This is a genomic window from Pseudomonas syringae group sp. J248-6, assembly GCF_032586995.1.
Classification (GTDB): domain Bacteria; phylum Pseudomonadota; class Gammaproteobacteria; order Pseudomonadales; family Pseudomonadaceae; genus Aquipseudomonas; species Aquipseudomonas amygdali.
In genome coordinates this window covers 1-55,757 of record NZ_JAWHOP010000024.1, presented here as the reverse complement: position 1 = coordinate 55,757, position 55,757 = coordinate 1, and the positions used below count along the sequence as shown (strand labels likewise).

General features: G+C 59.4%; 55 protein-coding genes (1 of these 55 running past the window's edge). 28 read left to right on the top strand and 27 right to left on the bottom strand.

Annotated elements, in window-relative coordinates; genetic code table 11:
• Together RYC17_RS22960 and RYC17_RS22955 are read right to left on the bottom strand one after the other, a co-directional pair.
• A protein-coding gene (locus RYC17_RS22960; RefSeq protein ID WP_230017039.1) for a TldD/PmbA family protein crosses the window boundary here: on the bottom strand, positions 1-1,259 show its 5' portion. The gene continues 184 nt to the left of window position 1, outside the view; 1,259 of the gene's 1,443 nt are visible here — the first part of the coding sequence; its start codon is at positions 1,257-1,259; its stop codon lies beyond the left edge, outside the window.
• 125 nt (positions 1,260-1,384) lie between these two features.
• Positions 1,385-2,425, bottom strand: a complete 1,041-nt coding sequence (locus RYC17_RS22955; protein ID WP_058408322.1) for a low specificity L-threonine aldolase — start codon at positions 2,423-2,425, stop codon at positions 1,385-1,387.
• A 99-nt stretch (positions 2,426-2,524) separates the two neighbouring features.
• On the opposite strand from RYC17_RS22955, the gene RYC17_RS22950 reads away from it, so the two are divergent.
• Entirely contained in the window at positions 2,525-3,271 is a 747-nt protein-coding gene (locus RYC17_RS22950; protein WP_058408321.1) for a TraX family protein, read from the top strand.
• A 112-nt stretch (positions 3,272-3,383) separates the two neighbouring features.
• Here the strand turns inward: RYC17_RS22950 and RYC17_RS22945 are convergent, their stop codons facing one another.
• Together RYC17_RS22945 and RYC17_RS22940 are read right to left on the bottom strand one after the other, a co-directional pair.
• Entirely contained in the window at positions 3,384-4,580 is a 1,197-nt protein-coding gene (locus tag RYC17_RS22945; RefSeq protein WP_005744093.1) for a class I SAM-dependent rRNA methyltransferase, read from the bottom strand.
• An 81-nt stretch (positions 4,581-4,661) separates the two neighbouring features.
• Positions 4,662-5,201 (bottom strand): type 1 glutamine amidotransferase domain-containing protein, encoded by a 540-nt coding sequence (locus tag RYC17_RS22940; protein WP_005735018.1) that lies wholly within the window; start codon positions 5,199-5,201, stop codon positions 4,662-4,664.
• 238 nt (positions 5,202-5,439) lie between these two features.
• Between RYC17_RS22940 and RYC17_RS22935 the strand changes: the two genes are divergently transcribed.
• The 3 genes from RYC17_RS22935 to RYC17_RS22925 all read left to right on the top strand — a co-directional run bounded on the left by RYC17_RS22935 (position 5,440) and on the right by RYC17_RS22925 (position 7,544).
• Positions 5,440-6,252: an HDOD domain-containing protein gene (locus tag RYC17_RS22935; protein ID WP_172680529.1), complete on the top strand. Its 813-nt coding sequence runs from the start codon at positions 5,440-5,442 to the stop codon at positions 6,250-6,252.
• 42 nt (positions 6,253-6,294) lie between these two features.
• Entirely contained in the window at positions 6,295-7,107 is an 813-nt protein-coding gene (gene mutM, locus RYC17_RS22930; protein ID WP_004654856.1) for a bifunctional DNA-formamidopyrimidine glycosylase/DNA-(apurinic or apyrimidinic site) lyase, read from the top strand.
• Positions 7,108-7,205: 98 nt separating this feature from the next.
• Entirely contained in the window at positions 7,206-7,544 is a 339-nt protein-coding gene (locus tag RYC17_RS22925; RefSeq protein WP_058401184.1) for a hypothetical protein, read from the top strand.
• Positions 7,545-7,552: 8 nt separating this feature from the next.
• On the opposite strand, the gene RYC17_RS22920 is transcribed toward RYC17_RS22925, so the two are convergent.
• Positions 7,553-7,804: a YfhL family 4Fe-4S dicluster ferredoxin gene (locus RYC17_RS22920; protein WP_003316325.1), complete on the bottom strand. Its 252-nt coding sequence runs from the start codon at positions 7,802-7,804 to the stop codon at positions 7,553-7,555.
• A gap of 98 nt (positions 7,805-7,902) precedes the next feature.
• Complete coding sequence (gene coaD / locus RYC17_RS22915) at positions 7,903-8,382, bottom strand: pantetheine-phosphate adenylyltransferase (RefSeq protein ID WP_002555639.1); 480 nt, start codon at positions 8,380-8,382, stop codon at positions 7,903-7,905.
• Between the two features lie 314 nt (positions 8,383-8,696).
• Between coaD and RYC17_RS22910 the strand changes: the two genes are divergently transcribed.
• Both RYC17_RS22910 and RYC17_RS22905 read left to right on the top strand, forming a co-directional pair.
• Positions 8,697-9,359, top strand: a complete 663-nt coding sequence (locus RYC17_RS22910) for a TetR/AcrR family transcriptional regulator (protein WP_005744091.1) — start codon at positions 8,697-8,699, stop codon at positions 9,357-9,359.
• Between the two features lie 53 nt (positions 9,360-9,412).
• Positions 9,413-10,270 carry a sulfurtransferase gene (locus RYC17_RS22905; RefSeq protein ID WP_219170455.1) on the top strand — a complete coding sequence of 286 codons (858 nt, stop codon included), beginning with the start codon at positions 9,413-9,415 and terminating at the stop codon, positions 10,268-10,270.
• A 16-nt stretch (positions 10,271-10,286) separates the two neighbouring features.
• Here the strand turns inward: RYC17_RS22905 and RYC17_RS22900 are convergent, their stop codons facing one another.
• The 6 genes from RYC17_RS22900 to RYC17_RS22875 all read right to left on the bottom strand — a co-directional run bounded on the left by RYC17_RS22900 (position 10,287) and on the right by RYC17_RS22875 (position 15,698).
• Positions 10,287-11,312: a hydrolase gene (locus RYC17_RS22900; protein ID WP_219170453.1), complete on the bottom strand. Its 1,026-nt coding sequence runs from the start codon at positions 11,310-11,312 to the stop codon at positions 10,287-10,289.
• Positions 11,313-11,422: 110 nt separating this feature from the next.
• Positions 11,423-11,716 carry a HigA family addiction module antitoxin gene (locus RYC17_RS22895; RefSeq protein ID WP_058401186.1) on the bottom strand — a complete coding sequence of 98 codons (294 nt, stop codon included), beginning with the start codon at positions 11,714-11,716 and terminating at the stop codon, positions 11,423-11,425.
• 12 nt (positions 11,717-11,728) lie between these two features.
• Positions 11,729-12,007 carry a type II toxin-antitoxin system RelE/ParE family toxin gene (locus RYC17_RS22890; RefSeq protein WP_058401209.1) on the bottom strand — a complete coding sequence of 93 codons (279 nt, stop codon included), beginning with the start codon at positions 12,005-12,007 and terminating at the stop codon, positions 11,729-11,731.
• 264 nt (positions 12,008-12,271) lie between these two features.
• Positions 12,272-12,856 carry a 16S rRNA (guanine(966)-N(2))-methyltransferase RsmD gene (gene rsmD / locus RYC17_RS22885; RefSeq protein WP_003411937.1) on the bottom strand — a complete coding sequence of 195 codons (585 nt, stop codon included), beginning with the start codon at positions 12,854-12,856 and terminating at the stop codon, positions 12,272-12,274.
• Entirely contained in the window at positions 12,856-14,349 is a 1,494-nt protein-coding gene (locus tag RYC17_RS22880) for a pitrilysin family protein (RefSeq protein ID WP_316904553.1), read from the bottom strand. Before RYC17_RS22880 ends, rsmD begins: the two co-directional genes overlap by 1 nt.
• Complete coding sequence (locus tag RYC17_RS22875) at positions 14,346-15,698, bottom strand: M16 family metallopeptidase (RefSeq protein ID WP_002555633.1); 1,353 nt, start codon at positions 15,696-15,698, stop codon at positions 14,346-14,348. The genes RYC17_RS22880 and RYC17_RS22875 overlap by 4 nt, the downstream gene beginning before the upstream one ends.
• Before the next feature lie 256 nt (positions 15,699-15,954).
• Here RYC17_RS22875 and ftsY point away from each other — a divergent pair, with 256 nt between their 5' ends.
• The 4 genes from ftsY (at position 15,955) to rpoH (ending at position 20,141) form a co-directional block, all read left to right on the top strand.
• The gene (ftsY, locus tag RYC17_RS22870) at positions 15,955-17,469 is read left to right on the top strand and encodes a signal recognition particle-docking protein FtsY (RefSeq protein ID WP_316904552.1); all 1,515 of its coding nucleotides are present in this window, start codon (positions 15,955-15,957) and stop codon (positions 17,467-17,469) included.
• Positions 17,466-18,137, top strand: coding sequence for a cell division ATP-binding protein FtsE (gene ftsE / locus RYC17_RS22865; RefSeq protein WP_002555631.1), 672 nt, complete (start codon positions 17,466-17,468; stop codon positions 18,135-18,137). Before ftsY ends, ftsE begins: the two co-directional genes overlap by 4 nt.
• Entirely contained in the window at positions 18,134-19,168 is a 1,035-nt protein-coding gene (ftsX, locus tag RYC17_RS22860) for a permease-like cell division protein FtsX (RefSeq protein ID WP_316904551.1), read from the top strand. Before ftsE ends, ftsX begins: the two co-directional genes overlap by 4 nt.
• A 118-nt stretch (positions 19,169-19,286) precedes the next feature.
• Entirely contained in the window at positions 19,287-20,141 is an 855-nt protein-coding gene (gene rpoH / locus RYC17_RS22855) for an RNA polymerase sigma factor RpoH (RefSeq protein WP_002555629.1), read from the top strand.
• Positions 20,142-20,325: 184 nt separating this feature from the next.
• Here the strand turns inward: rpoH and mtgA are convergent, their stop codons facing one another.
• Positions 20,326-21,036, bottom strand: a complete 711-nt coding sequence (mtgA, locus tag RYC17_RS22850) for a monofunctional biosynthetic peptidoglycan transglycosylase (protein ID WP_058401210.1) — start codon at positions 21,034-21,036, stop codon at positions 20,326-20,328.
• An 80-nt stretch (positions 21,037-21,116) separates the two neighbouring features.
• Between mtgA and RYC17_RS22845 the strand changes: the two genes are divergently transcribed.
• From RYC17_RS22845 to trmB, 4 genes are all read left to right on the top strand, one after another.
• Positions 21,117-21,497, top strand: a complete 381-nt coding sequence (locus RYC17_RS22845; RefSeq protein WP_003372515.1) for a DUF423 domain-containing protein — start codon at positions 21,117-21,119, stop codon at positions 21,495-21,497.
• A 115-nt stretch (positions 21,498-21,612) separates the two neighbouring features.
• A complete protein-coding gene (gene thiS / locus RYC17_RS22840) occupies positions 21,613-21,813 on the top strand; it encodes a sulfur carrier protein ThiS (protein ID WP_003372514.1) in 201 nt (66 codons plus the stop codon).
• A 51-nt stretch (positions 21,814-21,864) separates the two neighbouring features.
• Positions 21,865-22,659 carry a thiazole synthase gene (locus RYC17_RS22835; protein WP_316904550.1) on the top strand — a complete coding sequence of 265 codons (795 nt, stop codon included), beginning with the start codon at positions 21,865-21,867 and terminating at the stop codon, positions 22,657-22,659.
• A 97-nt stretch (positions 22,660-22,756) separates the two neighbouring features.
• Positions 22,757-23,404 (top strand): tRNA (guanosine(46)-N7)-methyltransferase TrmB, encoded by a 648-nt coding sequence (trmB, locus tag RYC17_RS22830; protein ID WP_219171852.1) that lies wholly within the window; start codon positions 22,757-22,759, stop codon positions 23,402-23,404.
• A gap of 61 nt (positions 23,405-23,465) precedes the next feature.
• Here trmB and RYC17_RS22825 read toward each other — a convergent pair whose 3' ends face one another.
• Together RYC17_RS22825 and RYC17_RS22820 are read right to left on the bottom strand one after the other, a co-directional pair.
• Positions 23,466-24,524, bottom strand: coding sequence for a haloacid dehalogenase-like hydrolase (locus tag RYC17_RS22825; RefSeq protein ID WP_316904549.1), 1,059 nt, complete (start codon positions 24,522-24,524; stop codon positions 23,466-23,468).
• A 190-nt stretch (positions 24,525-24,714) separates the two neighbouring features.
• On the bottom strand, positions 24,715-25,227 hold the full coding sequence (locus RYC17_RS22820) for a dihydrofolate reductase (protein ID WP_054079085.1): 513 nt from the start codon (positions 25,225-25,227) through the stop codon (positions 24,715-24,717).
• 109 nt (positions 25,228-25,336) lie between these two features.
• Between RYC17_RS22820 and RYC17_RS22815 the strand changes: the two genes are divergently transcribed.
• The 10 genes from RYC17_RS22815 to RYC17_RS22770 all read left to right on the top strand — a co-directional run bounded on the left by RYC17_RS22815 (position 25,337) and on the right by RYC17_RS22770 (position 36,381).
• Positions 25,337-26,716, top strand: a complete 1,380-nt coding sequence (locus tag RYC17_RS22815) for a DUF2868 domain-containing protein (RefSeq protein ID WP_316904547.1) — start codon at positions 25,337-25,339, stop codon at positions 26,714-26,716.
• Positions 26,709-28,097 (top strand): DUF3482 domain-containing protein, encoded by a 1,389-nt coding sequence (locus RYC17_RS22810; protein ID WP_316904546.1) that lies wholly within the window; start codon positions 26,709-26,711, stop codon positions 28,095-28,097. Before RYC17_RS22815 ends, RYC17_RS22810 begins: the two co-directional genes overlap by 8 nt.
• 298 nt (positions 28,098-28,395) lie before the next feature.
• Positions 28,396-28,989, top strand: a complete 594-nt coding sequence (betI, locus tag RYC17_RS22805) for a transcriptional regulator BetI (protein WP_057403222.1) — start codon at positions 28,396-28,398, stop codon at positions 28,987-28,989.
• 105 nt (positions 28,990-29,094) lie between these two features.
• Positions 29,095-30,567 (top strand): betaine-aldehyde dehydrogenase, encoded by a 1,473-nt coding sequence (gene betB / locus RYC17_RS22800; protein ID WP_122281038.1) that lies wholly within the window; start codon positions 29,095-29,097, stop codon positions 30,565-30,567.
• A 140-nt stretch (positions 30,568-30,707) separates the two neighbouring features.
• Positions 30,708-32,414: a choline dehydrogenase gene (gene betA, locus RYC17_RS22795; RefSeq protein WP_005758134.1), complete on the top strand. Its 1,707-nt coding sequence runs from the start codon at positions 30,708-30,710 to the stop codon at positions 32,412-32,414.
• Between the two features lie 335 nt (positions 32,415-32,749).
• A complete protein-coding gene (locus RYC17_RS22790; protein WP_219170439.1) occupies positions 32,750-33,268 on the top strand; it encodes an RNA polymerase sigma factor in 519 nt (172 codons plus the stop codon).
• Positions 33,265-34,248 carry a FecR domain-containing protein gene (locus RYC17_RS22785; protein WP_122259551.1) on the top strand — a complete coding sequence of 328 codons (984 nt, stop codon included), beginning with the start codon at positions 33,265-33,267 and terminating at the stop codon, positions 34,246-34,248. Before RYC17_RS22790 ends, RYC17_RS22785 begins: the two co-directional genes overlap by 4 nt.
• A 121-nt stretch (positions 34,249-34,369) precedes the next feature.
• Entirely contained in the window at positions 34,370-35,503 is a 1,134-nt protein-coding gene (locus RYC17_RS22780; protein WP_316904545.1) for a PepSY-associated TM helix domain-containing protein, read from the top strand.
• A complete protein-coding gene (locus tag RYC17_RS22775; RefSeq protein WP_004654803.1) occupies positions 35,500-35,682 on the top strand; it encodes a hypothetical protein in 183 nt (60 codons plus the stop codon). The genes RYC17_RS22780 and RYC17_RS22775 overlap by 4 nt, the downstream gene beginning before the upstream one ends.
• A 69-nt stretch (positions 35,683-35,751) precedes the next feature.
• On the top strand, positions 35,752-36,381 hold the full coding sequence (locus tag RYC17_RS22770; protein WP_005781167.1) for a glutathione S-transferase family protein: 630 nt from the start codon (positions 35,752-35,754) through the stop codon (positions 36,379-36,381).
• 249 nt (positions 36,382-36,630) lie between these two features.
• On the opposite strand, the gene RYC17_RS22765 is transcribed toward RYC17_RS22770, so the two are convergent.
• A complete protein-coding gene (locus RYC17_RS22765) occupies positions 36,631-37,134 on the bottom strand; it encodes an ATP-dependent zinc protease (protein WP_002555611.1) in 504 nt (167 codons plus the stop codon).
• 193 nt (positions 37,135-37,327) lie between these two features.
• Here RYC17_RS22765 and RYC17_RS22760 point away from each other — a divergent pair, with 193 nt between their 5' ends.
• Positions 37,328-38,227: an acyltransferase gene (locus RYC17_RS22760; RefSeq protein ID WP_316904544.1), complete on the top strand. Its 900-nt coding sequence runs from the start codon at positions 37,328-37,330 to the stop codon at positions 38,225-38,227.
• Here RYC17_RS22760 and RYC17_RS22755 read toward each other — a convergent pair.
• Positions 38,207-38,770, bottom strand: a complete 564-nt coding sequence (locus RYC17_RS22755) for a DUF2780 domain-containing protein (RefSeq protein WP_316904543.1) — start codon at positions 38,768-38,770, stop codon at positions 38,207-38,209. The genes RYC17_RS22760 and RYC17_RS22755 overlap by 21 nt on opposite strands.
• 230 nt (positions 38,771-39,000) lie before the next feature.
• Here RYC17_RS22755 and RYC17_RS22750 point away from each other — a divergent pair, with 230 nt between their 5' ends.
• Together RYC17_RS22750 and RYC17_RS22745 are read left to right on the top strand one after the other, a co-directional pair.
• Complete coding sequence (locus RYC17_RS22750; RefSeq protein ID WP_316904542.1) at positions 39,001-39,972, top strand: RHS repeat-associated core domain-containing protein; 972 nt, start codon at positions 39,001-39,003, stop codon at positions 39,970-39,972.
• A gap of 422 nt (positions 39,973-40,394) precedes the next feature.
• Positions 40,395-41,402 (top strand): RHS repeat-associated core domain-containing protein, encoded by a 1,008-nt coding sequence (locus RYC17_RS22745; RefSeq protein ID WP_316904541.1) that lies wholly within the window; start codon positions 40,395-40,397, stop codon positions 41,400-41,402.
• 66 nt (positions 41,403-41,468) lie between these two features.
• On the opposite strand, the gene fdhA is transcribed toward RYC17_RS22745, so the two are convergent.
• The 10 genes from fdhA to RYC17_RS22695 form a co-directional block, all read right to left on the bottom strand.
• Positions 41,469-42,668 (bottom strand): formaldehyde dehydrogenase, glutathione-independent, encoded by a 1,200-nt coding sequence (fdhA, locus tag RYC17_RS22740; protein ID WP_057403215.1) that lies wholly within the window; start codon positions 42,666-42,668, stop codon positions 41,469-41,471.
• Between the two features lie 49 nt (positions 42,669-42,717).
• Positions 42,718-43,575, bottom strand: coding sequence for a formyltetrahydrofolate deformylase (purU, locus tag RYC17_RS22735; protein ID WP_003432560.1), 858 nt, complete (start codon positions 43,573-43,575; stop codon positions 42,718-42,720).
• A gap of 175 nt (positions 43,576-43,750) precedes the next feature.
• Entirely contained in the window at positions 43,751-44,383 is a 633-nt protein-coding gene (locus RYC17_RS22730) for a sarcosine oxidase subunit gamma (RefSeq protein WP_058401205.1), read from the bottom strand.
• 51 nt (positions 44,384-44,434) lie between these two features.
• Positions 44,435-47,455, bottom strand: a complete 3,021-nt coding sequence (locus tag RYC17_RS22725) for a sarcosine oxidase subunit alpha (RefSeq protein ID WP_002555604.1) — start codon at positions 47,453-47,455, stop codon at positions 44,435-44,437.
• Positions 47,452-47,748 carry a sarcosine oxidase subunit delta gene (locus RYC17_RS22720; RefSeq protein WP_002555603.1) on the bottom strand — a complete coding sequence of 99 codons (297 nt, stop codon included), beginning with the start codon at positions 47,746-47,748 and terminating at the stop codon, positions 47,452-47,454. The genes RYC17_RS22725 and RYC17_RS22720 overlap by 4 nt, the downstream gene beginning before the upstream one ends.
• Positions 47,749-47,763: 15 nt before the next feature.
• On the bottom strand, positions 47,764-49,014 hold the full coding sequence (locus RYC17_RS22715; protein WP_002555602.1) for a sarcosine oxidase subunit beta family protein: 1,251 nt from the start codon (positions 49,012-49,014) through the stop codon (positions 47,764-47,766).
• 17 nt (positions 49,015-49,031) lie between these two features.
• Positions 49,032-50,285 carry a serine hydroxymethyltransferase gene (gene glyA / locus RYC17_RS22710; protein ID WP_219170430.1) on the bottom strand — a complete coding sequence of 418 codons (1,254 nt, stop codon included), beginning with the start codon at positions 50,283-50,285 and terminating at the stop codon, positions 49,032-49,034.
• Positions 50,286-50,554: 269 nt separating this feature from the next.
• Positions 50,555-51,733, bottom strand: a complete 1,179-nt coding sequence (gene choV, locus RYC17_RS22705) for a choline ABC transporter ATP-binding protein (RefSeq protein ID WP_057459396.1) — start codon at positions 51,731-51,733, stop codon at positions 50,555-50,557.
• The gene (gene choW / locus RYC17_RS22700; RefSeq protein ID WP_170846044.1) at positions 51,730-52,578 is read right to left on the bottom strand and encodes a choline ABC transporter permease subunit; all 849 of its coding nucleotides are present in this window, start codon (positions 52,576-52,578) and stop codon (positions 51,730-51,732) included. Before choW ends, choV begins: the two co-directional genes overlap by 4 nt.
• A 64-nt stretch (positions 52,579-52,642) precedes the next feature.
• Positions 52,643-53,590 carry a choline ABC transporter substrate-binding protein gene (locus tag RYC17_RS22695; protein WP_122281032.1) on the bottom strand — a complete coding sequence of 316 codons (948 nt, stop codon included), beginning with the start codon at positions 53,588-53,590 and terminating at the stop codon, positions 52,643-52,645.
• A 782-nt stretch (positions 53,591-54,372) separates the two neighbouring features.
• On the opposite strand from RYC17_RS22695, the gene RYC17_RS22690 reads away from it, so the two are divergent.
• Positions 54,373-55,476 (top strand): GlxA family transcriptional regulator, encoded by a 1,104-nt coding sequence (locus RYC17_RS22690; protein WP_002555597.1) that lies wholly within the window; start codon positions 54,373-54,375, stop codon positions 55,474-55,476.
• The last annotated feature ends 281 nt before the right edge of the window (positions 55,477-55,757 follow it).

Here is a 55,757-nt window from a genome sequence, read left to right as displayed (position 1 = left end):
GGGTTCTTCACCACGCCCTTGAGTTCACCGTTTTCAATTAATTGGCCCCATTCGCAGCCGAACTGGAACTTGTTGCGCGCGTCGTCGATGGACCAGGAGCGATTGCTCGACATCAGGATGCCGTGCTCGATGTTACCGATCAGGCCGTCCAGTGACTGGTCGCCCGGTTCGATGTTCAGGTTGGCCATGCGATCGATGGGCGCACGGTTCCAGCCGCAGGCGCGGCTGTTGGCGACCCCGTCCAGGCCGCTGCGGTATTGCGACAGTGCGCCGCCGAGCGGGCGTTGCAACAGGCCGTCACGAATCAGGAACTGTTTACTGGCGGCCGTGCCATCGTCGTCGTGCGCGTAGCTGGCCAGTTGTTCAGGAATGTCCGGGTCGAACGTCACGTTCAGCAGGCTGGAGCCGTATTGCAGGGTGCCGAAATCGGTCGTCTTGACGAAGCTGGTACCTGCGTAATTACGCTCGTCGCCGAGAATCCGGTCCAGTTCCAGCGGATGGCCGATGGACTCGTGAATCTGCAGCACCATCTGATCCGGCATCAGCAGCAGGTCGCGTGGGCCTGACGGTGTGTTGGGTGCGAGGATAAGCTGCAAGGCCTCATCGGCGACGTTGGCCGCAGAGCCGATCAGACCGCAACTGCTCAGTACTTCAAGACCGCCCTGTTGGCCGAAGTTGTCGCCGCCCAGGTTACGCGTCTGGCTGTCACGGCCATCGTAGGCGGTGACGCTCAGGCCCGGAAAAACGAAGCGCTGCGCCTGACGAAGCTCTGCGCCCGCGGTGTTCAGGTAAATCTGCTCAACCGTTTCCAGCCCCAGTACGGCCTGCCAGTTGACCAGCCGTTCGTCTTTCGGGACGGCGCTGGACTCGGCCATCAGCAGGCCGATGCAGTCGCTCAGTGGCGGGAAGGCTTGATCCATGTGCGGCGACAGATAGTCAGCCTTGGCGGTCGAGACAGCTTGATCGCTCAGGTTCAGCAACGCGTGTGGTGCCAGGCGACGTGCCAGCGCTTCGGCCTGCTGCAAGGCGGCTTGCAAACCCCGAAGGGAAATGTCGTTGGTGGCGGCGTAGGCTTCAACACCGTTCAGGCGCACGGTCAGCATTGCGCCCTCGTCGCTGCTCAGCGACGGTGGCTCGGCCACATTCTTGCGCACGCACAGGCGCTGGCCGGTGCGGTGCACGTAACGTACGGAAAAAAATTGCGCTTCACTCTGCAGAGCAGCGAAATGCTGCTTGAGCCGGGCGGAGAAATCGAACATGCAGACAAGCTCCTTCTTGAGGGTGGTCAGTGAAGTGCGGGCGGCCTTTTGAGCCGATTACCGTTGAGAGGGAGATTACCCTCCACGATTGCCAGGCTGCACCTGCAAGCTTTGAGCCAGACGCTTCAGCCCTGCATCACCAGCTTGATATCGGCGGCCAGTTCACGCACGCGCTCTTCTTCGGTGTCCCAAGAGCACATAAAGCGTGCGCCGCCGTTGCCGATGAAGGTATAGAAACGCCAGCCCCTGGCGGTCAATGCTGCAATGGCCGGTTCCGACAATTGCAGAAACACGCCATTGGCCTGTACCGGAAACATCAGCTCCACGCCTGGAATATCCTTGACCAGTTCGGCCAGCAGTTGTGCGCAATGGTTGGCGTGGCGGGCATGTTTGAGCCAGGCGTCGTTTTCCAGCAGCCCGACCCACGGGGCAGACAGAAAGCGCATTTTCGACGCCAGTTGCCCGGCCTGTTTGCAGCGGTAATCGAAGTCTTCAGCCAGGTCATGGTTGAAAAACAGGATGGCTTCACCCACCGCCATGCCGTTTTTCGTACCGCCGAAGCACAGCACATCGACGCCGGATTTCCAGGTCAGTTCTGCCGGTGAGGCCTCCAGAAAGGCGCAGGCATTGGAGAAGCGGGCACCGTCCATGTGCAGATGCAGGCCCAGCTCCTTGCAGGTCGCACTGATTGCCTTGAGTTCTTCGGGCTGATAAACGCCGCCTACCTCGGTGGCCTGGGTCAGCGTCACGACGCGCGGTTTGGGGTAGTGAATGTCCTGACGCTTGAGCGCCACTTCGCGAATCGACTCCGGGGTCAGCTTGCCGCCTGCGCTGCGTGCTGTCAGCAGTTTGGAGCCGTTGGAGAAAAACTCCGGCGCGCCGCATTCATCGGTTTCAACGTGAGCCGTTTCCGAACAGATGACACTGTGGTAACTCTGGCACAGCGATGACAGCGCCAGCGAGTTGGCCGCTGTGCCGTTGAAGGCAAAAAACACTTCGCAGTCGGTTTCGAACAGACGGCGGAAATCATCTGATGCGCGTGCAGTCCATTGATCGTCACCATAGGCACGTTGATGCCCCTTGTTCGCCTGCTCCATGGCTGCCCAGGCTTCAGGGCAGATACCGGAATAGTTGTCGCTGGCGAACTGTTGGCTTTGGTCTGTCATGGCCGATTCCTTATGGGCGATTATGGTGCGCACTGTAGCGACAATATAAGGTTCGGTCATGTGTTGACTGCATGACGCAATTCCCTATTCAGGAGCGATATGGATCTGTCCAACCCGCCTTTTCTGCCCGGACGCAACAAGGCGCTGGACCTGCTCAAGTGGCTGGCGATGCTGAGCATGGTGCTCGATCATCTTCGCTATGTGGGCTGGTCAGTTGATTTTCTTTACGTACCGGGGCGTTTCGCCTTTCCCTGGTTCTGTCTGGCAATTGCCGTAAACCTTTCCCGGCGCAGCGCAGCCATTCTGGCTCCGCGGGTGCAATGGCGCTATCTGGGCTGGCTGCTGGTATTCGCAGCGCTAGCAGAAATACCGTATCGGCTGTTCATGGCGGACGTGACCGTGCTGAACGTGATGCCGACCCTGTTGCTGGGGCTACTGATTGCTCAAGGCTGGCAGCATCGCAACGTGACGACGCGGATCATGGCCATCGTGGCCCTGCTGTTTGGAGCGGTTTTTCAGCAACAATTGATGTTTGGTTTTGCTGGCGTGCTGCTACCGCTGGTTTTTCTGTTGGTGCTGCAAAAGCGCCTTTGGTATTCGGTGTTTCCGGCAGTTTTCTGTCTCGCAGCCAATGCCTGGCCGCAGATGATTGCCGGCGCGAGCTGGGGCGACCCGATTTCCATTGGCTCGATAGCCGCCTGCCTGGTGGCACCTGCGCTGGGCATAGCGCTACTGCGCACCAAACCGAAGTTCGCAGTGATCCCGATGCGGCGCTGGGCCTATGCGATCTACCCGCTGCACTTCATGGTATTGCTGGGTTTGCGGACGGCGTTGGAGCGTGGCTGAACGATAACCTCAACTATCGTGCGTGCGACGCTCCGCGTCGCATGCCGTTCCGGACGCTCTGTGTCCTCTTGCAAGGCAGAGCGTCGTGAACTGCATTCCGATGCTGGAGGCATCAGCTATTAGGCAGCAACCGGCAAGTAATGCTCTTGATGTAGCGCGTTTCGGCAATTGCCGGGTGTACCGGGTGATCCGGGCCCTGGCCGCCGCGTTCCAGTAGCTGGATGTTGCGGTCCAGATGGCGGGCGCTGGTCAGAAGGATGTTTTGCAGGTCGTCTTCCGGCAGGTGCATGGAGCAGGAGGCGCTGACCAGAATGCCGTCCTTGCTGAGCAGGCGCATAGCTTGCTCGTTCAGGCGGCGGTAAGCGCCTTCACCGTTTTTCATGTCTTTCTTGCGTTTGATGAACGCAGGTGGATCGGCAACGATCACATCGAAACGCTCTTCACCGGCTTTCAGCTCTTTCAGCGCTTCGAAAACATCGCCTTCGATGCAGGTCATTTTTTCTGCGAAGCCATTCAGGGCTGCGTTGCGCTCAACGCCATCAAGGGCGAAGGACGATGCGTCGACGCAGGTCACGTCACTGGCACCAAAAGCCGCTGCCTGAATTCCCCAGCCACCAATGTAGCTGTACAGGTCCAGTACACGCTTGCCTTTGACGTAGGGGGCAATGCGCGCGCGGTTCATGCGATGGTCGTAGAACCAGCCGGTCTTCTGCCCGGCCATCACCGGTGCTTCGAACTTCACGCCGTTTTCTTCCAGCGCAACCCATTCGGGAACCAGGCCGAACACGGTTTCGACGTAACGATTCAGGCCTTCCGCATCGCGCGCGGCTGAGTCGTTCTTGAACAGGATGCCGCTTGGCTTGATGACCTGAACCAGCGCGGCAATGATGTCTTCCTTGTGGTTTTCCATGGTGGCCGAGGCCAGCTGGACAACCAGAATGTCACCGAACCGATCCACCACCAGACCCGGCATCAGGTCTGAATCGCCGTAGACCAGGCGGTAGAAAGGCTTGTCGAACAGGCGCTCGCGCAGCGACAGCGCCACGTTCAGGCGATGGACCAGCAGAGACTTATCGAGCGGCAGCTTGATATCGCGCGACAGCAAGCGTGCGCAGATCAGGTTGTTGGGGCTCATGGCGACAATGCCCAGCGGCTTGCCGCCAGCAGCTTCGAGGATTGCCTGATCACCGGCTGCAAAACCATGCAGCGGGGTGGCGGCTACGTCGATTTCGTTGCTGTAGACCCACAAGTGACCGGCGCGCAGGCGGCGGTCGGCGTTGGCTTTGAGGCGCAAGCTAGGCAGGGACATGACGTCGCTCCTGAAAAAAGAGCGGGATTATAGCGCGTCATCCCGGTAGTGCGCCGGGATGACTACAATAATCGCAACCTGTTACGCCGACAGCGCTTCAATCAATTTGCTGTTGAAGGCCGGGATGTCATCAGGCTGACGACTGCTGATCAGCGTGCCGTCGGTGACAACTTCCTGATCAACCCACTTGGCGCCAGCGTTGACCAGGTCATCTTTCAGCGTCTTGAAGCTGGTCAGGGTCTTACCCTTCACCAGGCCTGCCGATATCAACAGCCAGCCGCCATGGCAGATAACCGCCACTGGTTTGCCGGAACCCTCAATGTCCTTGACGAGCTTCTGGGCGTCAGTGTCTATGCGGATGGTGTCGGAGTTCTGTACGCCGCCTGGCAGAACCACGCCATGGTAGTCGCTGGCGTTGGCCGCCTTGAACGTGCGGTCGATCTTGAAATCATCGGCAGGCTTGTCGTGATTCCAGCCTTTGACCTGGCCTTCTTCGGTGGAAAGGATTTCCACGGTGGCACCTGCTTGCTCCAGCGCTTCTTTCGGACCGGTCAGTTCGACCTGTTCGAAACCGTCGGTTACAAGAATTGCGATGCGTTTGCCAGTCAGTGCTTTAGACATGGGATCCTCCAGTGTCGGGCTTTCAGGGTGGCGTCTGGCGGCCGTTTTGAGGCCGCTATATACGCCGTCAACACAAGGTCCGAAGCCTGGCATGTGGCAAAGTTCCGAGAATATCTTCGTCTCGGGTGATGGACCGTTTCCCCGCAAGGGGTCAGAATCCAGTCATTACGGTGAGTAAATTCCTATGTCCGAAGAGCTAAGCCCAGAACAGATCCAGCAAGCGTTGCAGGGCATCAGTGTGCCTCCGCAGCCGCAGATCATGGTGGATCTGCAGATGGAGCAGTACATGCCCGATCCGGACCTGGGTGTAATTGCGCGGTTGATTGCGCAAGATCCGGGGTTGTCCGGGGCGCTGCTGAAGATCGTCAACTCTGCGCACTATGGCCTGTCCAACAAGATCGCCTCGATTGACAAGGCTGTGAATCTGCTGGGCAGCCGTACCGTGATCAATCTGATCAACGCGCAGTCGATCAGGGGCGAGATGACCGATGAGACCATCGTCGCGCTCAACCGCTTCTGGGATACCGCGCAGGATGTCGCAATGACCAGTCTGACCCTGGCCAAGCGCATCGGCTCGCAGACTGTGGATGAATCCTACGCATTGGGCCTGTTCCATGACTGCGGTATTCCGCTGATGCTCAAGCGTTTCCCGAATTACATGCCGGTCCTTGAAGAAGCCTACGCCAACGCAGGGCCTGATTGTCGCATCGTCGATACTGAAAACGCCGCGTTCGATACCAACCACTCGGTGGTCGGCTATTACACGGCCAAGTCATGGCGCTTGCCTGCGCACGTGACTGACGCGATCGCCAATCATCACAACGCGTTGGCGATTTTTCAGGACGATACCAGTCGCAATGCCCCGCTCAAGAACCTCCTGGCGCCCCTGAAAATGGCTGAGCACATCTGCCAGTCCTACCAGGTACTGGGCAATCAGGACGAAGATCACGAATGGGAATGCATTGGTGCGCTGGTGCTGGACTACGTGGGCTTGTCCGAATATGACTTTGAATACCTGAGGGAAAGCATCCGCGAGCTGGGCGCACGTTGAGTCTGTGCGCTGGCTTGTCATCCCTGTAAAACCGAGTTATCCATGCCTGAATTACCCGAAGTAGAAACCACCCGTCGCGGCATTGCGCCCCATCTTGAAGGTCAGCGTGTCAGCCGCGTTATCGTGCGCGACAGCCGTTTGCGCTGGCCCATTCCCGAAGACCTGGACATCCGACTTTCCGGACAGCGCATCGTGCAGGTGGACCGGCGCGCCAAGTACCTGCTGATTCAGGCCGAAGTGGGTACGCTGATCAGCCATTTGGGCATGTCGGGCAATCTGCGCCTTGTCGAGGCCGGGCTTCCGGCGCTCAAGCACGAGCATGTCGATATCGAACTGGAGTCCGGGCTGGCCTTGCGCTATACCGACCCGCGTCGATTCGGGGCGATGCTCTGGAGCCTTGATCCGCATAACCACGAATTGTTGATTCGTCTTGGGCCGGAGCCGCTGACCGATCTGTTCGACGGTGAGCGCCTTTACGAGCGCTCGCGCGGCAAGTCGATTGCGGTCAAACCGTTTGTCATGGACAACGCCGTGGTGGTCGGGGTGGGCAATATCTACGCGACCGAAGCGCTGTTCGCGGCGGGTATCGACCCGCGACGCGAAGCTGGAGGAATCTCACGGGCGCGTTATCTCAAGCTCGCCATCGAGATCAAGCGCATTCTGGCCTACGCTATAGAGCGCGGCGGCACCACGCTGCGTGACTTCATCGGCGGCGACGGCAAGCCGGGGTATTTCCAGCAGGAATTGTTTGTCTACGGGCGTGGCGGCCAGCCATGCAAGGTCTGCGGTACAACGTTGCGTGAAATCAAGCTGGGGCAGCGCGCCAGTGTTTATTGTCCAAAATGCCAGCGCTGAAATACGAGAGGCGCAGAGCGCAAGGCCACTTGCTTAAGCTGCACCCCTGTTTATAGTGATAGCACCTTAATTATTTGCTACGCCTGAAGGACCAAGCCATGAGCCCGTTTCGTATTCTTGCTGCCACGCTGGCGCTGTTTATCGGCCTGCAGGCACTGCCTGCGATTGCCGCCGATGTCTCCACCGGCAGCGGCGATCCGGTCTACACCATTCAGAACCCGCCAGCGTTCGCGATGATCGGCGATCTGCTGATCGCCCGACCGCTGTTGATCGCGGCCACGGTCATCGGTACAGGGCTGTTCGTGATTGCTGCGCCTTTTGCAGCGGCAGGCGGCAACCTCGGCGCAACGGGCAAGGCGCTGGTGGTCGATCCGGGCAAGGCAGCCTTTGTGCGTTGCCTGGGTTGCACCGGTGACGGGTATGGCAAGCAGCAGTAAAGGCTGTATCAGGCTTTGCTGGTGATGATCCGGTACTTGTCCATCAGCTGTTCTTTGCTCTCGACGTGATTTTCATCCAGGGGGATGCAGTCGACCGGGCAAACCTGCTGGCATTGAGGCTCGTCGTAGTGACCCACACATTCGGTGCACAGGTTCGGGTTGATCACGTAGATCTCCTCGCCTTGTGAAATCGCCTCGTTTGGGCACTCGGGTTCGCAGACGTCGCAGTTGATGCAATCGTCAGTGATGATAAGGGACATGAATTGCTCCTGCCGCAGCCGACGCCGGGGCACATTAAAACCAATGCGGCGAATTGTGCCGCATTAGGCTTCGGGATGCACCTTCACATGCAGTGCGTCTAGCGCTTGAAACGTTCGGTCAGCGCCTGAGCGACAGCAGGATGAACGAATTTGGTGATATCACCGCCCAACGCCGCGATTTCACGCACCAACGTCGAGGAAATGAACGAGTAGCGCTCTGAAGGTGTGAGGAACAGGCTTTCGACGTCCGGTGCCAGCTGACGATTCATGTTGGCCAACTGAAACTCGTACTCGAAGTCTGATACCGCGCGAAGGCCGCGCAGAAAGACGTTGGCATTCTGTTCCTTGGCAAAATGCGCGAGCAGCGTCGAGAAGCCGACGACTTCCACGTTGGGCAGGTGTTTGGTGACTTCGCGGGCCAGTTCGACGCGTTGTTCCAGAGGAAACAGCGGGTTTTTCTTCGGGCTGGCGGCAACCGCAATGACCACGTGGTCGAACAGGCGCGAGGCGCGCTCGACCAAATCTCCATGGCCCTTGGTAATCGGGTCGAAGGTGCCTGGGTACAACACTCGGTTCATCGCGTCGTCCTGGTCGGAGTCCGTTGTGGGACTCGGATGGTATCGCAGCCTTCCCGATGGGCCAAGCTGCGTAACAGGCGCCAAGCGTCGTATTGCGCCGATTATCGGCCATGTTTCAGCCCAAACCCCCGATTTTGGGGCTATTTACTGTGGTGCGGATGATGCTCGACGCGCAGCAATTGGCTAAGACACCTTGTGTTCAGCTTGCCTGCGTCGACTCGTCACTGGTGCTGCTTCGATTCTGCCACCATTGCGGCATCTGCCTGCGTTAAGATTGCCATCATCTGATTAGCACTTAGAGTGGCCTTGTCCGCATGGCAACCCGTACCAAAACCCGTGAACGCATCGTGCAAACCAGTCTGGAGCTGTTCAATCAGCAGGGCGAACGAAGCGTGACCACCAATCATATTGCTGCGCACATGGAAATCTCGCCCGGCAATCTCTATTACCACTTCGCCAACAAGCAGGTGATCATCGCCGAGCTGTTCACCGAGTATGAAACGCTGGTGGGCAGTTTTCTGACCCTGCCTGCCGACCGCCCGCCGACCATCGAAGACAAGCGCGATTATTTTCTGGCGATAATGGACGCCATGTGGCGCTACCGTTTTCTGCACCGCGACCTTGAGCATCTACTGACGTCGGATGCAGAGCTGGCGAGGCGTTACCGGCGCTTTTCGTATCGCTGCCTGATGCAGGCGATGACTATCTATCGGGGGTTTATCAAGGCTGGCATCCTGAAAATGGATGAATCGCAGATCGAGTGGACCAGTCTCAACACCTGGATCGTTCTGACGTCGTGGGTGCGTTTTCTGTGCACCAACCGGGAAAACGCTACAGAGTTGAACGAATCGGCGATTCGACGTGGCGTCTATCAGGTACTTATGCTCGAATCTGTGTTTGTCGCGCCTCAGGCTCGCGAAGCGTTCGACGCGCTATGCGAAACGTTTCACTCAACGTTGCCTGAGGTTCTGATGTGAATTTCAGAGCCGATGAGCGGCTGCTTGTCGGTTCTCTGCCACAGGAGTGTGTCATGTCCATTGCGCAACTGATCAGCCCCGAGCAACTGGCTGCACGACAGAAAACCCCAGGTCTGGTGATTCTCGATTGCCGTTATGCGCTCGAAGATTCCGATTACGGTCAGCGCAGTTACGCCCAGGGGCGTATTGAGGGCGCGTCCTTTGCCGATCTGAAGCGCGACCTCAGCGGGCCAGCGATCAAAGGCAAAACAGGCCGCCACCCGCTGCCGGACCCGGAAGTCTTGTTACAGTGTTTTCAGGCATGGGGCATCAACGCTGACAGCGATGTCGTGCTGTACGACGACGGACCTGGAATGTATGCCGCGCGCGCCTGGTGGTTGCTGGCCTGGATGGGCAAGCGCGAAGGCGTGTACCTGCTCGATGGAGGGCTGAAAGCCTGGCACGCTGCAGGCCTGCCGTTGAGCCTCGACGCGCCGAATCGTGAACCGGGCAGTTTCAGCGGTGAGCCGGACATGTCGATGGTGCTCAGCGGCAGTCGCCTGCACGGCCGCCTCGGTCGCCCGGAAATGACCTTGATCGACGCCCGCGCCGAAGCGCGCTTCCGAGGTGACGTAGAGCCTCTGGACCCGGTCGCCGGGCATATTCCCGGTGCTCAGTGTGCGGCCTGCACCGATAACCTCGGGCCGGATGGACGCTTTTTGCCACCTGAGCAGCTCAGGCAGCGTTTTGCCGAAAAACTGCAGGGTCGTCCGCCGGAAAGTCTGGTGTCTTACTGCGGATCAGGCGTCACGGCCTGCCATAACCTGTTCGCCCTGTGTCTGGCCGGGTATCCGCTGGCAACGCTTTATGCGGGCTCGTGGAGCGAGTGGATCAACGATCCTGAGCATGAAATCGCCACGGGCGCCGCTTGATCCGTCGTCAGCCTGATCAGGCGTTTTCGCGCTGATGTGCGGCGCTTAGCCATAACGGGATGCGGCGCTCAAGGTAATAGCCCGGATTGCGCAGCGAGCCGTCGACGAAACCGACATGCCCGCCTTTGGCGTGTAGCTCGAACTCGGTGCAGGGCGACAGCTCGCTCGGTTCGGGCAGGCTGTGGGGGAACACGAACGGGTCGTCGCTGGACTGGATGATCAGCGTCGGCGTCTGAATCTGACCCAGATAGTAGCGGCTGGATGCCCTGCGATAGTAATCCGTGGCGTCGGTAAAACCATGCAGCGGTGCAGTCACCCGTCCATCGAAGTCCCAGAACGTTCGCATGTTCTCCAGCGAGCCCAGCGCGGCGAGTTCGGCCAGCCCCTCGCTGATGCCTTCATGCTGGAAGCGGTGCTGCTTGTCACGGATATACGCCAGCATTTCGCGCATGAAGTGTCGTTGATAAACCCTGGAGAACCCTTGGCCGATGCGGTTGGCGCATTCGTCCAGCCGAAACGGCACTGACACCGCCACCGCGCCCCGAAGATCACTGCTGGCGCCGGACTCCCCCAGGTACTTGAGCAACACATTGCCGCCCAGCGAATACCCCGCCGCATAAATCGGAGCCAATGGCCGCAGCGAACGCAAATGAGCGATCACCTCGGCCAGATCCTCGCTGGCGCCTGAGTGATAGCTGCGCGACAGCAGGTTCGGCTCTCCCGAGCACCCGCGCCAGTTCAGCGCCACACTGGGCCAGCCCTGCGCCGCCATGGCCTTTTGCAGACCGGCTACATACGGCGAATTGGACGACCCGGTCAGGCCGTGCAATACAAGAACCAGGGGTTTATCGGGCTCATCCGGACCATGCCAGTCCATGTCCAGAAAATCCCCATCCTTCAACCACAACCGCTCGCGAGTGCGCGCCAGCAACGTCGGCCTGCGCAGCAGCGGCCCCCACAGCGTCTGCAAATGCGGATTGCCCATGCCGACGGCCGGGATGAATGGATTGGCATGGGACAGAAAGGTAGGGCGTGTGGACACGTGCTTGCTCAACGATCGGTGCAGTGACTGAAGCTGTACGTTGCCATTAAGTGGACCGGGATGTAAGGGGAGATTCAAGTAGCGTGGTGGCGTGTCCCCGTGATGCGTTGCTAACCTTGACCCGCTCTGACGTAAGGCTCGATTGGCGGCTGCTCGCGACGCTCGGCCTGCCACAGGTCGTGATCAGCCTGAATGCTCAGCCAAAGACGCGCGCTGCTGATGCCCGCCCGCTCAAGCCTTACTGCCAGGTCAGGACTCACAGGTGCAAGCCCATTCAGTATTTCTGAAAGGGTCTCTTTGGCAAAGCCCAGATGACTGGCGAACTCCGAAACGGTGGTCTGCAGACCAGGAATCACCTCTTCAAGCAGGATTTCACCCGGATGTGGGGGGTTATGCATTTCCACAGGGACCTCCGCTCAGTGGTAATCCAGATAATCGACCAGCTCGACATCTGTCTCTAGGAAACGAAAAATAATACGCCAGTTGGCGTTTACAGTTATTGACCAGAACCCTTCCAGTTCTCCCCTGAGGGGGTGAAGCCGCCAGCCGGGTATATTGATGTTAGCTGGCACTTTCGCTCGATTCAGAACCATCAGGACATGTGCGATACGTCTTGAATGATCTGCCCTGATTCCGCTTGTAGAGCCGGTTTCAAAAAAAATCCTGAGACCCTTGTGTCTCCAGCTGACAATCAAGCTGTGATTGTGATGCGGCACATCACACTCCGCAATCGCCATTTTGCTGTCCTGTTTTCTTTGTTCATAACTTTCCTTCATGCACGCAGAGGCCATGCAGAACGTGTAAATGTCGTGAGCAAATGGGACTATTTTTGCGATTACGGGTCAACGAGTGCGACGTAGGATGGGTCTTTAATTCAAGTAGGTCGCATGATCTGAGAGGGATATTGAGGCAAGAATGGAGCGCGCCATGCGCTCCACCCAGTAGCGTATGAAAGCGGCCTAGCCCCGCTGCCACAACGCGTAATACACCTGACCAGCCTTTTTCTCGCGGTGCAATCGCCAGCTTCCCGGCAAGCCGGTGGTCGATGGCGGGGTTTCGCTTTCGGTGTAGATCCAGGCGGTGTCGGCCAGCCAGCCGTGGCTTTCCAGCAGGTTGCAGGCTGAAGCCAGCAGGCCTTGATGGAAGGGCGGGTCGAGGAACACCACGTCAAAGGGCGATGCCGTGGCGGTTTCCAGATGGCGCAGGGCGTCGGTCTGGGAGACCTGGCCGCTGGTGCAGTTCAGTGCGTTGAGGTTCTGGCGCAGGCTGGCGATGGCCGCCGCGTTGCTGTCCAGCGCCAGACCCATGCTGGCGCCACGGGACAGGGCTTCGAAATACAGTGCGCCGCTGCCAGTGAAAACGTCCAGCACCCTGGCACCAGCGATGTAGGGTGCCAGCCAATTGAACAGGGTTTCGCGCACCCGATCAGGCGTCGGGCGCAGGCCGGGGGCGTCGGGGAAGGTCAGGCGACGGCTGCCCCATTCTCCGCCGATGATACGAAGCTGACCCAGGCCGTTGTGGCCCTTCGGACGTGGATTGGCCATCAGTGTTCCGGGACCCCTACAGGTTGGCGGGTGGGTTTGTCTGTCGGCGCTGGCAGTGGCTTTTGCTCCACGGTCGGGCCAACGGTAACAATGACCATCTTGTCGGCGCTCAGGTGCTTGCTCATCGCAGCTTTCACCTGTTCGACGGTCACGCTCTGGGCGGCGGCCATGTAGTCCTCAAGGTAGGTCAGCGGCAGGTTGTAGAAGCCGATTGCACCTAGCTGACCCACGATGGCCGAATTGCTGGCTGCGGTAAGCGGGAAGCTGCCGGTCAGTTCGCGTTTCACATCGTCGACTTCTTTCTGGGTCGGGCCGTTGGCGAGGAAGTCGCGAACGATGTCCTGCACCAGCTTGAGGGTGTTTTCGCTCATTTCCGCACGCGTTTGCAGGCCGATCATGAACGGTCCGGCAACCTGCATGGCGGTGAAGCCAGATGACACGCCGTAGGTCAGGCCGCGTTTTTCCCGCACTTCGGTCATCAGTCGGCTGCCGAAGCCGCCACCACCCAATACCGAGTTACCCACGGTCAGCGCCGCGTAGTCCGGGTCGTTACGGTCGATGCCCAGTTGCGCGAGCATCAGGTGGGTCTGGTTGGACGCGAATTCGATATGCGTGGTGCCTGCCTTCGGCTCAACCGGATCAGCGACCTTCGCCAGTGCCGGGCCTTTGGGCAGCGAGGCGGAAACCTGCGCCGCGACGGCTTGCGCTTCGTCCCGCGACAGATCGCCTACCAGAGCAATCACCGCATTGCCTGCCGCATAACCTTTGGCGTGGAAAGCCTTGAGCTGAGCCAGGGTAATGGCATTGATGCTTTTTGCGTCGCCTTCGCTCGGGTGAGCGTAGGGATGGTCGCCGTAGAGACGGTTGAACAGTTCCTTGCTGGCGATAGCGCCGGGGTTCTGTTTCTGATTCTCGAAGCTGGCGATCAACTGGTTTTTGATACGGGCCAGAGAGTCGGCAGGGAAGGTGGGCTTGCCCACGACTTCGCTGAACAGCTTCAGGGCCGGGTCGCGCTTGTCGGCAGCACTGAGGCTGCGCAAGGACGTGACCGCCATGTCGCGGTAGGAACCGTTGCTGAAATCCGCTCCCAGGCCTTCGAAGCCCTGAGCGATGGCGTTGACGTCCTTGCCTTTGACGCCCTCATTGAGCATGGCGTTGGTCAACAGGGCAATGCCGGGCGATTTCTGGTCCTGGCTGCTGCCTGCGGCGAATGTCAGGCGCATGTCGAACATCGGCAATTCGCGCGATTCCACGAACAGCACCCTGGCACCCTCGGCGGTATTCCAGGTCTGGATGTTCAGGGCACGACGGGCTGGTGCCTTGCCGTCCAGCTCCTTGAGGGTTTGCAGGTTACTGCCCAGTGCCGGAGCAGCCTGGCCCTGCTCGGCAGGGGCGGCGTTGTCGGCCACGGCTGGCAGTGCGACAAAGGTGCCGAGCGAACCGGCCAGGATCAGGCCAAGCAGCGCATGACGTGGAGCGTTGCGCGTGATCATTTGGCTTTCTCCTCAGGCAGAACGTGCGCAACGCTGAGGCGCTCACGGGTGAAATAGGTGTTGGCTGCTTTCTGGATGTCCTGCGGGGTCACGCTCTGCAGGGCTTCCAGCTCATTGTCCATCAGCTTCCAGGACAGGCCGACGGTTTCAAGCTCGCCGATCATGGTCGCCTGGCTGGTAATCGAGTCGCGCTCGTAGACCACACCGGCAATGACCTGAGCCCGAACGCGCTCCAGTTCTTCGGCGGACGGTGCCTTGGTTTTCAGCTCGTCGAGCAGACGCCAGATGCCGGCTTCCACATCGGCCAGGGTCTTTTTCTTTTGCAGGTTGGGTGTGGCGCTGATCATGAACAGGCTGTCGCCGCGAGCAAATGCGTCGTAGCGCGACGATGCGCCGGAGACCAGTTCTTCGCCACGTTCCAGGCGTGAGGAAATGCGTGCGCTGTAACCACCGTCGAGCAGTGCCGCAATCAGGCGCAGGGCATTCGCCGAACGTGGGTCTTCAGCGGTCGCAACGCTTGGCACGTTGAAGCCGTAAATCAGGCTCGGCAACTGGGTTTTGACGTGCAGAGTGATCTTGCGCTCGCCTGGCTCGGCCAGTTCCAGCGGTTTTTTCGAGGGCGGCACGTCGCGGCGCGGGATCGGGCCGAAGAAACGCTCTGCCAGGGCTTTGACCTCGTCCGGCTGCACATCGCCAACCACCACCAGCGTGGCGTTGTTCGGCGCATACCAGGATTCGTACCAGTGGCGCAGCTCTTCAACCTTCATGCGCTCCAGGTCCGCCATCCAGCCAATGGTCGGCGTGTGATAGCCGCTGGCAGGGTAGGCCATCGCCTTGAAGCGTTCGAATGCCTTGCCCATCGGCTTGTCATCGGTGCGCAGGCGACGCTCTTCCTTGATGACTTCGATCTCGCGGCTGAACTCGTCGGCGGGCAATTTCAGGGTTGCCATGCGATCGGCTTCCAGTTCCAGCGCGACGCTCAGACGATCGCGGGCCAGGACCTGATAGTAGGCGGTATAGTCATCGCTGGTGAACGCATTCTCTTCAGCGCCCAGGTCGCGCAGAATCAGTGAGGATTCACCCGGCCCGGTCTTGCTGCTGCCCTTGAACATCATGTGTTCCAAGGCATGGGACAGGCCGGTCTGGCCGGGTGTTTCGTAGCTGGAGCCGACCTTGTACCAGATCTGGGAAACCACCACTGGAGCGCGGTGGTCTTCGCGGACGACAACTTTCAGGCCATTGTCCAGGGTAAATTCATGGGTCGGTTGCGAATCAGCAGCCAATGCTGTCAAGGGCAGACAAATAGTGCTGAGCAGCAGGCCTGCGGCGCGGCGGGCTAGAGCATTCATTCGTAGTTTGAACCTGTAGGACGGCCCGCGTGAACTTAGCGTCGGCGGGCGCGGGGGTGTTAGGATACTGATCCGTTTGCTTCAGAGACAGCCTTCACTGGCCGATTGCGAGTGAAACCTGTCTGAAACGCAGGTAAAGGTAGCGCTTCAAGCGGCCGTTGAGTGAACAAGAAGTCCTAAACGCAGTCTGTTTTGCATGTCAGAATTTTTCCGGGTCGCCCTCTGGCGCCCCGCAACCTTGAGATAGCCGTCCTCCATGTTTGGTTCCAACGACGACAAGAAGACCCCAGCCGAGGCTGGAGAGAAGAAAGGCCTGTTCGGATGGCTGCGCAAGAAACCGCAGCAAGCCGAGCCAGCGCCACAAGAATCATCCCCGACGCAACCCGATCCGGTCCACGACCCGGTTGTGACCACGCCGCAGGTTGAGCCTCCTGCGGCCTCGCAATCTGTACCCGAGAGCATCGTCGAGCCGGTTGCGAATTCGCAGCAAGGCCATGTCGAGCCAGGTGCGCCGTCGCCTCAGCCGTGGCTGACCTTGCCGGTAACCGAGGAGCCAGTGGCACTGAGTGACGAGCGCGAGCCGCACATCACCCCGCCAATCCCTGAGCAAAGTCAGGCTCATGCCATGCCCGAGCCGGTCGCAGCGCAACCTGTGGCTGATATCGTGCCGCTGAGTGTTCCCGAGCCGCTACTGGTCCAGCCTGTTCCAGAACCAGAACCAGAACCAGAACCAGAACCAGAACCCGTCGTAGCGCAGGCTGTGCCACAACCGGTAGCGCCTGTTCCGCAAGTGGTTCCTGCTCTGGCCCCTGCTCCGGTACAAGAGCCCGAAACCGGTAAGGTCGGCTTCTTTGCTCGCCTGAAGCAGGGGCTGTCGAAAACCAGCGCCAGCATCGGCGAAGGCATGGCCAGCCTGTTCCTGGGCAAGAAAGCCATCGATGATGACCTGCTGGAAGAAATCGAAACCCGTTTGCTGACCGCCGATGTCGGCGTTGAGGCCACATCGGTCATCATCAAGAGCCTGACTCAGAAGGTCGCGCGCAAGCAGTTGACCGATGCTCAGGCGTTGTACACCTCGTTGCAGGGCGAACTGGCTGCGATGCTCAAGCCTGTCGAGCAACCGCTGGTGATCAAGGCCGAGCACAAGCCGTTCGTGATTCTGGTGGTCGGCGTCAATGGTGCGGGCAAGACCACCACCATCGGCAAGCTGGCCAAGAAGCTGCAACTGGAAGGCAAGAAGGTCATGCTGGCCGCGGGCGACACGTTCCGCGCTGCAGCCGTCGAGCAATTGCAGGTCTGGGGTGAGCGTAATCACATACCGGTCATCGCTCAGCACACCGGTGCCGATTCCGCCTCGGTGATTTTCGATGCCGTGCAGGCCGCCAAGGCCCGTGGCATTGATGTGTTGATCGCCGACACCGCAGGTCGCCTGCACACCAAGGACAACCTGATGGAGGAGTTGAAGAAGGTTCGCCGCGTGATCGGCAAGCTGGACGCAGATGCTCCTCACGAAGTCCTGCTGGTCCTCGATGCAGGCACCGGGCAGAACGCTATCAATCAGGCCAAGCAATTCAACCAGACGGTTACGTTGACCGGGCTGGCGCTGACCAAGCTGGATGGCACAGCCAAAGGCGGCGTGATTTTCGCCCTGGCCAAGCAGTTCGGCTTGCCGATTCGCTATATCGGCGTCGGTGAAGGTATCGATGACTTGCGTACCTTCGAGGCCGAACCCTTTGTTCAGGCACTGTTTGCGGAGCGGGAGCGTCCATGATTCGATTCGAGCAGGTCGGTAAGCGCTACCCGAATGGACATGTCGGGTTGCATGAACTGAGCTTTCGAGTACGTCGCGGCGAGTTTTTGTTTGTCACTGGTCATTCCGGTGCCGGCAAAAGCACGCTGTTACGCCTGTTGCTGGCCATGGAGCGTCCAACTACCGGCAAACTGATGCTTGCCGGCCAGGACCTTGGGCAGATCAGCAACGCACAGATCCCGTTTCTGCGTCGTCAGATCGGCGTGGTGTTCCAGAATCACCAGTTGCTGTTCGATCGCACGGTGTTCAACAACATCGCTTTGCCCTTGCAGATCCTCGGTCTGTCCAAGCCCGAGATTGCCAAACGGGTCGATTCGGCCCTTGAGCGTGTGGCGCTATCCGATAAGGCCGAGCTGTACCCCGGCGACCTGTCCACCGGTCAGCAACAGCGTGTCGGGATTGCCCGCGCCATTGTCCATCGCCCGGCCTTGCTGCTGGCCGATGAACCTACCGGTAACCTCGACCCACGTCTGGCGGCGGAAATCATGGGCGTGTTTGAAGATATCAACCGACTGGGGACCAGCGTGCTGATTGCCAGTCACGACCTTGCATTGATTGCCCGCATGCGCCATCGCATGCTGACCCTGCAACGCGGGCGTCTGATCGGTGACGGGGAGGCCGGAGTATGAGTGCTACACGCAGCTCCAAGGTTTCCGAACGCGTTGCGCCCAAGGCCGCCGATCCAGTGCCGCCGAAAAAGAAAAAGCAGCGTCACGACCATGATGATGACGGCCCGGATTTCAGTGCGTTGTTGTCGGCGTGGCTGGAAAGCCATCGCTCCAGTCTGCTGGACAGCCTGCGACGTCTGGGAAAACAACCGATTGGCAGTTTCTTTACCTGTCTGGTGATGGCGATTGCCTTGAGCTTGCCGATGGGCCTGTCATTGCTACTGAGCAATGTCGAGCGTCTGGGTGGTTCGTGGCAGCGCGCTGCACAGATTTCCATCTACCTGAAGCTGGATGCCAGCACCGCTGATGGCACTCGCCTGCGTGATGAAATCAAGTCGATGCCCGGTGTGGCAGATGCCGAGTACATCAGCAGCGAGCAGGCATTGGGTGAGTTCAAGCAACAGTCCGGTCTGGGCGAGGCGCTCAAGGAATTGCCAGAGAACCCGCTTCCAGGCGTGGTGTTGGTAACGCCGGATGAAGTGGACAAACCTGCGCTGGAAGCCTTGCGCACGCGGTTGGCAGAACTGCCTAAAGTCGAGCAGGCGCAACTGGATCTGGTCTGGGTCGAAAGGCTGGCCGCGATCCTCAAGCTGGGTGACCGATTCGTTTTCGGCTTGACGGTTTTGCTGGTCTCAGCTTTGCTGTTAGTAATTGGTAACACAATTCGTCTACATATTGAAAACCGCCGTATCGAAATCGAAGTCATCAAGCTGGTGGGCGGTACTGACAGCTACGTGCGCAGACCCTTCCTTTATATGGGCGCGCTGTACGGTTTCGGGGCAGGTATCCTGTCCTGGGGCGTTCTGGCTTATGGCCTGAACTGGCTGAACGGTGCGGTCGTCGGGCTGGCAGGTCTCTATGGAAGCGACTTTGCGCTGGCAGGTGTTCCGATGGGTGATGGTCTTTCGCTCTTGCTTGGAGCGGTTCTGTTAGGGTATATCGGTGCCTGGATTGCGGTCGCTCGTCACTTGCGTGAACTGGCGCCCCGTTAGAGGCAAATTTTTCGTTCACCAGACTGGCTTCTGAAAATCAAGGAACTTGGTTAGCGGTTCCGGGTCAATCTGGCTATTGCTGAACTGCACATAACCTGTGCGCTGGAGGTTTTTTCGTATGACCACTTCTTTGCAACCTGCTTATGCTTTAGTCCCGGGTGCGAACCTTGAGGCCTATGTGCACACGGTCAACAGCATTCCCTTGCTGACGCCCGAGCAGGAGCGTGAACTGGCTGAAAGTCTCTACTATGAGCAGGATCTGGACGCGGCCCGACAAATGGTCCTCGCCCACCTGCGCTTTGTCGTGCACATCGCTCGCAGTTATTCGGGTTACGGTCTGGCTCAGGCTGACCTGATTCAGGAAGGTAACGTCGGTCTGATGAAGGCCGTGAAGCGCTTCAACCCCGAAATGGGCGTGCGTCTGGTGTCCTTTGCCGTGCACTGGATCAAGGCCGAAATTCACGAGTTCATCCTGCGTAACTGGCGCATCGTCAAGGTCGCCACCACCAAGGCGCAGCGCAAGCTGTTCTTCAACCTGCGTAGCCAGAAGAAGCGTCTGGCCTGGCTGAACAACGACGAGGTGCATCGCGTCGCTGAAAGCCTTGGCGTCGAGCCGCGTGAAGTGCGTGAGATGGAAAGCCGTCTGACCGGTCATGACATGGCCTTTGACCCGGCAGCCGAAGCAGACGACGACAGTGCGTTTCAGTCACCAGCCAATTATCTGGAAGACCACCGTTACGACCCGGCGCGTCAACTGGAAGATTCCGACTGGACTGACAACTCCACCGCCAACCTGCATCAGGCGCTGGACGTGCTGGACGAACGCAGCCGCGACATCCTCTACCAGCGCTGGCTGGCAGAAGAAAAAGCCACGCTGCACGACCTGGCGCAGAAGTACAACGTTTCTGCAGAGCGTATTCGTCAGCTGGAAAAAAGCGCGATGAACAAGCTCAAGACGTCGATTGCCGCGTAAGGCTGCCTAGCAACGAAAAACGCCCCGAGATAATCGGGGCGTTTTTGTTAGCGGGATTGGCTATCGTGCCCATGCTCCGCGTGGGCATGCCGTTCCGGACGCTCTGCGTCCTCTTTGCGACGCAGAGCGTCGCGAACTGCATTCCCACGCTGGAGTAGGGAACGATAATCGCCGAACCAGCCCATCACCAGCGACGGCTGCTGTTCAACCCCTGCAAATACTCATCCCCACCCAACTGACGCATTTGCTGACGAATCCAGCCTGCACGGCGGGAAACGTAGCTGCTCGGGTGGCTGGCGCTCCACTCGCGCGGGTTGGGGAGGACGGCGGCGAGGTAGCTGGCCTGCTGTACAGAAAGCGCGCTGGCGTTGGTGCGGAAGTGATGTTGCGCTGCGGCCTGCGCGCCGAATACGCCTTCGTCCCATTCGACGCTGTTCAGGTACACCTCAAGGATGCGCTCCTTGGACCACAGCAGCTCGATGAGCATGGTGAACCATGCTTCAAGCCCTTTGCGCAGGTAACTGCGACCGGACCACAGGAACAGGTTTTTCGACACCTGCTGGCTAAGCGTACTGGCACCACGGATCGAGCCACCGCGCTCGTTATGCAGGATGGCCGCTTGAATGGCGTCGACGTCGAAACCCCAGTGCTCGGCGAATTTCTGATCCTCGCCGGCAATGACCGCAATTTTAAGGTTGTCGGAGATCTTGTCCCACGGTTCCCAGTCGCGTTGCAGGTCGATAGGCTCGCCGTCGACCCAGGATTCGACCTTGCGCTCGACCATCAGGGCCGTGCCCGGTGGCGGCACCCAGCGCAGAACCAGAACCACGAGAACACTGCCTGCGGCGAACCATAGCAGGGCTTTGACGATGCGACGAAGAATAGACTGCAGCATAGAGATGGCTTGGCCGAACCCGTTGAGCGGGCCATTATACAGACCGTGCGCCTTTCGACGATTTTTCACTGGAGTTCCTGATGCTTCGTAGCTTTTTGATGCTTGCTGCCTTCTTCGGCTTCACGGGTGTGGCGTTGGGCGCATTTGCCGCCCACGGTCTCAAGGAACGCCTGAGTGCCGAGTACCTGGCGGTGTTCCATACGGGTGTGCTTTACCAACTGATCCACGCGCTGGCCCTGCTCGGCGTGGCGATACTGGCAACGCACATCCCCGGGCGCCTGATCACCTGGGCCGGATTCTCCTTCGCGGTCGGTATCCTGCTGTTTTCCGGCAGCCTCTACGCGCTGACCCTGACCGGTTTCAGCAAGCTGGGCATCATCACCCCGTTCGGTGGTCTGGCATTTCTGTTCGGCTGGTCGATGCTGGGGCTGGCGGCCTGGAGGCTGGGTTCGCCTCCGTGAGCATCCGCTCCCCTGGAAGCCGGCCGCGCTTGAGACGAATGGCGTGGCTTTGCCTTGGTCATACCGGCTGATCGGGCTAGAATGCTGGCCCCCCAAAAATGATGGCTGCTCTCGCATGCACATTCAGTTGAACGGTGAACCCTTTGAATTGCCCGATGGCGAAACCGTCGCGGCATTGCTGACCCGCCTGGACCTTGCCGGACGCCGGGTTGCGGTGGAACTGAACCTGGATATCGTGCCGCGCAGTCAGCATGCGGCGACCGTCCTGAGTGAAGGCGATCAGGTCGAAGTGGTTCATGCCATTGGCGGTGGCTAGTTCGCAATCCGCACTGCGCCCAACCCAATCTGCACGTTATGAGGATTTCCGATGAGCAATGTTCGCAGCGACAAGCCCTTCGTCCTGGCCGGTCGGACTTTCGAGTCGCGTCTTTTGGTAGGCACCGGCAAGTACATCGATATGGAACAGACCCGTCTGGCCATTGAAGCCTCGGGTGCCGAGATCGTGACTGTTGCGGTGCGTCGCACCAACCTCGGCCAGAACCCCGGCGAGCCGAACCTGCTGGACGTGCTGCCACCTGATCGCTACACCATCTTGCCGAACACCGCTGGCTGCTTCGATGCAACCGAGGCCGTGCGCACCTGCCGCCTTTCGCGGGAATTGCTCGACGGTCGCAATCTGGTCAAGCTCGAAGTCCTGGCTGACCAGAAAACCCTGTTTCCGAATGTGATCGAAACCCTCAAGGCTGCCGAGATACTGGTCAAGGACGGTTTCGACGTGATGGTCTACACCAGCGATGACCCGATCATCGCTCGCCAGCTGGCCGAAATCGGCTGCATCGCGATCATGCCGCTGGCAGGGCTGATCGGCAGTGGTCTGGGGATCTGCAACCCATACAACCTGCAGATCATCCTTGAAGAAACCAAGGTCCCGGTATTGGTCGATGCCGGTGTCGGCACTGCCTCCGACGCCACCATCGCAATGGAGCTGGGCTGTGAAGCCGTATTGATGAACTCGGCCATCGCCCATGCCCAGCAGCCGGAGATGATGGCCGAAGCCATGAAGCACGCTGTAATTGCCGGTCGTCTGGCGTACCTCGCCGGACGCATGCCTCGAAAACTCTATGCCAGCGCGTCTTCGCCGCTGGATGGCCTGATCAAGTAAGAGCCCGTTGATGACTGATTCGCACGTTCCGCACCCAGAGTCGCCTGCTGTCGAAGAAGGCGAAGAGCGCCCGCACCGCCGCATCAAGAGTTTCGTGATGCGTGCCGGCCGCATGACCGAAGGTCAGCAGCGCGGCCTTGATCAAGGTCTCCCTTTGTACGGCCTGTCGCTGACCGATGCGCCGGTGGATTTCGATCAGGTGTTCGGTCGCTCTGCGCCGCGTACGCTGGAAATCGGCTTCGGCATGGGCCACTCGCTGCTGGAAATGGCCGCTGCGGCTCCCGAGCACGACTTCATCGGTGTCGAGGTGCACTCTCCAGGCGTAGGCGCATTGCTCAACGGCGTACTCACCCAGGGGCTGACTAATGTGCGCGTCTACGATTGCGACGCCATTGAAGTGCTGAACCGCTGCGTCGCCGATAACAGCCTTGATCGCCTGATGCTGTTCTTCCCGGATCCGTGGCACAAGAGCCGTCACCACAAGCGCCGTATCGTGCAGCCGGAATTCGCCGCACTGGTACGCAGCAAGCTGAAGGTTGGCGGTGTGTTTCACATGGCCACCGATTGGGGTCCGTACGCGGAATACATGCTGGAAGTGATGAGCGTGGCGCCCGGTTATCGCAACCAGGCCGAAGACAACCAGTACGTGCCGCGTCCTGCCGAACGGCCGATCACCAAGTTCGAGCGCCGTGGCGAGAAGCTTGGGCACGGCGTCTGGGATCTGAAGTTCGAAAAGCTCGACTGAGTATGCTGATCGTGCCCGGTCACCTGGGCACGATCACGCAGCATGAAGCTTGTCCGGCGGCTTACTGAATCTCGTCCGGCTTGACGATCACCCAGTTCTTGTCCGCCGTGACCGGCAATTTCTCCTTGGCCTGAGCTTCGGCATTGTCCTTGATCATGCCATTGAGCTGGGTCATGTACTTGTCCTTGCGGTTGATCCACAAGTGCACGCCGCCCTTGCTCACGTCGACGCTGTGAAACAGCATGTAGCCGTCGCTGGTCGGGGTATCGCCGCCGACCAGAACCGGTTTTTTCCACTGGTCGATGTAGGTCAGAATCGCCGCCTGCTTGCCGGCCATCCAGGTCGCCGGGGTCCACAGATAAGGTGTCAGCTCCAGTCCCATGTTGCTTTTCGCATCGTATTTGCCCGCTGTGATTTGCTTGCGTGCGGTAGTCAGCTCACCGGTCTTGCGGTCTTTGAGCAGGGTGGTGACGCCTATCACGTTCTGCGGTTTGACGTTGTAGCCGTACTTCGGATCGGCAGCGACCATACGCACCAGCTCTTCGGACGCGGCGGTCATCACATACACCTCGATGCCGTTTTCCATCAGCTTGTTGTACAGCTCGGTCTGCCCGGTGAATACCCGCGGCGGCTCGACATTGAGCTGCTTGACGGTATCGCCTTCGTAGTAGGTCGCAGGGATCGGCTTTTTCAGGGCCATCAGCTCATCGACATAGCCTTTGAGCTCCTGCAGCGTAAAGCCGGAAAACACCTGCGCGACCCACGGGTAGCAGACCATGTCGTCTATTTCGCAAAGGCGATAGTAGTAGCTGAACAGGCTTTCCTTGTGCTCGGCGGTGTCTTTGAAGGGGATCAGCTTGAGCGAGGGATCGAGTTTTTCGCGGGTGATCAGGCCTTTGTTTTCCATGTACGGCAGCAGCGACTCTTCGAGGTCGAAGCGGTAGCTGGTGTTGTCCATGTCGAAGACTGCGTAATTGCCCTTGTTGGCATTCGCCGCAATCATCGCGTCGAGCGCCTTGGCGGCAGGCTCGGGCCAATGCTTCAATTCGGTGGCAGCAAAGGACTGACTGGCGAGCCCGGCACAGAGCGCTGCAACCAGCAGTTTTGGCGCGATTTTCATAGGCGATTTTCCCTTGTCATAAAAACGAAGGGACAAACCGTAACAAATTATTGTGAAGGCAAAAGTACGTCAGCGACCCGAAAAAGGCCAAAAGACGCCGTTTGCCCCTTTATTTGCGACAGTTAAACCAAAAGCGACACTTTTATTGCAGTTTTTCGTCAGCGACCTCAAATGCGCCGAAAAACGCTTATCAGACGCGTTCCCAGACTTCAAAGTTGTAAGCAGGCTTGTCATCGACAGCCGCGTTCTCGGTATCGGACACCAGCGCCCACTGCGCCGTATCGAATTCAGGAAACCACGCGTCGCCATCAGGGCTCAGTGCCACGCGAGTCAGGTACAGGCGATCTGCCTCGGGAAGGCCCTGAGCATAAAGCTGCGCGCCGCCGATCAGCATCACCTCGTCGACACCCTGTTCCTTCGCCCATTGCTCGGCGCGCACGACTGCGGCATCCAGCGAAGGGAAGACTTCCGCGCCCTCGAGCTGCAAATCAGTCTGCCGGCTGACTACCAGGTTCAGGCGACCGGGCAGGGGGCGGCCCAGCGAATCCCAGGTCTTGCGACCCATGATGATCGGCTTGCCGAGCGTCGTGGCCTTGAAGTATTTGAAATCCCCCGGCAAATGCCAGGGCATGGAATTGTCGACGCCGATCACTCGGTTTTCACCAAGGGCGGCAATCAGGCTAAGGGGGAGATGAGTTTTCATGCGCCGAGGATATCAGAGGTCGCAGGGCAGGCGAATGAACTGACACGCACCGTGCTCAGTCCCATGACAGCGGTTATGCTCACCGCTGAATTCAATCAAGAGACACTGTGTGACTGCACTGACCCCACTCGATACCCTCTGGCTGACCGAAGCCGTGCGCCTGCGTGAACAACAGGCTGGCGCGCTGGATGATCAGGAAGCCAATCGCCGCGCCCGGGCGGCCGGAGGCGACCTGACTGCCCGTATCACCCATCGCGCCCTTGGGCTGGCACAGCGCGACGGCATGCTCGGCGCATTGCATCACTGGAAGCAGGGCGCGCGGTTGGCGTTGATTGCGCTTGCCGTATTCGCTGTCATCAGTGGCGCGGGCCTGGCCTTCGCCGCAATGGGCGACGGGCAGGCACCGGTCAATGTGTTCTGGGCGCTGGGCAGTCTGCTTGGGCTTAATCTGGTGCTGCTGGCTACCTGGGCGCTGGGCTTTATCTTCGCTGGCCGCAGCAACAGCGGGCTGGGCCGCTTATGGCTGTGGTTGAGTGAAAAGCTTGCCCGTGACGCCCAGGCTGCGCAACTTGCTCCGGCATTGGTTCTGCTGCTGCAACGCAAGCGTCTGAATCGCTGGGTGCTTGGCCTGGTGGTTCACAGCCTGTGGCTGCTCGCGCTGGTCAGTGCGCTGGTGGTGCTGTTGATGCTGATGGCGACCCGGCGCTACGGGTTTGTCTGGGAAACCACCATTTTGAGCAGCGACACGTTTGTCAGCCTGACTCAGACACTCAGTACCGTCCCGGCTTGGCTGGGCTTCAGTGTGCCGGACGAAGCCATGATTCGCGCCAGCGGCAATGCAGCGCTGAGTATCGAGAATGCACGCCAGGCCTGGGCTGCGTGGCTGGTGGGCGTGCTGCTGGTCTACGGCATTGTGCCGCGTCTGTTGCTGGCAGCGTTCTGCCTGTGGCACTGGAAGCAGGGGAGTGCGGGGCTGCGTCTCGATCTTGAGTTGCCCGAGTACCTTGAGCTGCGTGAACGATTGATGCCCAGCAGCGAGCGATTGGGCGTCAATGACGTCGAACCTGCCGCGCTGCATCAGATTCAGCCCGGCGTGGGGGCGTCCGACAGCAATGGCGCGTTGCTGGTAGCCATCGAGCTGGATGATCAACAAGTCTGGCCGCCAGAACTGCCGTCAGGCGTGGTCGATGCAGGCATTCTCGACAGCCGTGAGTCGCGCCACAAGCTGCTTGAACAACTGACTCACTATCCGCCTGCGCGCATGGTGGTCGCCTGTGATCCGCGCCGCTCACCGGATCGTGGCAGTCTGGCGCTGATGGCCGAACTGGCGCGCAGCGCGGGGGCGACACGCGTCTGGCTGCTGCCCGCGCCTGCCGGGCAGGTGCTCGATCTGGAGCGTCTGGGCGACTGGCACGCCGCTCTGGATGGGTTGCAGTTGCCGCGCACCGACAGCGCGCCCTTGAACTGGCTGGAGACAGGCCATGACTGAAGCAGACAATGCCCGTGCCATCAAGCTGGCGGTGGTCGGCCACACCAATGTCGGCAAGACGTCGCTGCTGCGCACCCTGACCGGCGATGTCAGCTTCGGTGAAGTGTCTCACCGGCCCAGCACCACCCGTCATGTGGAAGGCGCGCGCCTTTCTGTGGACGGCGAGGCCTTGGTCGAGCTGTACGACACGCCTGGCCTGGAAGACGCTATCGCACTGCTCGATTATCTGGAGCGCCTGGACCGTCCCGGCGAGCGTCTGGACGGGCCGGCGCGACTGGCGCGCTTTCTGGAGGGCAGCGAGGCACGCCAACGCTTTGAGCAAGAGGCCAAGGTCATGCGCCAGTTGCTCGGCTCGGACGCCGGGCTGTATGTGATCGATGCACGCGAACCGGTGCTCGCCAAGTACCGTGACGAGCTGGCGGTGCTGGCCAGTTGTGGCAAGCCGTTGCTGCCTGTGCTCAATTTCGTCAGTGCGCGCGAGCACCGCGAGCCGGAATGGCGAGAGGCACTTTCACGCCTGGGGCTGCATGCATTGGTGCGCTTCGACAGCGTCGCACCGCCGGAAGATGGCGGCCGTCGTCTGTATGAAAGCCTGGCGCTGCTGCTGGAAAGCGCGCGGCCTCGGCTTGAACGTTTGATTGACGATCAGGAGAAGCAACGTCGAGCCAGAAAACACAGCGCGGCTCGTCTCATCGCCGAACTGTTGATTGACTGTGCAGCGTGTCGGCGTAGCGTCGAGACCAGTGCCGAGCAGGAACAGCAGGCGGTGGAAGCGTTGCGCAAGGCTGTTCGTCAGCGTGAGCAGCAATGTGTCGAGGCGCTGCTCAAGCTGTATGCCTTTCGCAAGGACGACGTGTCTACCAGCGATTTGCCGTTGATGGACGGCCGTTGGGGCGATGATCTGTTCAATCCGGAAACCCTCAGGTTGATGGGCGTGCGGGTTGGTGGCGGCGTGGCAGCCGGTGCGGCGGCCGGGGCAGGGGTCGACCTGATGGTCGGCGGCGTAACGCTTGGCGCGGCGGCTTTGGTCGGTGCGATTGCAGGCGGTGCCCTGTTGACGGCGCGCAGCTACGGCGGACGCTTGCTGGGCAAGTTGAAGGGCCGCAGGGAGTTGACGGTGGACGATGCAGTGTTGCGCCTGCTTGCTCTGCGACAGGGGCACTTGTTGCTGGCGTTGGGAGTGAGAGGCCATGCGGCCATTCACAGCATGGAATTGACCACGCCGCAGGACAAAACCTGGCGCAAAGGCAAAATCCCCGAGCCGCTCACCCGCGCCCGTGCCCACCCGCAATGGTCCACACTCAACCCGCACGCCAAACCGAATCAGGCGGAGCGGCAGGAAGCGATTGATCAACTGGCGGATGTGGTTTTGCAGGATTGACTGTTCCAGCGCTGAAGACCGGACGCAGAGCGTCCAGAACGGCATGCGACGCGGAGCGTCGCACGATAGTTGAGATATCGCTCCAGCGTGGGAATGCCGTGGGTGACGCTCCGCGTCACAAATCTGCGCCTTGACGCATCCTCCAGAACCCCCGCTTTCAGGCGCTTTTCAGCTTGCCGTTTACTGGCGAAAACCTGCCGATTGTTTTTTATTGATTGATCGTTCAATAAAAAATCTTTAGACTGGCCTCACCGTTTTGGTACAACGATCATTGCAGACACCCGGGAGAATCGCGCCAATGCCCAAGGTCGGAATGCAACCCATCCGCCGCCAACAACTGATCCAGGCCACGCTCACAGCGGTCGATCAGGTCGGTATGGGCGACGCCAGCATTGCTCTGATTGCGCGACTGGCGGGCGTGTCCAACGGCATCATCAGTCACTATTTTCAGGACAAGAACGGCCTGATTGCCGCCACGATGCGGCATCTGATGAACGCCTTGATCCTGAACGTCCGCGAACGTCGGCAGGCGCTGACCGAAGACAGCCCAAGGGCTCATCTGCAAGTGATCATCGAAGGTAACTTCGATGCCAGTCAGGTCAGCGGCCCGGCCATGAAAACCTGGCTGGCCTTCTGGGCGACCAGCATGCATCACCCTTCGCTGCACCGATTGCAGCGTATCAACGACCACCGTTTGTATTCGAACCTGTGCTGTCAGTTCCGCCGCACCTTGCCACTGGAACAGGCACGCAGCGCCGCCCGCGGGCTTGCCGCCCTGATAGACGGGCTGTGGCTGAGAGGCGCGTTGTCAGGCGATGCATTCGACACCGAGCAAGCACAACGGATTGCCTACGAATACATGGATTTTCAACTGGCGAAATCGGCTGGCTGAGAGCTTTCGAAGCCTGCCTGCCGAACGACTGCAAGACCGTGTTGCCCAATGTTTCCGGCACACTGAAATCAGTCATCGCCCCCCCACTGAATTTGCGAGGACTTTATGGCCCGTTTTGAACTGCAGAAACTTTACATCGATGGCGGTTACGTCGATGCCAGCAACACTGAAACTTTCGATGCCATCAACCCGGCGAACGGCGAAGTACTGGCGCAGATCCAGCGTGCCGGCAAGGAAGACGTCGAGCGCGCAGTCGTTGCTGCTGAAAAAGGCCAGAAGATCTGGGCTGCCATGACCGCCGTCGAGCGTTCGCGCATCCTGCGTCGTGCTGTCGATATCCTGCGCGAGCGCAACGATGAACTGGCCGCGCTGGAAACGCTGGACACCGGCAAAGCCATCTCCGAAACCCGTTACGTGGATATCGTGACCGGCGCTGACGTGCTGGAATACTACGCAGGCCTGGTGCCCGCCATCGAAGGCGAACAGATCCCGCTGCGTGATTCCTCCTTCGTTTACACCCGCCGAGAGCCGCTGGGTGTGGTTGCAGGCATCGGTGCGTGGAACTACCCGATCCAGATCGCCCTGTGGAAATCCGCACCGGCGCTGGCGGCGGGCAACGCGATGATCTTCAAGCCAAGTGAAGTCACCTCGCTGACCACCCTGAAGCTGGCAGAAATCTACACCGAAGCGGGCGTACCGAACGGCGTATTCAACGTGTTGACCGGCAGCGGCCGTGAAGTCGGCACCTGGATCACCGAGCATCCGCGCATCGAGAAAGTGTCGTTCACCGGCGGCACCGACACCGGCAAGAAAGTCATGGCCAGTGCATCGAGCTCTTCGCTCAAGGAAGTGACCATGGAGCTGGGCGGCAAGTCGCCGCTGATCGTGTTTGACGACGCTGATCTGGACCGTGCTGCCGACATCGCAATGATGGCCAACTTCTACAGCTCCGGCCAGGTCTGCACCAACGGTACGCGCGTGTTTGTACCGAACGCGTTGAAAGCCGAATTCGAAGCGAAAATCCTTGAGCGTGTGAAGCGTATTCGCGCCGGTAACCCGGAAGACGAAAACATCAACTTCGGCCCGCTGGTCAGCTTCGAGCACATGGAAAGTGTGCTGGGCTACATCGCCAAGGGCAAAGAGCAGGGCGCACGCCTGTTGTGCGGCGGTGATCGCTTGACCGGTGGTGTGTTCGACAAGGGCGCTTTCGTTGCGCCAACCGTGTTTACCGACTGCACCGACAACATGACCATCGTGCGTGAAGAAATCTTCGGCCCGGTGATGAGCATCCTCGGCTACGACACCGAAGAAGAAGTGGTGCGCCGCGCCAACGACACCGATTTCGGTCTGGCCGCAGGCATCGTGACCCGTGACCTGAACCGCGCACACCGCGTGATTCATCTGCTGGAAGCCGGTATCTGCTGGATCAACGCCTGGGGCGAATCGGCGGCACAAATGCCGGTCGGCGGTTACAAGCAGTCGGGCGTTGGTCGTGAAAACGGTATCAGCTCGCTGGCGCAGTACACGCGGATCAAGTCGGTACAGATCGAACTGGGCGACTACGCCTCGGTTTTCTAAACACGGTTCAAGTGGCACGCGGCAAACCTCAAGCAGACGCAATCAAAAGCGGTTTGCCGCACCCCATTTTCACAAGTATCGCCTCGCTGCTTCTGCTTGCAGCCAAGGCTTGAGACTTGCAGCTCTATGAGGGAGCCTCTATGACGACTCAATCCGAATACGACTACATCATCATTGGTGCCGGCTCTGCCGGTAACACCCTGGCAGCCCGTCTCACCGAAGACGCAGGCGTCACTGTTCTGCTGCTGGAAGCCGGTGGCCCGGACTATCGTCTGGATTTCCGTACCCAGATGCCAGCCGCACTGGCATTCCCGCTGCAGGGACGCCGCTATAACTGGGCCTACGAGACCGAGCCAGAGCCACACATGAACAACCGCCGCATGGAATGCGGTCGTGGTAAAGGCCTGGGCGGTTCGTCGCTGATCAACGGCATGTGCTACATCCGCGGCAACGCGATGGACTATGACGGCTGGGCCAAGGAGCCGGGTCTCGAAGACTGGAGCTACCTCGACTGCCTGCCGTACTTCCGCAAGGCCGAAACCCGCGACATCGGCCCGAATGACTACCACGGTGGTGAAGGTCCGGTCAGCGTGACCACGCCCAAGGCGGGCAACAATCCGCTGTTCCATGCGATGGTCGAGGCGGGCGTGCAAGCCGGTTTCCCGCGCACTGACGACCTCAATGGTTATCAGCAGGAAGGCTTCGGTCCGATGGACCGCACCGTGACGCCTAACGGTCGTCGTGCCAGTACCGCCCGTGGTTATCTGGACGAGGCCAAGAAGCGCTCGACCCTGACCATCGTCACTCACGCGCTGACCGATCGCATTCTGTTCGAAGGCAAGCGTGCCGTCGGCGTGGCGTACCTGGTAGGCGACAGCGACACCCGCATCCAGGCCCGTGCCCGCAAGGAAGTGCTGTTGTGTGGAGGCGCAATCGCTTCGCCGCAGATTCTCCAGCGTTCCGGTGTCGGCCCGGCCGAAGTGCTGAACAAGCTGGATATTCCGGTGGTTCATGACCTGCCGGGCGTTGGCCAGAACCTTCAGGATCACCTGGAGATGTACCTGCAGTACGCCTGCACCCAGCCGGTGTCGCTGTACCCTTCGCTGAAGTGGTGGAACCAGCCTGCCATTGGTGCCGAGTGGATGTTCCTCGGTACGGGTATCGGTGCGAGCAACCAGTTTGAAGCCGGTGGTTTCATTCGCTCCAGCGAAGCGTTCGAATGGCCGAACATTCAGTATCACTTCCTGCCGGTCGCGATTAACTACAACGGTACCAAGGGCGTTCAGGAGCACGGCTTCCAGGCTCACGTTGGCTCCATGCGTTCGCCGAGCCGCGGTCGTGTGCAGGTCAAATCCAAAGACCCGCGCGAGTACCCGAGCATCCTGTTCAACTACATGTCCAGCGAGCAGGACTGGCAGGAGTTCCGTGATGGCATCCGCCTGACTCGCGAGATCATGCAGCAACCGGCTCTGGACCCGTACCGTGGCCGCGAAATCAGCCCTGGTATCGATGTGCAGTCTGATGAAGCGCTGGACCAGTTCGTACGTGAGCATGCCGAAACGGCTTACCACCCGTCCTGCTCGTGCAAGATGGGCACCGACGAAATGGCGGTTGTCGATGGTCAGGGCCGTGTGCATGGCCTGCAAAGCCTGCGCGTAGTCGATGCCTCGATCATGCCGATCATCACCACGGGCAACCTGAATGCACCGACAATCATGATCGCCGAGAAAATCGCCGACAAGATCCGCGGTCGTCAGCCCCTGCCTCGCAGCACCGCCGACTACTTCGTTGCAGGCGACAAACCTGCACGTGGCAAGCCGCTGCGCGAAATCAGCCACCAGGCCTGATCTGACGACGGGCGTCCTCCCTGGACGCCTTTCGTTGTGCATGCTCCAGCGTGAATGCATTTCACGGCGGTTGCCGTCGCAAGAGGACGCGGAGCGTCCAGAACGGCATGCCAACGCGGAGCATTGGCACGATAGTTACAAGATTCTCGTTCCTCACGCTCCAGCGTGGGAATGCATTTCCCGACGCTCCGCGTCGCAATGGACGCGGAGCATTGGTACGAGCGCCAACTCGATTCAGACCCTCCTCCCGACAGACGCGAATTGCCACCATCCCTCCGCTCTGCCACAATCGCGAATGATTCTCTTTAGTTAGATCTTTCTCATCGAGGCCCTTCGTGTCGTCAGTCCCAAGCACTCATAGCGAGATTGTTGGCGCGCTGTATCGCGATCATCGTGGTTGGCTGCTGGCCTGGCTCAGACGCAATGTCGCCTGTCCGCAGCGTGCTCAGGATTTGAGTCAGGACACGTTCTTGCGTTTGCTCGGGCGTCAGGAATTGCTGACGCCCAGAGAACCGCGAGCTTACCTGGCGGCCGTTGCCAAGGGACTGATGTTCGACTACTTCCGCCGCGCTGCGCTGGAGCAGGCTTATCTCGTGGAGTTGATGCAGGTTCCCGAGGCCGAGCAGCCTTCGCCGGAAGAGCAGTTGCTGATTCTGGAAGATCTCAAAGCGATCGACCGTATGCTGGGCAGTCTCTCCAGCAAAGCACGGGCAGCCTTTCTGTACAGTCGCCTCGACGGGCTGAGCCACGGCGAAATTGCCGAGCGGCTGGGCGTCTCGGTTTCGCGCGTCAGGCAATACCTGGCTCAAGCCATGCGTCAGTGCTATGTGGCGCTCTACGGTGAGCCGACATGAACACCAGGCCGGTATCCGCTCATGTTCTGGACGCCGCGATCCAGTGGCAATTGAACATGGATGGCAGCAGCGGCAATGACGCTGAACTTGCTCGCTGGCTGGCCGCCGACGAAGAGCATGCCAGGGCCTGGAGCCAGTTGGGCATGGTCAATCAGCGTTTTTCCTTGCCAGCAGGTCCGGCGCGCAAGGCATTGCAGCAATCGCCCGGTGCCCAGCGGCACAGTTTGCGCAAGCTCGGTGGCGGTCTGGCCGGGGTGTTCATGGCCTTGGGTCTGGCATTGTTCGTCGGCGACCGCTACCTGCCGATAGATTACTGGCTTGCCGACCAGCGCACCGCCACAGGCGAACAGCGTGAAGTACGTCTGGCGGACAACACCCTGATTCGCCTTAACACCCACAGCGCGATTGATGTGCGCTTCGATGCGCAGCAACGTCGGGTGATTCTGCAGGACGGCGAAATACTGGTGCAGACCGGCAATCATGACGATCCGCGGCCCTTCATCGTCGAAACTGCGGATGGCAAAATGCGCGCCCTGGGAACGCGTTTTCTGGTCCGGCGCGAGTCAGACGGAACACTGCTCAGCGTGCTGCAATCAGCGGTTGCCGCCAATGCGCGCAATGCGTCCGGTGAGCAGGTTCTGCGCGAGGGCCAGCAGGTTCTCCTCACGCGCAATGGCCTTGGCCCGTTGCTCAGCATGCCTTCCGGCGTCGACGCCTGGACGCGCGGCATGTTGGTGGTGGACAACGCCCGGCTGGCGGATATGCTTGCTGAACTGGGTCGTTACCGTACAGGCCATCTGGGTGTCGACTCGACCGTGGCTGATCTGCGTATTACCGGCACATTCCCGCTGGCCGACACTGACCTGGCGCTCAAGGCGTTGCTGCCGACCTTGCCCGTGCAGATCGAACAGCACACCGCGTGGTGGGTCACTGTGCTGGCCAGGGATGAGCAGGCCAGCAGCAATCCGGCAAAACTCTGAAACATACCTTTTCATGCCTGCACCGGATCGCCCTGACACTTTTCCGGTTTCGAGCGGCTTAGTCTTACAAGTCATTTCGGGGGCACGCTCGGTTTTGCGTCCCTTCGCCTGTGGATAAACCATGAAAAGCCAAACCGTGCGCCGCTGGTCCATCGTGCATACCTGGAGCAGCCTGATTTGCACCCTGTTTTTGTTGATGCTCGCGGTTACAGGACTGCCGTTGATCTTCCATCATGAAATCGATCACCTGCTGGGCGACGCCCCGCAGTACCAGGAGATGCCTGCCGACACGCCGCATCTGAACCTGGAGCAACTGGCCAGGGCTGCCGAAGCGCATCGCCCCGGCGAGGTGATGCAGTATTTCGGCTGGGATGACGAAGACCCCAATGGCGTGATGGCCATCACCGCGGCAACCGCAGATACCGAGCCCAACTCATCGCATACCTTCGCCCTTGATGCACGCACCGGTGAAGCGCTGGAAATGCCTTCTGCCAATGGCGGCTTCATGATGGTCATGCTGCGCCTGCACGTAGACATGTACGCCAACCTGCCCGGCAAATTGCTGCTGGCGTTCATGGGTTTGCTGTTTGTGGTGGCGATTGTTTCCGGGACCGTGTTGTATGCGCCGTTCATGCGCAAGCTGGAGTTCGGCCAGGTGCGGGTCAATAAATCCAGGCGTACGCGTTGGCTGGACCTGCACAACCTGATTGGCGTAGTCACATTGACCTGGGCGCTGGTGGTGGGCGTGACGGGGGTGATCAGTGCCTGTGCCGATCTGCTGATTGCCTCCTGGCGCAATGATGCGCTGGCCACCATGATCGCCCCTTACAAGGACGCGCCGCCATTGACCCAGCGCGCCCCGGCGACTCGATTGCTGGAAATTGCCGAATCCGCTGCGCCCGGCATGCAGGCCGATTTCATCGCTTTCCCCGGCACGCGCTTCTCCAGCGAGCATCATTACGCGGTGTTCCTCAAAGGCAACACGCACTTGACTGCGCACCTGGCCACGCCAGTGCTGATCGACGCGCAGACGCTGCAAGTCACGGCCGTGGTCGAGCGTCCCTGGTACATGGATGCATTGGGTATGTCGCAGCCTCTGCATTTCGGTGATTACGGCGGCATGCCGATGAAGATTCTCTGGGCGGTACTGGATGTGCTGACCATCATTGTGCTCGGCAGCGGGGTGTACCTGTGGTGGGTGAGACGGCGTGCCACGCGCTCGCTGAGCGTGATTCGCGCTCAGGCGGCGCAATGAGTTCCAGGCCATCGCGATTCTGGAAGACCTTTGCGATACCCGCCTTGATAGCGCTGCTTATCGGCGTCGGCTTGTTCGCCGCGCTGCTGGGTGATGGCTGGTGGGACACGCTGGCGTGGCTGGGCATGGGGACGGCTGCCCTGTTGAGCATCAAGGGCTTGCTGGTGCGGCGCGGCTGATTGAAACGCTCATTGCAGGCGCGTCACAGGCTGACTAGTCTAGGATCCTGTCTCATTCGAGGAACACCCATGTCAGCGCCCACGATGACGTTGTACTTCAACGCCGCCTCGCCTTTTGCCCGCAAGGTGATGGTGATGCTTCATGAAACCGCTCAGCTCGACCGCGTCGAGTTGCAGACCACAGTGCTGACGCCGGTCAGCCCGTCTGCCGAGCTCAATGAAGACAACCCGGCCGGCAAACTTCCCGCGCTAAGACTGGCTGACGGTAATGTCATTCATGACAGCCGGGTGATTCTTGATTTTCTCGACCACCAGCACGTGGGCCTGCCACTGATCCCCCGGGAAGGCTCGGCACGCTGGAGGCGCCTGACCCTGGCTTCGCTGGCCGATGCGGTGTTGGATGCAGCGGTAATGATCCGCTACGAAACTGCCTTGCGTCCGCAGGAAAAACACTGGGACCAGTGGCTGGACAACCAGCAGCAGAAGATTGAACGCTCGCTGCATTACTTCGAAAGCGATGCGGTCACAGAGCTCAGCACATCCTTTGATGTCGCATCGATCAGCGTCGCCGTGGCGCTCGGTTATCTGGACTTTCGCCAGCCGGATCTGAACTGGCGCAGCACTTATCCGCGACTGGCCGCTTGGTATCTGGACGTCAGTCAACGCCCGTCGATGATCGCGACCCTGCCGCCAGTTTGAGTCAATCTGCGCAGCGCCGCACAGTCAAGATAGGACGCGCAGCGTCCTGAACGGCATACCCACGCGGAGCATGGGCACGATGGTGTTCTCGCGTGCGGCTATCGTTCCTCACGCTCCAGCGTGGGAATGCCGTGGGTGACGCTCTGCGTAACAAATCTGTGCCGCGCCACGCCCTCAAGATCGGACGCAGAGCGTCCAGAACGGCATGCGACGCGGAGCGTCGCACGATAGTTGGGGATGAGAGACGCCTCAGCAGTCAGGCTGGTCAGCGGTATAGCGGCGTGCCGGATTAACCGCTGCGTCGAACTCGCGCAGCGCCTTGGCACCGATCAGTAGCGGGAAGTTGAAGTGGCTGCGGTCGACCAGATTGACTTCGACAGTGCGCTTCTTGTTTCCCAGGCACAGTTCCAGGTCTACAACAGGACGCTTGGCAGGGTTGATGCCTTCGTCGTCTTCGTCATCACCTTCTGCACGCCCTTTGATCTTGCTGATCCGCGACACCTTGTGCTCATACACCTTGTTGTCGGCGCCCTTGGTTGCCAGACGGAATCGCACCCAGTCATCGCCATCACGCTGGAACAGCTCGATGTCCTTGGCCGACAGTGAAGCAGTCAGTGCGCCGGTGTCCATCTTGGCCTTGAAAGTCTGGTCTACGTCCAGAACCTTGATGTTCTCATAGCGGCCATACAGCGTCGGTTCAGCAGCCATGACCGGCAGGGCCAGCAACGACAATAGCGCCAGGATCGGTTTCACGTGAGAGGTTCCTCGCAATGGTCAGCGCCTGATTGGCGCGCGTTTTTAGACAGCGAACCTGCAGTAGGTTCGCCAGCAAGAGTGTCAGGCCAGCATAAATGCCCGGACGTGAAACATTTGTAAGCACCTGTGTAATTGGCGTAAAACGCGTGGGTCTTTATTATTGCCGCCCCTGAACCTTCAAGAGTCCGCCATGCGCCGTCTGCTCACCGGCTGTTTTGTTGCTTTGCTGTTACTGATCAATACGCTGGTATTGATAGGTCCGTTATTGGTTTTTGCGTTGCTCAAGCTGCTGTTCAGAGGCCGAATGCGCGATCGCTGTTCAGTCGCCGTTATGTGGATTGCCGAAACCTGGGCCGAGATTGATAAGGTTATCTTCGCAACCTGTGTACCGACGCAATGGGATATTCGTGGCGATGAGGGGTTGCGCAGTGATACTTCGTATCTGGTCATCAGCAATCATCAGTCGTGGGTGGATATTCCTGCGCTGGTCCAGGCACTCAACCGGCGCACACCCTTCTTCAAGTTTTTTTTGAAAAAAGAACTGATCTGGGTGCCCCTGCTGGGTCTGGCGTGGTGGGGGCTGGATTACCCGTTCATGAAGCGCTACAGCAAGGCGTTTCTAGCGAAGCACCCGGAGCTGAAGGGCAAGGATCTGGAGATCACCAAGGCTGCCTGCGAGCTGTTCAAGCGTCAGCCAGTGACCATCGTCAACTATCTGGAAGGCACGCGCTTTACTCCGGGCAAACATGCGACTCAAGCATCGCCCTATACCCATCTGCTCAAGCCCAAGGCCGGTGGCGTCGCATTCGTGCTGGCTGCCATGGGTGAGCAACTGGACGCCATTCTGGATGTCACTGTGGTCTATCCGGGTTCAGGCATTCCCGGGTTCTGGGACATGCTGTGCGGACGCGTGCCCAAGGTGATCGTCGACATCAGGACCCGCGAAATGGACCCGGCACTGTGGCAGGGCGACTACGAGAACGATCCGGTGTTTCGCGAGAAAATCCAGAGCTGGGTCAACCAGCTCTGGGTGGAGAAAGATGTGCGTATTGCGGCGTTGCGGCTTGAATCAGCTGCCGGTACCCCATAACCCACTCAGGCTCTGCAACGCCGAACCGCTGGCACCTTGCTTCCCAAGGTATTGCAGGATCAGCGGGGCAAACTGGCTGACCATTGTGCTGTCCATGCCCAGTGCCTTGAAGGCGTTATTCACATCACCCATGCTCTGCACGTTGCCCAGTGCGCTGTTGAGCATCGAGTTATCGCCGGACTTGCCACCGAGCAGGCTGCCCAATCCGTTTGCGCCTCCCAGGCTGTCCAGTGCGGAGGTGCCGGACATCTGCTCCAGGCCAGGAACGGATTTGGCCAGTTGCGAGTAATCGGTGCTGGTCAGTTTATTTTTTGCCAGCCCGAGCAATGCGCCTGTTCCGCCAACGGCTTGTTCAGGGGTGACATTGAGCTGGGTGCCAAGGGTATTAAGCAGCCCTGCGACTTCAGGGGCCGCCGTGGCTTTCTGATTGCCACTCGTGGCATTGGAAACCGCATTTGCGGCGTCATTCAGATTGAAGGCAAACACCGGGCTTGCAGCCAGTGCCATCAACGTTACCAAAGCCATACCGCGTGCAGTTTTCATTGCGTCACCCTTATCAAACCTGAACCGCCCATGAGTGGGCGGTAAAGCAGACGGTTTGACTGTGAGCAACAGAGGCTTGTTCCCAACGCGCTGAAGACAGGCAGTTATTTCATTTGCCTGAATCGGCTCTGGCAGACGAGGTGGGCTCCCTAGCATTTCTGCTAGCTGTGCAGCACGAGATCACACGCCCAGAATTACGGTTCTATCATCGATCGCCGCAGGTGATGTTCATGTCTTCTGCCAGCCCTGTAGTGCTCTGCACTTACCATTACGACGCAACGGATCGTCTTGCCGACTGCTCGCCTGCGGGGCAGGGCAGGACGCGGCTTTTTTATCAGAAGAGCCGCTTGGCGACGCAAATTCAGGGGCAGATACAGCACACGCTTCTGCGTACGGACGAGCATTTGCTGGCTCACCTGAGTGTGGAAAACAACCAGAACGATTGCCTGTTACTGGCGACGGACCAACAGCAGTCAGTGATTGCCGCTCAGGGGTTGGAGTTTGCCTACACGCCTTACGGACATCGTCATCCTTCAGGCCCCGCAAGCTTGCCGGGCTTTACCGGCCAGCGAGTTGACCCGGTGACGGGGCACTATTTGTTAGGGAATGGGTATCGGGCGTTTAACCCGGTGTTGATGAGGTTCAACAGCCCGGACAGTCTGAGCCCGTTTGGTGAGGGCGGGGTGAATGCGTATGGGTACTGTGAGGCGGATCCGGTTAATCGGGTTGATCCGGGCGGACATTGGCCAACGTTTTTAGTGAAAATTTTGAAAAGAGCAAGCCGTGTGAAACAGCGTTTACTTGGTCGAAAAGGTAGCCAGGATTCTCTATCTTCCCCGTTGCTTGATCGTTCCGGGTCCACACAGGTAACTACTTCAACTAACTCGGTGAGCTCGCATACGTCTGCACCTGATGTTATCGATGGGTCACAATTTGTTGTCCCACCACCCCGCCCTCCCAAGACAGGACAGCTGAACGGCATTCCGCCGGTCCTTCCTCCCAGAAACGCGCGATCGAGTGTTATCCCACCCAAACCACCCCGTCCTCCCAAAAACATGCCACCACCACCCCTTCCTCCCAAGAACGGGCAGGCCGTTAATTCCCCATCACCCCTTCGTCAAACGATTGTGTCTATAGCAGGTAGAAAAATGGATATTCGTAAAGCTTTTAGAGAGTTGGAACAATGGATCCCGAAAACGTGAATAATTTGCTGGCAAGGGTAAGCAGGTATCGCGTGTTGTAGTTAATTATGTTGGCTATTATAAAACGGTCGTTAAAAAAATCGACATGGCAATGGCGCGTTGCACAAGCCGGTAGACGTGCCAAGTCGATTTCGATAAAGGCCAATCACCCAGTTGGTTAGAGGTTAGGTGGGGGGCTTTTAATCATGAAGGTAATCATAAGGTTGCAGTGCTCAAGTCGTACCCAACAACTTACGCGGATTAATTACAAATTTCTTCGTCACGTCCGCATCAAACTCCACTATGGCGGACGCTTCGGTCTGTGCGCCGGCATGACTGTGTTCAGCGCCTTTCGGCCTGGCACCTAGTAGTTCTGCTAGCTGGGCGCAAGCAGATAGTCAGCCCAGACTTGCTGCCATGGGTGACTTCAAAGGAGTGAAGCCATGGCTTCGTCTGGGCAATCCGTGCTCTGTGTTTATCGCTACGATCCATTGGATCGCCTGGCCGATTGTTCGGCCGCGGGGCAGGGCAGCACTCGCCTTTTTTATCAGAAGACACTCTTGGCTACGCAGATTCAGGGGCAGGTCCAGCACACGCTTATGCGCACGGATGAGCATTTGCTGGCGTGCCTGAGTGCAGAAAATAATCAGCGCGACGGCACGTTGTTGGCGACGGATCAACAGCAGTCAGTGATTGCCGCTCAGGGGTTGGAGTTTGCCTACACGCCTTACGGACATCGTCATCCTTCAGGCCCCGCAAGCCTGCCGGGCTTTACCGGCCAGCGAGTTGACCCGGTGACGGGGCACTATTTGCTGGGGAATGGGTATCGGGCGTTTAACCCGGTGTTGATGAGGTTCAACAGCCCGGACAGTCTGAGCCCGTTTGGTGAGGGTGGGGTGAATGCGTATGGGTATTGTGAGGGGGATCCGGTTAATTGGGTTGACTTGACAGGGAGTACACCAACCTTGATGAAGGGACTTTTAAGAGCTTTTAAAATAATGAAGCCTTCCCGGCGTTTGTCTACGGATGGCGTTATTGGTAGTTCTATGTTGCGCGGTTCTGACGGGATGAACTTAAGTGCGAGTGCGCCACAGTTAAGTCGCTCTGCAGCGGTGCGACAAGTCAAGTCAGTGAGTGTGTCTGCAAAAAAATTGAATAAACAAGCAGGTCTTGACTATAGAAAATCTGCAAAAGAGTTTAAGGCCAACGATAAGCTTTATAGTCAGTATGTTGAAAGGGCTACACAGCTGAAAAAAGAGGCAAACACTGCGTTAAGTTTGTATGATGAGGATGGTCTCCCTTATGAGTATGATCTGGTTCAACAATACAAGAAATCGCAGAAAAACCTCGCTAACCCTATTCAGGATCTATCGACGCCACCCTCTTACAAATTAGCCCCTAAAATTGCTAGTGCTGAAAAAGAGTTAAGATTAATACGCCAGCAGATGTGAAAGAGCATTCCCCGCTCTTGAATCTGCTGACGTAATTAGTCAATAAACCCATTTGCTGTTAGATGCCTACACAGCACCGAACAACCCATGCGGATCAATCACAAACTTCTTCGGCACGCCCGAATCAAACTCGCCATAACCCCGCGGAGCCTCATCCAGACTGATCACCTCGACACCCACTATGTCGGCGATCTTGATGCGGTCCCACATGATGGCCTGCATCAACTGGCGGTTGTATTTCATGACCGGGGTCTGGCCGGTATGGAAGCTGTGGGATTTGGCCCAGCCCAGGCCGAAGCGAATGCTCAGGCTGCCCATTTTTGCGGCGGCGTCCACGGCTCCCGGGTCTTCGGTGACGTACAGGCCGGGGATGCCGATCTTGCCTGCGACGCGCACCACGCCCATCAACGAGTTGAGAACGGTGGCGGGTGCTTCGGCCTGTGCTCCGGCGTGACCGTGGCCGCGAGCCTCAAAGCCCACCGCGTCGATGGCGCAATCCACTTCAGGCTCGCCGAGCAGGGCAGCGATCTGTTCGTGCAGTGGCGTGTCGAGGGACAGGTCAGCAATTTCGAAGCCTTGGGCCTTGGCGTGGACCAGGCGTTTCGGGTTGACGTCGCCGACGATTACCACCGCCGCGCCCAACAAGCGCGCTGACGCCGCCGCAGCCAGGCCGACCGGGCCGGCGCCTGCAACATAAACCGTACTGCCAGGGCCAACCCCGGCAGTCACTGCGCCGTGGTAGCCGGTGGGCAGGATGTCGGACAGGCAGGTCAGGTCGCGGATTTTTTCCATTGCCGCGTCGCGGTCCGGGAGTTTGAGCAGGTTGAAGTCAGCGTAAGGCACCAGCACGTACTCAGCCTGACCGCCGACCCAGTCGCCCATGTCGACGTAGCCGTATGCACCGCCGGGGCGGGCCGGGTTGACCGTCAGGCAGACGCCAGTGTTCTGTTCCTTGCAACTGCGGCAGCGACCGCAGGCCACGTTGAACGGCACAGAAACCAGATCACCGACTTTCAGATGTTCCACGTCGCGCCCGGCTTCCAGCACCTCGCCGGTGATTTCATGACCCAGGACCAGCCCGGTTTGCGCCGTCGTGCGACCACGCACCATGTGCTGATCAGAGCCGCAGATATTGGTGGAGACTACGCGCAGGATCACGCCGTGTTCGATGCGCTTGCCGCGTGGGTCTTCCATTTTCGGGAAGGGGATTGATTGCACTTCGACCTTGCCAGCGCCGAGATACACTACACCGCGATTACCAGACATACATGTCACCTCGCTTTTATTGTGGTGAAGCAGAGAGAAGCCGTTGCAGCTATAAAACCACCGTCCTGTTGGCGTTGAGGAACACCCGCCGTTCAATGTGATAGCCCACTGCGCGGGCCAGTGTCAGACCTTCGATGTCTCGACCTTTGGCAATCAGGTCTTCGGGATAGTGGCTGTGATCAACCACTTCCACACCTTGAGCAATGATCGGGCCTTCGTCCAGATCGTTGTTGATGTAATGCGCGGTGGCACCCACCAGTTTCACCCCCTTGTTGTAAGCTTGATGGTAAGGCTTGGCACCCTTGAAACCGGGCAGCAGCGAGTGGTGGATGTTGATGGCCTTGCCGTCCAGCTTGCGGCACAAATCGGGTGAAAGGACCTGCATGTAGCGGGCGAGAATCACCAGTTCTGCACCAGACTCTTCAATGACCTGCCAGACTTTGGCTTCCTGCGCGGGCTTGTCGTTCGGGTCCAGTGGGAAATGGTAGTACGGAATGCCGTGCCAGCCAGCCAATGGCTCAAGATCCGGGTGATTGGACACCACCGCGACCACGTCCATGGACAGTTGATTGATACGCTGGCGGTAGAGCAGGTCATTGAGGCAGTGATCGGCTTTCGAGACCATGATCACTACTTTTGGCCGGTAGTTGGGCGCCGTGAGTTCGAAGATCATGCCGAACGTTTCACCGCGCGCGCTCAGCCCGGCCCTGAACGCCTGCTCGTCGAAAGCCTCGGGCTGACGAAATTCCACACGGATGAAGAAGCGTCCCGAGAGACGGTCATCGAAGGAGTGATGTTCTGTGACGTAGCAACCCTGCTCGAACAGAAAGCGCGTCACTGCGTCTACCGTACCCAGCATGCTGGGGCAGTCGGCGGTCAAAATCCATGTATCGGGCGCGCGGCTCATTGAATCAATGCTCCAGAGTATTTGTTATCCGCAAATATGACTGACAGTGCCAGCCTGTAGGCTTGGGCAGGACGCAGAGCGTCCGGAACTGCGTTCCCACGCGGAGCGTGGGAACGATAATCCAAGAGTCTTCATTGAGACCGACGCTACGGTTTCAGCCCCGGTTCCCGGCTCTTCACGCCTGAATGCTCAGCCCGTACTCTGCGCTCGCATCCTGCAACCACAGCCACCAGTAATCCGAGAAGCTGCGGCGCACCAGCAGTTCCCAGGTTTCTTCGCCAGTGCGGCGGATCACCAGTTGTGATTTGGCGAACACCGTGCCGACGGCCTTGCCCACCGGGAAGTTGTCCGGGTGCACGTCGTAGCTGGTGGACTTCATCAGCACCTGACGCACTTTCGGCCCGGTCAGTTCAAGTATCGACTGGCCGCCGCTGACGTTGACGATGGAGATATGCAGCCCGGTCAGCGCCTCGCGCAGCTTTTGCTCTGCCGCAAACTCTTCGCCACTCGGCACGATCAGCAGCCATTCATCCGGGCCAAGCCATTGCAGTGAGCTTTCGCCGTTGACCACCAGCATCAGTGCCGCTGGCAGTTCCATGCCCAGCGCCTTGTGCACGCCAGCGGCGAAGGCCTGGTCGTGGGCATCACCGCGAATAGTCAGATGGCCCAACAGCTTTTTCTCGCGCAGGAACACGCCGGGGCTGGCGCGACCCTTGCCGATCAGGCTGTCGAGGTTTGCATGGAACAGCGGCGACTCGGCTTTGACATCGGTGGTCGGGCGCTGCTGGTAAACGTTCGCTGTGGTCATGAATCACCTGCCTTGAATTCTGTGTGCTGCTGATGATCGGCGCTCCGCGTGTTACTCGACATTCTGGCGCTCACCCTTTGGATCGAAGAACACCGAGGAAACGATCTCGGCTTCGATCACGCTGCCGTCTGCCAGAGGCGCGAACACCCGCTCGCCCATACGCGCCAGGCCGCCTTTGACCACGCCCATCGCGAACGAATAGCCCAGCGAGTTGTGTGCATAGCTGGAGGTCACGTGACCGACCATGCTCATCGGGATGGTCTGTTTGGTGTCGAACACCAGTTGCGCACCCTCTGGCAGCCATTTGGTCGGGTCGACAGGCTTGAGGCCGACCAGTTGCTTGCGTTGTTCGCGTACACAGTCTTCGCGATTCATACCGCGCCAGCCGATCCAGGAGAATGGCTTGGTCCGGCCGACACACCAGCCCATGTTCAGGTCGTCCGGGGTCATCGAGCCGTCGGTGTCCTGACCGACGATGATGAAGCCCTTTTCGGCGCGCAGTACGTGCATGGTTTCAGTGCCGTAAGGCGTCAGGTTGTACTGTTTGCCTGCCTCGGCGATCTTTTCCAGAACGCCCATGGCGTAGTCAGCCTGAATGTTGACCTCGTAGGAAAGCTCACCGGTAAACGAGATACGGAACACGCGTGCCGGCACGCCTGCGACCAGACCTTCTTTCCAGGTCATGAACGGGAAGGCTTCACGGCCCAGATCGATATCGGTGACTTCGCTGAGCAGCTTGCGGCTGTTGGGGCCGGACAGCGTCAGGGTCGCCCAGTGATCCGTCACTGAGGTGAAATACACTTTCAGGTCCGGCCATTCGGTCTGCTGATAGATTTCCAGCCATTGCAGGACGCGTGCAGCGCCGCCTGTGGTGGTAGTCATCAGGAAGTGGTTGTCGGCAAGGCAGGCAGTCACGCCGTCATCGAAGACCATGCCGTCTTCCTTGCACATCAGGCCGTAGCGAGCCTTGCCCACGTCCAGTTTGGTCCACGCGTTGGTGTAGATGCGGTTGAGGAATTCGCGGGCATCCGGGCCTTGAATGTCGATCTTGCCCAGCGTCGAAGCGTCCAGCAGACCCACGCTGTCGCGCACAGCCTTGCATTCGCGAGCGACGGCTGCGGGCAGGTCTTCACCGTTTTTCGGAAAGTACCACGGCCGTTTCCACTGGCCGACGTCTTCGAATTCGGCACCGTTTTTGACATGCCAGGCGTGCAGTGCGGTGAAACGCACCGGTTCGAAGATGTGCTTGCAATGACGCCCGGCTATCGCGCCGAACGTGACCGGTGTGTAGTTGGGACGGAACATGGTGGTGCCCATTTCCGGGATCGACACGTTCAGTGAACGGGCGGCGATGGCCAGACCGTTGACGTTGCCCAGCTTGCCCTGATCAGTACCGAAACCCAGCGCGGTGTAGCGTTTTACGTGCTCGACCGACTCGAAGCCTTCACGGGTCGCCAGCTCGATGGCGGCAGCGGTCACGTCGTTCTGCAGGTCGACGAATTGCTTGGGGGCCCGAGCGGTGCCTTTCTCGTGCGGCACCTGAAACAGCGCCAGTGTCGGTTCTTCGGCGCGACTGAGGGCTTTGGGCATCACGCCTTCGACCACCTTGAAGCCTGCTTCGCTGGCCGCGCGCACGCCACCTTCGAAGCCATCGGCCAGGCTGTCAGCCAGACTGTAGACGCCGTTGACGCCGCCTACGCAGATACGTTTCTGCGGTGCTTCGCCCGGTACAAACCCGAGGATGTCCTCACGCCATACCGGCTTGCCACCCAAGTGCGAGGCAAGGTGCACAATCGGGCTGTAGCCGCCAGAGCTGGCCACCAGATCGCAATCAAGCCATTCGCCGGGGCTGGTGACTGCGTGCGTCTTGACGTCGATGGCGGCGACGCGGGCAGCTGTCACGCGTTTGCTGCCACGGGCTTCAATCACTGCGCTGCCGGTCAGAATGCGGATGCCTTTGGCGCGGGCTTCCTCAACCAGCGGGCCGCGCGGGTTGTGCCGCGCATCGGCAATCGCAACCACTTGCAGGCTGGCGTCGAGCCAGTCCAGCGCAACGCGGTAGGCATGGTCGTTGTTGGTGGACAGCACCAGTTTTTTACCCGGTGCTACGCCGTAACGCCGGACATAGGTCGAAACGGCGCCGGCCAGCATGTTGCCCGGCACATCGTTGTTGCCGTAAACCAGCGGGCGCTCATGAGTACCGGCAGCCAGCACCACGCGCTTGGCGCGTACCCGGTGCATGCGTTGGCGAACCATGCCGATAGGCGCGCGATCACCGAGGTGATCGGTCAGACGTTCGTGAATGGTCAGGAAATTGTGATCGTGGTAGCCGTTGACCGTGGCGCGCGGCAGCAGTGTCACGTTGCGCAGGCTTTTCAGCTCGGCGACCACCGTAGCCACCCATTCGGCAGCGGGTTTGCCATCGAGACTTTCACGGCTGTCGAGCAGACTGCCGCCGAACTCTTCCTGTTCATCCGCAACGATCACTCGGGCACCACTGCGGCCCGCAGCCAGCGCGGCGGCCAGGCCGGCTGGGCCTGCGCCGACGATCAGCACGTCACAGTGCTGGTTCATCGCGTCGTAGCTGTCCGGATCGTTTTCGGTCGGCGAGCGCCCCAGGCCCGCAGCCTTGCGGATGTACTTTTCGTAAGTCATCCAGAACGATTGCGGGTACATGAAGGTTTTGTAGTAGAAGCCCGGTGGCATCAGCTTGCCACCAACCTTGCCCAGAATGCCCATGACGTCGGTGTTCACGCTTGGCCAGCCGTTGGTGCTGGTGGCGACCAGTCCCGCATAGAGCGCTTGTTGCGTGGCGCGCACGTTGGGGATTTGCGTCGCTTCGGTCGCGCCGATCTGCAACACGGCGTTTGGCTCTTCCGAACCCGCTGCGAAGATGCCGCGCGGGCGGGAATATTTGAAGCTGCGGCCGATGATATCGACGCCGTTGGCCAGCAGGGCAGAGGCCAGCGAGTCGCCTTCAAAGCCCTGATAGGTCTGGCCGTTGAAGGTGAAGTTGAGCACCTTGCTGCGATTGATACGGCCGCCGTTGGGCAGGCGCTGGGTCTGGCTCATACCTTGTCTCCCTGATCCGTGAACTGCGGCTTCGTACCAATCGGATAGGTTTCGAGAATCTCGTAGGTCACGGTATTGCGCGTCATGTTGAAGTACTGGCGGCAACCGGCAGCGTGTATCCACAGCTCGTGGTGCAGGCCGCGCGGGTTATCGCGAAAGAACATGTAGTCGCCCCATTGCTCATCGGTGCAGGCACCGGGGTCCAGCGGGCGCGGGATATGCGCCTGACCGGACGGGTGGAATTCCTCTTCGGAGCGCAGTTCGCCACAGTGAGGACAGAAGATATGCAGCATGGTCGGGTTCTCCTGTTAGTGGGCTACGGCTGCAGCGCCGTGTTCGTCGATGAGCGCGCCGTTGTGGAAACGGTCGATGGAGAACGGTTTGGCCAGCGGGTGCATTTCGCCTTTGGCCAGACTGGCGGCAAACACGTTGCCCGAGCCCGGCGTGGCCTTGAAGCCGCCTGTGCCCCAGCCGCAGTTGAAGAACATGTTCGGCACCGGCGTCTTGGAAATGATCGGGCAGGCGTCCGGCGTGGTGTCAACGATGCCGCCCCACTGACGGTTCATGCGCACACGCGACAGTACCGGGAACATCTCGACGATGGCCTGAATAGTGTGTTCGATAACCGGGTATGAGCCACGCTGGCCGTAACCGACCCAACTGTCGATACCGGCACCGATCACCAGGTCGCCCTTGTCGGACTGACTGATGTAGCCGTGCACGGCGTTGGACATGATGACGCTGTCGATAATCGGCTTGATCGGCTCGGAGACCAGTGCCTGCAAAGGGTGTGACTCGATCGGCAGACGAAAGCCCGCCAGTTTGGCCATGTGCCCGGAGTTACCGGCGGTTACCACGCCGACACGTTTGGCACCAATGAAACCCTTGTTGGTTTCGACGCCGATGCACACGCCGTTTTCCTTGCGAAAGCCGATGACTTCGGTCTGCTGGATAAGGTCCACGCCCAAGGCGTCGGCGGCACGCGCGAAGCCCCAGGCCACTGCGTCGTGACGGGCCACGCCGCCACGGCGTTGAACGGTTGCGCCGATGATCGGGTAACGGGTGTTTTTCGAGCAGTCCAGGTATGGGATTTCCTCAGCGACCTGCTTGCCGTTGAGCAGCTCGCCATCTACACCGTTCAAGCGGTTGGCGCTGACACGCCGCTCGGAGTCGCGCATGTCCTGCAAGGTGTGGCACAGGTTGTAGACGCCGCGCTGGGAAAACATGACGTTGTAGTTCAGGTCCTGGGACAGGCCTTCCCACAGTTTCATTGCGTGTTCATAAAGGTGGGCCGACTCGTCCCACAGGTAGTTGGAGCGCACGATGGTGGTGTTGCGTGCGGTGTTGCCGCCGCCCAGCCAGCCTTTCTCGACCACGGCCACATTGGTGATGCCGTGCTCCTTGGCCAGATAGTAGGCAGTCGCCAGACCGTGCCCGCCACCGCCGACGATGACCACGTCGTAGACCTTTTTCGGGGTCGGCGTGCGCCACATGCGCTGCCAGTTTTCGTGATGGCTGAGGGAATGCTTGAGAAGGCCGAAGCCTGAGTAATGCTGCATGTGAGGCTACTCCTGACTCAGCGATAAACCGGGAAATCGGCGCACAGGGCTGCTACCTGGCTGGCGACGTTGGCCTCGACATCGGCATCACCGAGGTTATCGAGAATGTCGCAGATCCAGCCTGCCAGCTCGACGCATTGGGTCACCTTGAAGCCGCGGGTGGTGACGGCCGGCGTGCCGATGCGCAGACCGGAGGTCACGAACGGCGACTGCGGGTCGTTGGGCACCGAGTTCTTGTTGACGGTGATGTGCGCACGGCCCAGAGCGGCGTCGGCGTCCTTGCCGGTCAGGCCCTGACGAATCAGGCTGACCAGAAACAGATGGTTGTCGGTGCCGCCTGAAACCACATCGAAGCCGCGGTCGATGAATACCTGCGCCATCGCTTGTGCGTTGTCGATGACCTGCTGTTGATAAGCCTTGAAACCTGGCTCCATCGCTTCCTTGAAGCACACGGCCTTGGCGGCGATAACGTGCATCAGTGGGCCGCCCTGACCGCCCGGGAAGACGGCGGAATTGAATTTCTTCTCCAGCTCTTCGTTGGCCTTGGCGAGAATCAGGCCGCCGCGTGGGCCACGCAGTGTCTTGTGCGTGGTGGTGGTGACCACATCGGCATACGGCAGCGGGTTCGGATACAGACCGGCAGCCACCAGACCTGCAACGTGCGCCATGTCGACGAACAGGTAGGCACCTACCTTGTCGGCGATTTCACGGAAGCGCGGGAAATCCAGCGTCTTCGAATAGGCCGAGAAACCGGCAATGATCATTTTCGGCTGGGATTCGACGGCGATACGTTCGACTTCGTCGTAATCGATCAGCCCGGTGGTGGTGTCGATGCCGTACTGCACGGCGTTGTAGAGTTTGCCCGAGAAGCTGACCTTGGCACCGTGGGTCAGGTGACCGCCGTGCGCCAGGCTCATGCCCAATACAGTGTCGCCTGCTTGCAGCAACGCCAGATAGACCGCTGCGTTGGCCTGGCTGCCGGAGTGTGGCTGGACGTTGGCGTAATCGGCGCCGAACAACTGTTTGGCGCGCTCGATGGCCAGTTGCTCGACCTTGTCGACGTGCTCGCAGCCGCCGTAGTAACGCTTGCCGGGATAGCCCTCTGCGTACTTGTTGGTCAGGCCGCTGCCCTGCGCCTGCATCACGCGCTTGCTGGTGTAGTTCTCCGAGGCGATCAGCTCGATATGGTCTTCCTGACGCTGCTCCTCGGCGTTCATTGCCGACAACAGTGCGTCGTCATAACCCTGGATCTGGTCTTGCTTGCTGAACATCGCGGATCTCCCAGCGGCGGCGCGGCGCCTGACTTGTCGTTAGGGCCGAACAGAGCCCTCTGAGAGCGATGGTAGGGCCGGACCGAAGTCGCCAAATGCCTATGGACGCCACACAAAGGTGCGTTTACGACATGGGGGCCAAGGGAACGGAAATAGCAGAAGAGGCGTTGCGCGGTGACGAGGCCGCAAACGAAAAAGCCCGCTCCCGGCTGGAGTGATTCCAGCACAGGGAAGCGGGCTTGTCGGTTTCAGACTTTAATTTTCAGGCCTTAGCCGTGGTTTTTGCCCAGCAGCGCGTGATACAGCTCGGTATCCCCGAGAATGCCGACCACTTTATTGCCGTCCTGCAGGACCAGCTTGTTGCCGGTCTGGTAGCGGATCTGCAATGCGTCGCGCATGCCGATGTTGGAGTGCACCAGGGTAGGGCGACGGTCGAGCGTGCCGACGTCCTGGCCGGGGGTCCAGTTCTGCAGATCGAGGGGCGTAGCACCTTGCCGTGCGCCCTTGATCACATTGCCTTCGGCCAGGTCGAGCCATGAGTCGCCGCTCGGGTCCAGACACACCGAGCCATTGACGTGCGTGCATTCATCGACCGTGCGCATCAGGCTGCGACCACACAGCACGTTCAGTGGGTTGGTATGCGCAACGAAGGTACGAACGTATTCATCTGCCGGGTTGAGGACGATCTGTTCCGGCACGCTGTACTGAACGATGCGGCCATCTTTCATGATCGCGATCCGGCTGCCGAGCTTCAGGGCTTCATCCAGGTCGTGGCTGACGAAGACGATGGTCTTGCTCAGCTTGCTTTGCAGGGCGAGCAGTTCGTCCTGCAAACCCTGGCGGATGAGCGGGTCAAGCGCCGAGAACGGTTCGTCCATCAGCAGAATGTCGGCATCCATTGCCAGTGCGCGGGCCAGCCCCACTCGCTGCTGCATGCCGCCGGACAGCTCGTCCGGTTTCTTGTTGCGCCACTGGGTCAGGCCCACCAGCTCGAGCTTTTCATCGACCAGCTTGCGTCGTTCCTTTTCCGGGCGACCCTGCATTTCCAGGCCGAAGCTGATGTTCTCGCGTACTGTCAGCCAAGGCATCAGGGCGAACTTCTGAAAGACCATCGCAATGCGTTTGGTGCGCATCATTTTCAGCTCGGCCGCGCTGCAGTTGGCGATGTTGATCTGCGAGCCTTCATGCTCGACGAACAACGAGCCACGGCTGACGGTATTGAGACCGTTGATGCAGCGCAGCAGGCTGGATTTACCCGAGCCGGACAAGCCCATCAACACGCAGATTTCGCCTTTCTCGATGTCCAGACTGGCGTTCTCGACGCCGACGATCTGTCCGGTTTTCTTCAGGATCTGGTCACGCGTGAGGCCTTCGTCCAGCAGCTTGAGGGCTTCACGCGGGTCCTTGGAGAAGATGACGTCTACCTTGTCGAATTTGATGATACTCATGCGTCGGACCCTACCTTGGCTTCGGGTTGTTTGCAGATACGGTCGAGCATGATGGCCAGCAATACGATTGCCAGACCGGCTTCGAAACCGAGCGCGATGTCGGCCGTGTTCAGCGCGTTGACCACTGGCTTGCCCAGGCCATCGGCGCCGACCAGGGCCGCGATGACCACCATCGACAACGACAGCATGATGCACTGGGTGATCCCGGCAGCGATGCTGGGCATGGCGTAGGGCAGTTCGATGCGGGTCAGCAACTGGCGGCGCGACGAGCCGAAGGCCTTGCCTGCGTCCAGCAATTCCTGGGGTACATCGCGGATGCCCAGATACGTCAGGCGAATCGGTGCAGCAATGGCGAAGACCACGGTCGAGATCAGGCCGGGCACCACGCCCAGACCGAACAGCGTAAGGGTCGGGATCAGATAGACGAACGTGGGAACAGTCTGCATCAGATCGAGCAATGGCCGGATGATGGTGTAGAACAGCGGCTTGTGCGCGGCAATGATGCCCAGCGGCACGCCGATGACAACACAGACCAGCGTGGCGAAGAGCACCTGCGCCAGGGTTTCCATGGTTTCCTGCCAGTAATGCAGGTTGAGGATCAGCAGAAACGAAAGGATGACGAAAACCGTCAGGCCCCACTTGCGCTGGATGAAGTGCGCGAGGGCGGCGATAAGGCCGATCAGTACGAATGGATTGAACCAGGTCAGCGCGAAAGTGAACCCGTGGATCATCATTTCCAGTGTCGAGGCAATCGCGTCGAAGTAGTCGGCGCCGTTGGCCGTCAACCAATCGACAAATGCGGCGATGTACTCGCCCAGAGGGATTTTATGGTCAGTCAGCATGATTTCGGGTGTCCGCTTGCGGAAGGTGAAGAGGGCAGCAGACGGGTCAGCCCCGCCTGCTGTCGGCTTACTGGGTCAACTTGGCTTTGGCTGCCTCCAGGCCCGGCTTGCCATCGACGGTGGTCACGCCGGCGAGCCAGGTGTCGAGTACTTGCGGGTTTTTCTTGATCCACGCCTTGGCGGCGGCATCAGGCTTCATTTTGTCGTCCAGCACGTTGCCCATCAGGGTGCTTTCCATGTCCAGTGTGAAGGACAGGTTCTTGAGCAACTGACCTACGTTGCTGCATTCCTGACTGTAGCCTTTGCGGGTGTTGGTGTAGATGGTCGCCTGGCCATAGTTGGGGCCGAAGAAGTCATCACCGCCAGTCAGATATTTCATCTTGAAACGCGTGTTCATCGGATGCGGTTCCCAGCCGAGGAACACGACGTCGTTTTTGCGTTTCACGGCGCGGTCGACCTGCGAAAGCATTGCGGCTTCGCTGGATTCAACAACCTTGAAGCCTGCATCTTTCAGGCCGAAGGCGTTCTTGTCGATCATGCTCTGGATCAGGCGATTGCCATCATTGCCGGGCTCGATCCCGTAGATCTTGCCGCCCAGTTCCTTCTTGAATTTGGCGATGTCGGCGAAGTCATGCAGGCCTTTGTCGTAGAGCGCCTGAGGCACTGCCAGGGTGTACTTGGCGTTCTCCAGGTTGGCACGCACGGTTTCGACAGTCCCGGCTTCGCGATACGGCTTGATGTCGTTTTCCATGGTCGGCATCCAGTTGCCGAGGAACACGTCCATGTTCTTGCCGTCGGCCAGCGACTTGTAGGTCACCGGTACGGAAATCATGGTGGTCTTGGTCTTGTAGCCCAGTGACTCGAGTACAGCGCTGGTGACCGCAGTGGTAACGGTGATATCGGTCCAGCCTACGTCGGAGAAGTTGACCGTATGACAGGCCTCTGGCTCGGCTGCCTGAGCAAGCACCGGCATACAGAGCGTAGCGGCCAACAGCAACGATTTGGAACCTTTCATGGGTGGAGACTCCTGTGAGTTTCTTCTAGTCATCAGCAGGTGAACGCTGACGCGGCTTATGGGTTGGCGAGGCTTTTCGCGAAACTCCATCACTGCGCCGGGCGATCGAGTCGGAACCGATCATGTAACAGGGAAAATCAAACGCCTACAGGGGGCGTCGTATCCAGTGCAGGAGGCGTCGTATCCAGTGCGCGCAAGGTCGCTTACAGATTCGTTGCATCGTACACACGCCCGGTTGCAGTGTTGGAACTGCTGAAAAGCGGCCAGTACGTTACACAGTCGCTGCGCAGGTCGGCAGCGGTCGGTTGGCAGGTCGGTGCCTGCGCGAACGCGGTCTTTTGGAGGGGGGTAACGCCGACAAGTTCATTATCGGGTCAGCCCATGCGGTCGTGACGCCAGGTCTGACCATCACTTTTGATGGCTGCGCGTTTTTTGATCACACGTCTCGGTGGCCGCCACCTTTTAGCGCGAAAACCTGCTGACGACCTGATTTTTCAGGGCGTGCCTTGAGTAGCACTTGGTGCACGTTCAGCCCGATGGCGTTTCCCAGTGTGCTACCGAATTGCTCATCAGGGGTACGGCCAGCGCGCCTTGGCGTCGCAAACAGACACTCGGGTCGCTGCCGGATAGACACTTCGCGACGTCGTTTTCAGGTGTTATTGAATGGCTGATCAATTTCCGGCATGGGATTTGCGATGTCATCACAAAGCCCATCAATGACGAGGGCTATAAGAAGAGCCTGTCCTGGGGCCAACCTATGCCATATGTGAGGAGATAGTGTGATGACATCGTTCAATCAAGGGGCTCAACCTCAGAACCGCGCGCCACAATCCATCGGCTTTCTGCTGCTGGATAACTTCACCCTGATCTCCCTCGCATCGGCGGTAGAACCTCTTCGCATGGCCAATCAGCTGTCGGGCCGCGAGCTGTATCGCTGGACCACGTTGAGCGTGGACGGCGGTCAGGTGTGGGCCAGTGACGGTTTGCAGATCACACCGGATGCCGCCATGCACAAGGCCCCGGCACTCGACACCGTCATCGTCTGTGGTGGTGTCGGCATTCAGCGCACCGTGACGCGTGAACACGTGAGCTGGCTGCAGAGCCAGGCGCGTCAGTCACGTCGCCTCGGCGCGGTGTGCACCGGCAGTTGGGCGCTGGCGTGTGCCGGCTTGCTGGATGGCTTCGATTGCAGTGTGCATTGGGAGTGTCTGGCTTCAATGCAGGAAGCCTTTCCACGCGTGTCGATGAGCACCCGGCTGTTCACCCTGGACCGCAACCGCTTCACCAGTTCGGGTGGCACCGCACCACTGGACATGATGCTGCACCTGATCAGCCGCGATCATGGTCGTGAGTTGTCGGCCGCGATTTCCGAGATGTTCGTCTACGAGCGCATTCGCAACGAACAGGATCATCAGCGCGTGCCGCTCAAGCACATGCTGGGTACCAATCAGCCAAAACTGCAGGAAATTGTGGCGCTGATGGAGGCCAACCTCGAAGAGCCGATCGACCTTGACGAGCTTGCGGTGTATGTCGCTGTATCACGCAGGCAGCTGGAGCGACTGTTCCAGAAATACCTGCACTGCTCGCCATCGCGCTACTACCTGAAACTGCGCCTGATCCGCGCCCGGCAACTGCTCAAGCAGACCCCGATGTCGATCATCGAAGTGGCGTCGGTGTGCGGCTTCGTATCGACGCCACACTTCTCAAAATGCTACCGCGAATACTTCGGCATTCCGCCGCGTGACGAGCGCGTGGGTTCCAACACCGCACAGCAGGTCGCGATGATGCCGATCCCGCAGGCAATGGTGCTCGCCCCGTTGTCCGGACCGATGTCGGCGTTGAGTCAAGCGCGTAATGAGTCGACGTTTGCGAGCGTGAGGCTTTAGTCGCCCTACGTCACAAGAGGACGCGAAGCGTCCAGAAAGGCATACGACGCGGAGCGCCGCACGATAGTTGCGATGATCGTTCCCACGCTCCAGCGTGGTAATGCAGTTCGCGACGCTCTGCATCGCCAAGAGGACGCGGAGCGTCCAGAACGGCATACGACGCGGAGCGCCGCACGATAGTTGCGATGATCGTTCCCACGCTCCAGTGGTATGACCCCCGAAGGTTGGACGCAACCTTTGGAGGCGTCATGGGTAAATATACAGAGCAGGCAAAACTCGCA

Bases quoted from the DNA above. Each gene is read 5' to 3' on its own strand.
- RYC17_RS22955 (WP_058408322.1), bottom strand. From the start codon at position 2,425: ATGACAGACCAAAGCCAACAGTTCGCCAGCGACAACTATTCCGGTATC.
- RYC17_RS22950 (WP_058408321.1), top strand. From the start codon at position 2,525: ATGGATCTGTCCAACCCGCCTTTTCTGCCCGGACGCAACAAGGCGCTG.
- RYC17_RS22945 (WP_005744093.1), bottom strand. From the start codon at position 4,580: ATGTCCCTGCCTAGCTTGCGCCTCAAAGCCAACGCCGACCGCCGCCTG.
- RYC17_RS22940 (WP_005735018.1), bottom strand. From the start codon at position 5,201: ATGTCTAAAGCACTGACTGGCAAACGCATCGCAATTCTTGTAACCGAC.
- mutM (WP_004654856.1), top strand. From the start codon at position 6,295: ATGCCTGAATTACCCGAAGTAGAAACCACCCGTCGCGGCATTGCGCCC.
- RYC17_RS22925 (WP_058401184.1), top strand. From the start codon at position 7,206: ATGAGCCCGTTTCGTATTCTTGCTGCCACGCTGGCGCTGTTTATCGGC.
- RYC17_RS22920 (WP_003316325.1), bottom strand. From the start codon at position 7,804: ATGTCCCTTATCATCACTGACGATTGCATCAACTGCGACGTCTGCGAA.
- coaD (WP_002555639.1), bottom strand. From the start codon at position 8,382: ATGAACCGAGTGTTGTACCCAGGCACCTTCGACCCGATTACCAAGGGC.
- RYC17_RS22910 (WP_005744091.1), top strand. From the start codon at position 8,697: ATGGCAACCCGTACCAAAACCCGTGAACGCATCGTGCAAACCAGTCTG.
- RYC17_RS22905 (WP_219170455.1), top strand. From the start codon at position 9,413: ATGTCCATTGCGCAACTGATCAGCCCCGAGCAACTGGCTGCACGACAG.
- rsmD (WP_003411937.1), bottom strand. From the start codon at position 12,856: ATGGCCAATCCACGTCCGAAGGGCCACAACGGCCTGGGTCAGCTTCGT.
- RYC17_RS22880 (WP_316904553.1), bottom strand. From the start codon at position 14,349: ATGATCACGCGCAACGCTCCACGTCATGCGCTGCTTGGCCTGATCCTG.
- RYC17_RS22875 (WP_002555633.1), bottom strand. From the start codon at position 15,698: ATGAATGCTCTAGCCCGCCGCGCCGCAGGCCTGCTGCTCAGCACTATT.
- ftsY (WP_316904552.1), top strand. From the start codon at position 15,955: ATGTTTGGTTCCAACGACGACAAGAAGACCCCAGCCGAGGCTGGAGAG.
- ftsE (WP_002555631.1), top strand. From the start codon at position 17,466: ATGATTCGATTCGAGCAGGTCGGTAAGCGCTACCCGAATGGACATGTC.
- ftsX (WP_316904551.1), top strand. From the start codon at position 18,134: ATGAGTGCTACACGCAGCTCCAAGGTTTCCGAACGCGTTGCGCCCAAG.
- rpoH (WP_002555629.1), top strand. From the start codon at position 19,287: ATGACCACTTCTTTGCAACCTGCTTATGCTTTAGTCCCGGGTGCGAAC.
- mtgA (WP_058401210.1), bottom strand. From the start codon at position 21,036: ATGCTGCAGTCTATTCTTCGTCGCATCGTCAAAGCCCTGCTATGGTTC.
- RYC17_RS22845 (WP_003372515.1), top strand. From the start codon at position 21,117: ATGCTTCGTAGCTTTTTGATGCTTGCTGCCTTCTTCGGCTTCACGGGT.
- thiS (WP_003372514.1), top strand. From the start codon at position 21,613: ATGCACATTCAGTTGAACGGTGAACCCTTTGAATTGCCCGATGGCGAA.
- RYC17_RS22835 (WP_316904550.1), top strand. From the start codon at position 21,865: ATGAGCAATGTTCGCAGCGACAAGCCCTTCGTCCTGGCCGGTCGGACT.
- trmB (WP_219171852.1), top strand. From the start codon at position 22,757: ATGCGTGCCGGCCGCATGACCGAAGGTCAGCAGCGCGGCCTTGATCAA.
- RYC17_RS22825 (WP_316904549.1), bottom strand. From the start codon at position 24,524: ATGAAAATCGCGCCAAAACTGCTGGTTGCAGCGCTCTGTGCCGGGCTC.
- RYC17_RS22820 (WP_054079085.1), bottom strand. From the start codon at position 25,227: ATGAAAACTCATCTCCCCCTTAGCCTGATTGCCGCCCTTGGTGAAAAC.
- RYC17_RS22810 (WP_316904546.1), top strand. From the start codon at position 26,709: ATGACTGAAGCAGACAATGCCCGTGCCATCAAGCTGGCGGTGGTCGGC.
- betI (WP_057403222.1), top strand. From the start codon at position 28,396: ATGCCCAAGGTCGGAATGCAACCCATCCGCCGCCAACAACTGATCCAG.
- betB (WP_122281038.1), top strand. From the start codon at position 29,095: ATGGCCCGTTTTGAACTGCAGAAACTTTACATCGATGGCGGTTACGTC.
- betA (WP_005758134.1), top strand. From the start codon at position 30,708: ATGACGACTCAATCCGAATACGACTACATCATCATTGGTGCCGGCTCT.
- RYC17_RS22785 (WP_122259551.1), top strand. From the start codon at position 33,265: ATGAACACCAGGCCGGTATCCGCTCATGTTCTGGACGCCGCGATCCAG.
- RYC17_RS22780 (WP_316904545.1), top strand. From the start codon at position 34,370: ATGAAAAGCCAAACCGTGCGCCGCTGGTCCATCGTGCATACCTGGAGC.
- RYC17_RS22775 (WP_004654803.1), top strand. From the start codon at position 35,500: ATGAGTTCCAGGCCATCGCGATTCTGGAAGACCTTTGCGATACCCGCC.
- RYC17_RS22770 (WP_005781167.1), top strand. From the start codon at position 35,752: ATGTCAGCGCCCACGATGACGTTGTACTTCAACGCCGCCTCGCCTTTT.
- RYC17_RS22760 (WP_316904544.1), top strand. From the start codon at position 37,328: ATGCGCCGTCTGCTCACCGGCTGTTTTGTTGCTTTGCTGTTACTGATC.
- RYC17_RS22755 (WP_316904543.1), bottom strand. From the start codon at position 38,770: ATGAAAACTGCACGCGGTATGGCTTTGGTAACGTTGATGGCACTGGCT.
- RYC17_RS22750 (WP_316904542.1), top strand. From the start codon at position 39,001: ATGTCTTCTGCCAGCCCTGTAGTGCTCTGCACTTACCATTACGACGCA.
- RYC17_RS22745 (WP_316904541.1), top strand. From the start codon at position 40,395: ATGGCTTCGTCTGGGCAATCCGTGCTCTGTGTTTATCGCTACGATCCA.
- fdhA (WP_057403215.1), bottom strand. From the start codon at position 42,668: ATGTCTGGTAATCGCGGTGTAGTGTATCTCGGCGCTGGCAAGGTCGAA.
- purU (WP_003432560.1), bottom strand. From the start codon at position 43,575: ATGAGCCGCGCGCCCGATACATGGATTTTGACCGCCGACTGCCCCAGC.
- RYC17_RS22730 (WP_058401205.1), bottom strand. From the start codon at position 44,383: ATGACCACAGCGAACGTTTACCAGCAGCGCCCGACCACCGATGTCAAA.
- RYC17_RS22725 (WP_002555604.1), bottom strand. From the start codon at position 47,455: ATGAGCCAGACCCAGCGCCTGCCCAACGGCGGCCGTATCAATCGCAGC.
- RYC17_RS22720 (WP_002555603.1), bottom strand. From the start codon at position 47,748: ATGCTGCATATCTTCTGTCCTCACTGTGGCGAACTGCGCTCCGAAGAG.
- RYC17_RS22715 (WP_002555602.1), bottom strand. From the start codon at position 49,014: ATGCAGCATTACTCAGGCTTCGGCCTTCTCAAGCATTCCCTCAGCCAT.
- glyA (WP_219170430.1), bottom strand. From the start codon at position 50,285: ATGTTCAGCAAGCAAGACCAGATCCAGGGTTATGACGACGCACTGTTG.
- choV (WP_057459396.1), bottom strand. From the start codon at position 51,733: ATGAGTATCATCAAATTCGACAAGGTAGACGTCATCTTCTCCAAGGAC.
- RYC17_RS22695 (WP_122281032.1), bottom strand. From the start codon at position 53,590: ATGAAAGGTTCCAAATCGTTGCTGTTGGCCGCTACGCTCTGTATGCCG.
- RYC17_RS22690 (WP_002555597.1), top strand. From the start codon at position 54,373: ATGACATCGTTCAATCAAGGGGCTCAACCTCAGAACCGCGCGCCACAA.